54 protein-coding genes, 1 tRNA gene and 1 pseudogene (2 of these 56 running past the window's edge) are annotated in these 56,262 nt (G+C 67.9%); 29 read left to right on the top strand and 27 right to left on the bottom strand.

Annotated elements, in window-relative coordinates; translation table 11 throughout:
* The 3 genes from ACFXHA_RS31455 to ACFXHA_RS31445 form a co-directional block, all read right to left on the bottom strand.
* Positions 1-250 carry the 5' portion of a hypothetical protein gene (locus ACFXHA_RS31455; protein WP_379362589.1) on the bottom strand. The gene continues 215 nt to the left of window position 1, outside the view, so only the first 250 of its 465 coding nucleotides appear in the window; the start codon lies at positions 248-250; the stop codon falls past the left edge of the window.
* Between the two features lie 218 nt (positions 251-468).
* A complete protein-coding gene (locus ACFXHA_RS31450; protein WP_379362588.1) occupies positions 469-2,040 on the bottom strand; it encodes an adenylate/guanylate cyclase domain-containing protein in 1,572 nt (523 codons plus the stop codon).
* A gap of 73 nt (positions 2,041-2,113) precedes the next feature.
* Entirely contained in the window at positions 2,114-2,737 is a 624-nt protein-coding gene (locus ACFXHA_RS31445) for a hemolysin III family protein (protein ID WP_379362710.1), read from the bottom strand.
* Between the two features lie 226 nt (positions 2,738-2,963).
* On the opposite strand from ACFXHA_RS31445, the gene ACFXHA_RS31440 reads away from it, so the two are divergent.
* Positions 2,964-3,743 carry an isoprenyl transferase gene (locus ACFXHA_RS31440; protein WP_379362587.1) on the top strand — a complete coding sequence of 260 codons (780 nt, stop codon included), beginning with the start codon at positions 2,964-2,966 and terminating at the stop codon, positions 3,741-3,743.
* Positions 3,744-3,823: 80 nt separating this feature from the next.
* On the top strand, positions 3,824-4,429 hold the full coding sequence (locus tag ACFXHA_RS31435) for a hypothetical protein (RefSeq protein ID WP_379362586.1): 606 nt from the start codon (positions 3,824-3,826) through the stop codon (positions 4,427-4,429).
* On the opposite strand, the gene coaA is transcribed toward ACFXHA_RS31435, so the two are convergent.
* On the bottom strand, positions 4,426-5,358 hold the full coding sequence (gene coaA, locus ACFXHA_RS31430) for a type I pantothenate kinase (RefSeq protein ID WP_379362585.1): 933 nt from the start codon (positions 5,356-5,358) through the stop codon (positions 4,426-4,428). The genes ACFXHA_RS31435 and coaA overlap by 4 nt on opposite strands.
* Positions 5,359-5,616: 258 nt before the next feature.
* Between coaA and ACFXHA_RS31425 the strand changes: the two genes are divergently transcribed.
* From ACFXHA_RS31425 to ACFXHA_RS31415, 3 genes are all read left to right on the top strand, one after another.
* Positions 5,617-6,813, top strand: a complete 1,197-nt coding sequence (locus ACFXHA_RS31425; protein WP_379362584.1) for a DUF885 domain-containing protein — start codon at positions 5,617-5,619, stop codon at positions 6,811-6,813.
* A 212-nt stretch (positions 6,814-7,025) separates the two neighbouring features.
* Positions 7,026-8,321 (top strand): serine hydroxymethyltransferase, encoded by a 1,296-nt coding sequence (glyA, locus tag ACFXHA_RS31420; RefSeq protein ID WP_379362709.1) that lies wholly within the window; start codon positions 7,026-7,028, stop codon positions 8,319-8,321.
* 125 nt (positions 8,322-8,446) lie between these two features.
* A tRNA-Ala gene (locus ACFXHA_RS31415) sits at positions 8,447-8,520 on the top strand.
* Between the two features lie 45 nt (positions 8,521-8,565).
* Here ACFXHA_RS31415 and ACFXHA_RS31410 read toward each other — a convergent pair.
* The 3 genes from ACFXHA_RS31410 to ACFXHA_RS31400 all read right to left on the bottom strand — a co-directional run bounded on the left by ACFXHA_RS31410 (position 8,566) and on the right by ACFXHA_RS31400 (position 10,159).
* Positions 8,566-9,432: a pirin family protein gene (locus ACFXHA_RS31410; protein WP_379362583.1), complete on the bottom strand. Its 867-nt coding sequence runs from the start codon at positions 9,430-9,432 to the stop codon at positions 8,566-8,568.
* Positions 9,433-9,531: 99 nt separating this feature from the next.
* Positions 9,532-9,840 carry a glutaredoxin domain-containing protein gene (locus ACFXHA_RS31405; protein WP_379362582.1) on the bottom strand — a complete coding sequence of 103 codons (309 nt, stop codon included), beginning with the start codon at positions 9,838-9,840 and terminating at the stop codon, positions 9,532-9,534.
* Between the two features lie 46 nt (positions 9,841-9,886).
* On the bottom strand, positions 9,887-10,159 hold the full coding sequence (locus ACFXHA_RS31400) for a hypothetical protein (protein ID WP_379362581.1): 273 nt from the start codon (positions 10,157-10,159) through the stop codon (positions 9,887-9,889).
* 22 nt (positions 10,160-10,181) lie between these two features.
* Between ACFXHA_RS31400 and ACFXHA_RS31395 the strand changes: the two genes are divergently transcribed.
* From ACFXHA_RS31395 to ACFXHA_RS31380, 4 genes are all read left to right on the top strand, one after another.
* Positions 10,182-10,568, top strand: a complete 387-nt coding sequence (locus ACFXHA_RS31395) for a DUF488 domain-containing protein (protein WP_379362580.1) — start codon at positions 10,182-10,184, stop codon at positions 10,566-10,568.
* A gap of 285 nt (positions 10,569-10,853) precedes the next feature.
* Entirely contained in the window at positions 10,854-12,200 is a 1,347-nt protein-coding gene (locus ACFXHA_RS31390) for a PhoH family protein (protein WP_379362708.1), read from the top strand.
* Between the two features lie 143 nt (positions 12,201-12,343).
* Positions 12,344-12,856, top strand: coding sequence for an LGFP repeat-containing protein (locus tag ACFXHA_RS31385; protein WP_379362579.1), 513 nt, complete (start codon positions 12,344-12,346; stop codon positions 12,854-12,856).
* Between the two features lie 104 nt (positions 12,857-12,960).
* The gene (locus ACFXHA_RS31380) at positions 12,961-13,824 is read left to right on the top strand and encodes an acyl-ACP desaturase (protein WP_379362578.1); all 864 of its coding nucleotides are present in this window, start codon (positions 12,961-12,963) and stop codon (positions 13,822-13,824) included.
* A 243-nt stretch (positions 13,825-14,067) separates the two neighbouring features.
* Here ACFXHA_RS31380 and ACFXHA_RS31375 read toward each other — a convergent pair whose 3' ends face one another.
* The gene (locus tag ACFXHA_RS31375) at positions 14,068-14,493 is read right to left on the bottom strand and encodes a limonene-1,2-epoxide hydrolase family protein (RefSeq protein ID WP_379362577.1); all 426 of its coding nucleotides are present in this window, start codon (positions 14,491-14,493) and stop codon (positions 14,068-14,070) included.
* Positions 14,494-14,560: 67 nt separating this feature from the next.
* Entirely contained in the window at positions 14,561-15,295 is a 735-nt protein-coding gene (locus ACFXHA_RS31370; RefSeq protein WP_379362576.1) for a TetR/AcrR family transcriptional regulator, read from the bottom strand.
* Positions 15,296-15,401: 106 nt separating this feature from the next.
* On the opposite strand from ACFXHA_RS31370, the gene ACFXHA_RS31365 reads away from it, so the two are divergent.
* The gene (locus ACFXHA_RS31365; protein ID WP_379362575.1) at positions 15,402-16,601 is read left to right on the top strand and encodes an FAD-dependent monooxygenase; all 1,200 of its coding nucleotides are present in this window, start codon (positions 15,402-15,404) and stop codon (positions 16,599-16,601) included.
* Between the two features lie 290 nt (positions 16,602-16,891).
* On the opposite strand, the gene ACFXHA_RS31360 is transcribed toward ACFXHA_RS31365, so the two are convergent.
* Positions 16,892-18,292 (bottom strand): class II fumarate hydratase, encoded by a 1,401-nt coding sequence (locus ACFXHA_RS31360; protein WP_379362574.1) that lies wholly within the window; start codon positions 18,290-18,292, stop codon positions 16,892-16,894.
* A gap of 158 nt (positions 18,293-18,450) precedes the next feature.
* Positions 18,451-19,482, bottom strand: coding sequence for a class II fructose-bisphosphatase (gene glpX, locus ACFXHA_RS31355; RefSeq protein WP_379362573.1), 1,032 nt, complete (start codon positions 19,480-19,482; stop codon positions 18,451-18,453).
* Positions 19,483-19,611: 129 nt separating this feature from the next.
* Here glpX and ACFXHA_RS31350 point away from each other — a divergent pair, with 129 nt between their 5' ends.
* Positions 19,612-20,193 carry a DUF4245 domain-containing protein gene (locus ACFXHA_RS31350; protein ID WP_379362572.1) on the top strand — a complete coding sequence of 194 codons (582 nt, stop codon included), beginning with the start codon at positions 19,612-19,614 and terminating at the stop codon, positions 20,191-20,193.
* On the opposite strand, the gene ACFXHA_RS31345 is transcribed toward ACFXHA_RS31350, so the two are convergent.
* The 3 genes from ACFXHA_RS31345 to ACFXHA_RS31335 all read right to left on the bottom strand — a co-directional run bounded on the left by ACFXHA_RS31345 (position 20,194) and on the right by ACFXHA_RS31335 (position 22,570).
* Positions 20,194-20,415, bottom strand: coding sequence for an exodeoxyribonuclease VII small subunit (locus tag ACFXHA_RS31345; RefSeq protein WP_379362571.1), 222 nt, complete (start codon positions 20,413-20,415; stop codon positions 20,194-20,196).
* Entirely contained in the window at positions 20,415-21,632 is a 1,218-nt protein-coding gene (gene xseA / locus ACFXHA_RS31340) for an exodeoxyribonuclease VII large subunit (RefSeq protein ID WP_379362707.1), read from the bottom strand. The genes ACFXHA_RS31345 and xseA overlap by 1 nt, the downstream gene beginning before the upstream one ends.
* A 206-nt stretch (positions 21,633-21,838) precedes the next feature.
* Positions 21,839-22,570, bottom strand: a complete 732-nt coding sequence (locus ACFXHA_RS31335) for a lipid droplet-associated protein (RefSeq protein WP_379362570.1) — start codon at positions 22,568-22,570, stop codon at positions 21,839-21,841.
* A 114-nt stretch (positions 22,571-22,684) separates the two neighbouring features.
* Between ACFXHA_RS31335 and ACFXHA_RS31330 the strand changes: the two genes are divergently transcribed.
* Complete coding sequence (locus ACFXHA_RS31330) at positions 22,685-23,686, top strand: 4-hydroxy-3-methylbut-2-enyl diphosphate reductase (protein WP_379362569.1); 1,002 nt, start codon at positions 22,685-22,687, stop codon at positions 23,684-23,686.
* A gap of 142 nt (positions 23,687-23,828) precedes the next feature.
* Here ACFXHA_RS31330 and ACFXHA_RS31325 read toward each other — a convergent pair whose 3' ends face one another.
* Together ACFXHA_RS31325 and ACFXHA_RS31320 are read right to left on the bottom strand one after the other, a co-directional pair.
* Entirely contained in the window at positions 23,829-25,013 is a 1,185-nt protein-coding gene (locus ACFXHA_RS31325; protein ID WP_379362568.1) for a DUF6542 domain-containing protein, read from the bottom strand.
* 117 nt (positions 25,014-25,130) lie between these two features.
* A complete protein-coding gene (locus ACFXHA_RS31320) occupies positions 25,131-26,294 on the bottom strand; it encodes a DNA recombination protein RmuC (protein ID WP_379362567.1) in 1,164 nt (387 codons plus the stop codon).
* A gap of 155 nt (positions 26,295-26,449) precedes the next feature.
* Between ACFXHA_RS31320 and ACFXHA_RS31315 the strand changes: the two are divergent.
* Together ACFXHA_RS31315 and ACFXHA_RS31310 are read left to right on the top strand one after the other, a co-directional pair.
* Positions 26,450-27,583 (top strand): annotated as a pseudogene (locus tag ACFXHA_RS31315) (exonuclease SbcCD subunit D); the annotation flags it as partial.
* A 595-nt stretch (positions 27,584-28,178) separates the two neighbouring features.
* A complete protein-coding gene (locus ACFXHA_RS31310; RefSeq protein WP_379362566.1) occupies positions 28,179-31,439 on the top strand; it encodes an AAA family ATPase in 3,261 nt (1,086 codons plus the stop codon).
* Between the two features lie 20 nt (positions 31,440-31,459).
* Here ACFXHA_RS31310 and ACFXHA_RS31305 read toward each other — a convergent pair whose 3' ends face one another.
* The 6 genes from ACFXHA_RS31305 to ACFXHA_RS31280 all read right to left on the bottom strand — a co-directional run bounded on the left by ACFXHA_RS31305 (position 31,460) and on the right by ACFXHA_RS31280 (position 36,698).
* Positions 31,460-31,633: a hypothetical protein gene (locus ACFXHA_RS31305; RefSeq protein WP_379362565.1), complete on the bottom strand. Its 174-nt coding sequence runs from the start codon at positions 31,631-31,633 to the stop codon at positions 31,460-31,462.
* A gap of 32 nt (positions 31,634-31,665) precedes the next feature.
* The gene (locus tag ACFXHA_RS31300; RefSeq protein ID WP_379362564.1) at positions 31,666-31,938 is read right to left on the bottom strand and encodes a DUF2277 domain-containing protein; all 273 of its coding nucleotides are present in this window, start codon (positions 31,936-31,938) and stop codon (positions 31,666-31,668) included.
* 62 nt (positions 31,939-32,000) lie between these two features.
* Positions 32,001-32,519, bottom strand: a complete 519-nt coding sequence (locus ACFXHA_RS31295) for a methylated-DNA--[protein]-cysteine S-methyltransferase (protein WP_379362563.1) — start codon at positions 32,517-32,519, stop codon at positions 32,001-32,003.
* On the bottom strand, positions 32,516-34,033 hold the full coding sequence (locus ACFXHA_RS31290) for an Ada metal-binding domain-containing protein (RefSeq protein ID WP_379362562.1): 1,518 nt from the start codon (positions 34,031-34,033) through the stop codon (positions 32,516-32,518). The genes ACFXHA_RS31295 and ACFXHA_RS31290 overlap by 4 nt, the downstream gene beginning before the upstream one ends.
* A gap of 106 nt (positions 34,034-34,139) precedes the next feature.
* Positions 34,140-34,319, bottom strand: a complete 180-nt coding sequence (locus ACFXHA_RS31285; protein WP_379362706.1) for a YbdD/YjiX family protein — start codon at positions 34,317-34,319, stop codon at positions 34,140-34,142.
* Between the two features lie 87 nt (positions 34,320-34,406).
* The gene (locus tag ACFXHA_RS31280) at positions 34,407-36,698 is read right to left on the bottom strand and encodes a carbon starvation CstA family protein (RefSeq protein WP_379362561.1); all 2,292 of its coding nucleotides are present in this window, start codon (positions 36,696-36,698) and stop codon (positions 34,407-34,409) included.
* 293 nt (positions 36,699-36,991) lie between these two features.
* Here ACFXHA_RS31280 and ACFXHA_RS31275 point away from each other — a divergent pair, with 293 nt between their 5' ends.
* The 4 genes from ACFXHA_RS31275 (at position 36,992) to ACFXHA_RS31260 (ending at position 41,196) form a co-directional block, all read left to right on the top strand.
* A complete protein-coding gene (locus ACFXHA_RS31275) occupies positions 36,992-38,335 on the top strand; it encodes an ABC transporter substrate-binding protein (protein WP_379362560.1) in 1,344 nt (447 codons plus the stop codon).
* Positions 38,332-39,216: a carbohydrate ABC transporter permease gene (locus tag ACFXHA_RS31270; protein WP_379362559.1), complete on the top strand. Its 885-nt coding sequence runs from the start codon at positions 38,332-38,334 to the stop codon at positions 39,214-39,216. Before ACFXHA_RS31275 ends, ACFXHA_RS31270 begins: the two co-directional genes overlap by 4 nt.
* On the top strand, positions 39,183-40,037 hold the full coding sequence (locus tag ACFXHA_RS31265) for a carbohydrate ABC transporter permease (RefSeq protein ID WP_379362558.1): 855 nt from the start codon (positions 39,183-39,185) through the stop codon (positions 40,035-40,037). The genes ACFXHA_RS31270 and ACFXHA_RS31265 overlap by 34 nt, the downstream gene beginning before the upstream one ends.
* A 349-nt stretch (positions 40,038-40,386) precedes the next feature.
* Positions 40,387-41,196: a S1 family peptidase gene (locus tag ACFXHA_RS31260; protein WP_379362557.1), complete on the top strand. Its 810-nt coding sequence runs from the start codon at positions 40,387-40,389 to the stop codon at positions 41,194-41,196.
* 13 nt (positions 41,197-41,209) lie between these two features.
* Here the strand turns inward: ACFXHA_RS31260 and ACFXHA_RS31255 are convergent, their stop codons facing one another.
* Positions 41,210-41,842: a hypothetical protein gene (locus ACFXHA_RS31255; protein ID WP_379362556.1), complete on the bottom strand. Its 633-nt coding sequence runs from the start codon at positions 41,840-41,842 to the stop codon at positions 41,210-41,212.
* 99 nt (positions 41,843-41,941) lie between these two features.
* Between ACFXHA_RS31255 and ACFXHA_RS31250 the strand changes: the two genes are divergently transcribed.
* Both ACFXHA_RS31250 and ACFXHA_RS31245 read left to right on the top strand, forming a co-directional pair.
* On the top strand, positions 41,942-42,514 hold the full coding sequence (locus tag ACFXHA_RS31250; RefSeq protein WP_379362555.1) for a TetR/AcrR family transcriptional regulator: 573 nt from the start codon (positions 41,942-41,944) through the stop codon (positions 42,512-42,514).
* Between the two features lie 25 nt (positions 42,515-42,539).
* Positions 42,540-43,037, top strand: a complete 498-nt coding sequence (locus ACFXHA_RS31245; RefSeq protein ID WP_379362554.1) for a pyridoxamine 5'-phosphate oxidase family protein — start codon at positions 42,540-42,542, stop codon at positions 43,035-43,037.
* A gap of 15 nt (positions 43,038-43,052) precedes the next feature.
* Here the strand turns inward: ACFXHA_RS31245 and ACFXHA_RS31240 are convergent, their stop codons facing one another.
* On the bottom strand, positions 43,053-44,000 hold the full coding sequence (locus ACFXHA_RS31240) for a helix-turn-helix transcriptional regulator (RefSeq protein WP_379362553.1): 948 nt from the start codon (positions 43,998-44,000) through the stop codon (positions 43,053-43,055).
* A 100-nt stretch (positions 44,001-44,100) separates the two neighbouring features.
* Between ACFXHA_RS31240 and ACFXHA_RS31235 the strand changes: the two genes are divergently transcribed.
* The 5 genes from ACFXHA_RS31235 (at position 44,101) to ACFXHA_RS31215 (ending at position 48,098) form a co-directional block, all read left to right on the top strand.
* Positions 44,101-44,727, top strand: coding sequence for a TIGR03086 family metal-binding protein (locus ACFXHA_RS31235; RefSeq protein ID WP_379362552.1), 627 nt, complete (start codon positions 44,101-44,103; stop codon positions 44,725-44,727).
* A gap of 66 nt (positions 44,728-44,793) precedes the next feature.
* Positions 44,794-45,873, top strand: coding sequence for a redox-regulated ATPase YchF (gene ychF / locus ACFXHA_RS31230; protein ID WP_379362551.1), 1,080 nt, complete (start codon positions 44,794-44,796; stop codon positions 45,871-45,873).
* 17 nt (positions 45,874-45,890) lie between these two features.
* Complete coding sequence (locus ACFXHA_RS31225) at positions 45,891-46,394, top strand: nucleoside deaminase (protein ID WP_379362550.1); 504 nt, start codon at positions 45,891-45,893, stop codon at positions 46,392-46,394.
* A 304-nt stretch (positions 46,395-46,698) separates the two neighbouring features.
* Positions 46,699-47,385: a GNAT family N-acetyltransferase gene (locus ACFXHA_RS31220; RefSeq protein WP_379362549.1), complete on the top strand. Its 687-nt coding sequence runs from the start codon at positions 46,699-46,701 to the stop codon at positions 47,383-47,385.
* Between the two features lie 188 nt (positions 47,386-47,573).
* Positions 47,574-48,098: a hypothetical protein gene (locus ACFXHA_RS31215; RefSeq protein ID WP_379362548.1), complete on the top strand. Its 525-nt coding sequence runs from the start codon at positions 47,574-47,576 to the stop codon at positions 48,096-48,098.
* Position 48,099: 1 nt separating this feature from the next.
* Here the strand turns inward: ACFXHA_RS31215 and ACFXHA_RS31210 are convergent, their stop codons facing one another.
* Complete coding sequence (locus ACFXHA_RS31210; protein WP_379362547.1) at positions 48,100-48,576, bottom strand: hypothetical protein; 477 nt, start codon at positions 48,574-48,576, stop codon at positions 48,100-48,102.
* Between the two features lie 138 nt (positions 48,577-48,714).
* Here ACFXHA_RS31210 and ACFXHA_RS31205 point away from each other — a divergent pair, with 138 nt between their 5' ends.
* The 4 genes from ACFXHA_RS31205 (at position 48,715) to ACFXHA_RS31190 (ending at position 55,432) form a co-directional block, all read left to right on the top strand.
* Complete coding sequence (locus tag ACFXHA_RS31205; protein ID WP_379362546.1) at positions 48,715-52,335, top strand: BTAD domain-containing putative transcriptional regulator; 3,621 nt, start codon at positions 48,715-48,717, stop codon at positions 52,333-52,335.
* 51 nt (positions 52,336-52,386) lie between these two features.
* Entirely contained in the window at positions 52,387-53,043 is a 657-nt protein-coding gene (locus ACFXHA_RS31200) for a CHAP domain-containing protein (protein WP_379362545.1), read from the top strand.
* A gap of 157 nt (positions 53,044-53,200) precedes the next feature.
* Positions 53,201-54,430 (top strand): hypothetical protein, encoded by a 1,230-nt coding sequence (locus ACFXHA_RS31195; RefSeq protein WP_379362544.1) that lies wholly within the window; start codon positions 53,201-53,203, stop codon positions 54,428-54,430.
* A 273-nt stretch (positions 54,431-54,703) separates the two neighbouring features.
* The gene (locus ACFXHA_RS31190; protein ID WP_379362543.1) at positions 54,704-55,432 is read left to right on the top strand and encodes a DUF1906 domain-containing protein; all 729 of its coding nucleotides are present in this window, start codon (positions 54,704-54,706) and stop codon (positions 55,430-55,432) included.
* On the opposite strand, the gene ACFXHA_RS31185 is transcribed toward ACFXHA_RS31190, so the two are convergent.
* Positions 55,433-55,798: a hypothetical protein gene (locus ACFXHA_RS31185; protein ID WP_379362542.1), complete on the bottom strand. Its 366-nt coding sequence runs from the start codon at positions 55,796-55,798 to the stop codon at positions 55,433-55,435.
* Between the two features lie 101 nt (positions 55,799-55,899).
* Positions 55,900-56,262 carry the 3' portion of a hypothetical protein gene (locus tag ACFXHA_RS31180; RefSeq protein WP_379362541.1) on the bottom strand. 390 nt of this gene lie beyond the right edge of the window, so 363 of the gene's 753 nt are visible here — the last part of the coding sequence; its start codon lies beyond the right edge, outside the window — the gene reads right to left on this strand; its stop codon occupies positions 55,900-55,902.

The raw sequence follows: 56,262 nt of genomic DNA, 5'->3' as shown, positions 1-56,262 counted from the left end.
AAAGACTTCCGGTCAGCATGCGGGCAGCGAGCGCGAACACCGTCAGATAGATCGCCACCCGGACCAGCAGTCCGACCGCGATCCCCGATAGGTGACCGTCGGGTGCGTCGATCACGATCGCCGCCCGCCCCAACGTTTCCGCGATCCCCGCGACCAGCGCCGCCACCACGGCCCGATACGCGAGAATCGCCCGCTCCGGCCGCTCCCACACCGCCGCCGACGTCCGCTCGAACGCCCCGATTTCAGTCATCCCTCCACTGTCGGCCCCGACCCCCACCCCCCGAATCCCCCGCAAGTACCACGTCCGTCCAGTCCTCCGGTACGACAACGCGATTCGCGGCGGGGGTTAATGCGTTGCTGCGGGGGAGTCGGCGGTTCTACAGTCCGGGGGTGTTCAGATCATCGTTTTCTGTTGGAAATTGCCAGGTCCGGGCGGGTGCGCGGGTGAGCCTGAAGTGGCTTGGGTGATCAGCGATCGGCGGCCTGGTCGGCCGCGGGTTCCCGGGGTGGGGGTGCGGCCGGCGGCTGGGCGGCCTGCGGGGCACTGCCGTTGCGGCGGGGTGGGGACGGGACGTCGGTCCAGCTGGGCGTCGGCTCTTTGCGGCCGCGGAGCTGGAGAGTGTCGAGGTGGGTCCACTTCGTGCGCTCGGCGTCGCAGGCGGCGTCGATGACGGCCTGACTGGCCAGGATGCGGCGGGGGACTCGCTTCGCCTCGGTGGTCAGGCGGGCGGCCTCGTTCACCGCGTCGCCGATGACGGTGAACTCCAGGCGGGTGTCGGTGCCGACGTCACCGGCGAAGACCAGTCCCCGTGCGATGCCGATGCCGACGTCGAGTTCGGCCAGCGTCGCGACTTCGTCGCGGATGCGGCGGGCGGCGCGCAGGGCGGGGGTGGCATTGTCGTCCAGCGCGATGGGTGCGCCGAAAATGCACAGTGCCGCATCGCCTTCGAACTTGTTGACCAGGCCGTGGTTGTCCTCGGTGGCCGCGACCACGGTGGACAGCAGCCGGTTGAGCTTGGCGACGAAGTCGTGCGGCGCGAGCTCGGTGGCCATCGCGACCGAACCGGTCACATCCACGAAAAGCGCTGTCACAATGCGCATATCGCCGGTCAGGCTGGTGGTGCCGGACAGTGCCCGTTCGGCCACCTCCGCGCCCACGTGCCGCCCGAACACGGTCCGCATGCGTTCGCGCTCACTGAGATTGGCGGCCAGCTCGTTGACCGAATGCTCGAGCCGCCCGATCTCGCTGGTGCTGCCGATGGGTACCCGCACCTCGAGGTCGCCCTTCGCGATCCGGTCCAGTGCGTCCCGCAGGGTGTGCATGGGGCTGGCCACGGCGCGGGCCAGGGCGGCGGTCGCAACGGAACCGGCGGACAGTCCGACCAGCGCCAGATAGATGCCGGTGCGGATGCGGTCGTGGGCCTCCGAAGTCGGGTCCGCCAGCACGGTGATCAGCATGAACAGCGGTACCGCGCCCGTCACCGCGAAGGTGACCAGCACGCGCGCCAGCACCGTGTTGCTCCAGTGCGCGGCCCCTTCCAGCACCTCGGCGATCACCGGAATCGTCGGCCGGATCAGGCGATCCACGATCAGGAAGGTCAGGGCCGCCGATTCCAGGCCGCCGAGGGTGAACATGGACAGCACCACCGGAAAGCTGCGCTGCTCGGTGGCGTGCGCGAAGATCGCCGCGGCCACCACCACGCCGGGCAGCCAAATGGCCAGGGCCCGTAGCGTGATCGACAGCGGCAGGTGCAGCAGCCGCCGCGCCTCCGCCTCGCTGGGTGGGCGGCGCTGATCGAGCCAGCTGAAATAGTGCTGCCGATCCCGGATCGCCAGTCCGATGCCGACCAGTGCGCCGATGGTCGGATAGATCGAGACCTGCACGAATGTCGACATCCAGGCGCCGCCGAGCCGGCTCAGGAAGCCCGACAGCCACAGCTCGATGCTGATCACCGCGAGGCCGCCGAGATTGCACGCCATGACCACGGCCGACAGCCCGCCTCGCGCCCGCAGCGCCCACAGGATGAGTCTGCTGGTCACGTCGCAGACTTTAGAGACCTTTGGGCCTGGATTGCACGTTTGTGGGCAATTACTCGGGGATCAACTTCCGAGATCAGCTCAGCAGCACGAGCCAGATCGCGATGTAGTGGCACAGCGCCGCGACCACCGTTGCGGCATGGAAGAACTCGTGATGCCCGAACACTTCCGGCCACGGATCCGGCCAGCGCGACGCGTAGAGGATGCCGCCCACGCTGTAGGCGATGCCGCCCGCGAGCAACAGCAGCACCGGCGTCCAGCCGACATTGCCGATCAGCGTCCCGGCCACCGGCACGATCGCCCACCCCAACAGCAGATACAGCGGCACCCCGACCCAGCGAGGCGCGGTGGGCCACAGCATCTTCAACGCGACACCGCCCAACGCTCCGGCCCACACCACGGAAAGCAGGATCGTTCCGGCACTGCCGCGCACACCCAGTAGTGCGAAAGGCGTGTAGCTGCCCGCGATGAAAAGGAAGATCATCGAGTGATCAGCCCGCTTCATCCACATGCGCGCCCGCGCGGTCTTCCAGTTCACCCGGTGATAGGTGGCGCTGACCCCGAACACCCCGCACACGGTGATCCCGTAGACCAGCGTCGACCAGGTCGCCGTCGCCGACACCGTGGATGCCACCGACACCAGCACGATCACCGCGATAGCGGCCACACCCACGGCCCAGGCATGGATCCACCCGCGCATGCGGGGCTTGATCAGCACCGGTTCGGCGGGGACGGATTCGAGGACATCCGCCACCGGGGCGGAGGTCGGCACAGCGTCGGACATAAGTTCCTCCTCGGTAACCTACGGTACCGTAGGTTGTCGCGTCCGAGCCCGTCGAGTGGGTGTCGTCACGAAGTGCGCCCGGTGTTTCGCTCTTGTGTCCCGGTCGCTCCGCGCTTCGCTGCGGGAGCGTAGGGTTGCGGCCGTGAAGCTTGCGGTTCAGGTGCGTGGACTCCCATATCGCATATATGAGGCGCGGCTGGCCAAGCAGCTGGCGGATAAACAGCATCCCAGGCATGTCGCCGTGATGTGTGACGGCAATCGGCGGTGGGCGCGGGAGAACGGGTTCAGCGATATCAGCCACGGCCATCGGGTCGGTGCGCTGAAGATTGCCGAGCTGGTCGGCTGGTGCGGCGATTCGGGCATCGAGATGGTGACCCTGTATCTGCTGTCGACCGAGAACCTGCGCCGCGACTCCGATGAGCTGACGACCCTGTTCGAGGTCATCACCGATGTCGTCGACGAACTCTCTGCGCCGGAACAGGATTGGAGCGTCCGCATCGTGGGCGCGCTCGATCAGCTGCCTGCGGAGATGGCCCGGCGGTTGAGCGAGGCGGCCAAGAGCACCGAGGGCCGCACCGGCGTGCACGTCAATGTCGCCATCGGCTACGGCGGCCGCCAGGAGATCGCCGACGCGGTGCGCTCGCTGGTCCGCCAGGAGATGGATGCCGGGGAGACCGGCGAGGATCTGGTCCAGTCCATCACCGTGGACGCGATCGGCCAGCACCTCTACACCTCCGGTCAGCCCGACCCGGACCTCGTCATCCGTACTTCCGGCGAGCAGCGGCTCTCGGGATTCCTGTTGTGGCAGAGCGCGTATTCGGAGATCTGGTTCACCGAGGCGTACTGGCCGGAGTTCCGACGCGTGGATTTCCTGCGGGCGCTGCGTGATTACGCGGCCCGGCACAGACGTTTCGGGGTCTAGAACACGGCGAACCAACGGTTCCGTTGCAGTGCAACCGCTTCCGGGTTCGCCAAGTCCTTGCTCGCGTACCGTCGGAGCGTATGAGCGAGCTGTACGAGGGGCAGGGTGGCCCCGCGGAAACCCAGGTCGTGGCGGTGCCGTACCTCAGCTATGAGGAGTTCGGCCGTCGTTTTCTGGAGTATGCCGCCTCCGCCGATCGCATTGCCGGAGCGTTCGAGAAGCTCACCGGGGAGGCGTTCGAATTCGGGCCGATCGGGGCGGGGCCGGGCAAGCTCGCGAAACTCTCGGCCACCGTGCGATTGGGGCAGCCACGCTTGAATCGCGAAGTGGACGACACCATTTCGTTCGATCTGGTGATCCCGCTCAAGGTCGATCTGCTCATCGATCTGTCGGTGGACCGCTATCCGTTCCGCGTGGACGGCACCATTCACCTGCATCTGACGGTGCGGACCGCCGAACCGCTGCGCGTGCTCATCGAGATCGCCGAGCCGCAGCCGAGCAATGTCCGCATCAATGTCGCCAGTGCGACCCGGCGCGGCGAGCTACTACGCATCCTGGCCAGCGTCGATCATGAGATCCGGCGCTTCGTGGCCCGCTATATCGCCACCGAGATCCGCAAGCCGAATATCCAGGCCGCCACCGATATCGACGTCGGAGGGCGCCTCGATGCCGCCTGGAAACTCTAGAGCTTGCGCAGCCGCAACCGGTTGATGGTGTGGTCGGAGTCCTTGCGCAGCACCAGGGTCGCGCGCGGCCGGGTCGGCAGGATGTTCTCCACCAGGTTCGGCCGGTTGATGTTGTGCCAGATCTCCTTGGCCTGGTTGACGGCTTCCTGCTCGTTGAAGTTCGCGTAGTGGTGGAAGTGCGAGTCCGGGTTCTGGAAGGCGGTCTGCTGCAGCGACAGGAACCGCTGCACATACCAGTTCTCGATGTCCTCGATGCGGGCGTCGACGTAGACCGAGAAGTCGAACAGGTCCGACACCATCAGTCGCGGACCGGTCTGCAGCACATTGAGGCCCTCGACAATGAGGATGTCGGGCTGGCGCACGCAGTGGTATTCGCCGGGCATGATGTCGTACTGCAGGTGCGAGTACACGGGCGCACAGACCTCGTGCGCACCGGATTTCACCTCGGTGACGAAGCGCAGCAGCTTGCGGCGGTCGTAGGACTCCGGGAAGCCCTTGCGGTGCATGATGCCGCGGCGGGTGAGTTCGGCTGTCGGGTACAGGAATCCGTCGGTGGTGACCAGATCCACGCGCGGATGGTGGTCCCAGCGCGCCAGCAGGGCTTGCAGCACACGCGCGGTGGTGGACTTGCCGACCGCGACCGAGCCCGCCACGCCGATGACGAACGGCACCTGACGATCGGGGTGGGTCTCGCCGAGGAAGGTGGCGGTGGCGGCGAACAATCGCTGTCGCGCCGCGACCTGCAGGTGGATGAGACGGGCCAGGGGGAGGTAGACCTCGGCGACCTCCTCGAGGTCGATCTGCTCGCCGAGGCCGCGCAGGCCGATCAGTTCTTCCTCGGTGAGCACCAGGGGAGTCGACTTGCGCAGGGTGCGCCACTGCTTGCGGTCGAATTCCACGTAGGGGCTGGGCTCGCTCATCCGTGCCATTACTCGGGTCCCCACATTCGCGCGCCACGACAACAGCTCTCGGAAAGCCGCATCGTCGCCGTGCCCGGCGATCCGGCCAACACTCCACGCATAGCCGAATTGTGCTCGGCCTCAACATCGGGGTGAACACCAGGTGTTGCTACTCGCCGGTAACCGGAGTGGGATGGGCCACATCACAGTAGCCGGGCGTGTCCGGTGAGCCTGCGCGACAGGCTGATCCGGGCCGCTGACGGGGATCCGATCGCATAGGGTCGAGGGATGGCAGCGCATCCACTCGTGACCGATTATCTGCGGCTGGGACTGGCCTTCGACCGGCTCGAAGAAGGGTTCGTCGACGCCTTCACCGGTGATCCCGCGCTGCGGCGCGAGGTGGAGAACGCGCCCGCGCCGGACCCGCGCGACCTTGCGCATCGAGCCTCCGCGCTGCGCAAGGAACTTCCCGACGCGGGCCTGACCTCCGAGCGCACCGAATTCCTGGACGCGCACCTGCGCGCCCTCGAATGCTCGGCTCGGAAATTCGCGGGTGAGGACATCTCCTTCATCGATGAGGTGGCCGCCTACTTCGATGTGGATATCGCGCCCGGCGATACCGAGGACTACCGCGAGGCGCACCGGCAACTCGACGAGACACTGCCCGGCGAGGGCGCGCTGCTCGACCGCATCACCGCGCACCGCCGGCAGGACGAGATTCCGCCCGAGCGGCTGCAGGAATGCGTGGACGCGTTCTCCGGCGCGCTGCGCGAACTCGTGCGCGAGCGGTATCCGCTGCCGGACAACGAGCATGTGGAATACGAAGTGGTGGGCGACAAGCCGTGGTCGGGCTTCAACTACTACCTGGGCAACTATCAGTCCCGGGTCGCCATCAACTCCGACCTCAAGCAGCACATGTCGCAGTTGCCGCACCTGATCGCACACGAGTCGTACCCGGGGCACCACACCGAACACTGCCGCAAGGAAGCCGGACTGGTCGGTGCCGGCCAGGACGAGCAGACGCTGTTCGTGGTGAACACCCCGCAGTGCTTGATGGCGGAGGGCCTCGCGGACCTGGCGTTGAAGTCGATCGTCGGGCCGGGCTGGGGTCGCTGGGCGCAGGAGATCTACGCGGATCTGGGGCTGCGCTTCGATGGCGAACGCGCCGAAAGCATTTCGGCCGCGTCCGGGAATCTGCTGGGTGTGCGCCAGGACGCGGCGCTGCTGCTGCACGATCGCCACAAGGATGCCGACGAGGTAGCGGAATTCCTGCAGCGCTGGAGCCTGGTGACGCCCGAACGGGCCCGTCAATCCCTGCGGTTCCTGTCCTCGCCGCTGTGGCGGGCCTATATCTCTACGTACGTGGAGGGCTACCGCCTGCTCGGCGGCTGGCTGAATCACGCGGTGGATGCCGAGGACCGGTCCGAGCGGTTCCGTCGCCTGCTCGACGAACCCCTCACACCTGGTGCGATCCGCCGCATGTGAAGACGCGTCGCCCGCCACGATAGGATGGCCGGACCGCGACTGGCGCACTCGAGGTGGAATCAACCACCGGGAAGCACCGAAGTCCGGCACCGCGCGCCTGGGTGCCTGGCGATCCCCGACAACTTCGGGGTACCCGAAAGCGGAGGTGTGCCATGAGCGACACAACCAACCCCTCGATCGGCGCGGCGGCAGCGGCCAATACACTCGGCGGCGTGACCCAGACGAGCGCCTCTGTCAACAGCCAGTCCCTCGCCGAACTCGACCCCGAGGTCGCCGCCGCGATGGGAGGGGAGCTCGCTCGCCAGCGCGACACCCTCGAGATGATCGCCTCGGAGAACTTCGTGCCGCGCGCGGTGCTGCAGGCGCAGGGCAGCGTGCTCACCAACAAGTACGCCGAGGGCTACCCGGGCCGCCGCTACTACGGCGGCTGCGAGAACGTCGACATCGTCGAGGATCTGGCCCGCGCCCGCGTCACCGAACTGTTCGGCGCGGATTACGCCAACGTGCAGCCGCATTCGGGTGCGCAGGCGAACGCGGCCGTGCTGCACGCGCTGATGACCCCGGGCGAGAAGCTGCTCGGCCTCGACCTCGCGCACGGCGGCCACCTCACCCACGGCATGCGCCTGAACTTCTCCGGCAAGCTGTACGAGGTGCACGCCTACGGTGTCTCCAAGGAAGACCACCGTGTCGACATGGACGAGGTGCGCAAGCTCGCCAAGGAGACCCAGCCGAAGGTGATCGTCGCCGGCTGGTCCGCCTACCCGCGGCAGCTCGACTTCGCGGCCTTCCGTGAGATCGCCGACGAGGTCGGCGCGTACCTGTGGGTCGACATGGCGCACTTCGCGGGACTCGTTGCCGCGGGCCTGCATCCGTCTCCCGTGCCGCACGCGCACGTCGTCTCCTCCACCGTGCACAAGACTCTCGGCGGCCCCCGCTCCGGCCTGATCCTGGCCAAGGAGGAGTTCGCCAAGAAGCTCAACTCGGCCGTGTTCCCGGGCCAGCAGGGCGGCCCGCTCATGCACGCCATCGCCGCCAAGGCCGTGGCCTTCAAGATCGCCGGCACCCCCGAGTTCGCGGAACGCCAGGCGCGCACCATCTCCGGCGCGAAGATCCTCGCCGAGCGCCTGACCCAGGCCGACGCCAAGGCCAAGGGCATCACCGTCCTCACCGGCGGCACCGACGTGCACCTGGTCCTGGTCGACCTGCGCAACTCGCAGCTCGACGGCCAGCAGGGCGAGGACCTCCTGCACGAAATCGGAATCACCGTGAACCGCAACGCCGTTCCCTTCGACCCCCGCCCGCCGATGGTCACCTCCGGCCTGCGCATCGGCACCCCGGCCCTGGCCACCCGAGGCTTCGGCGACGCCGAATTCACCGAGGTCGCCGAGATCATCGCCGCCGCCCTCACCGGCTCCACCGACCTGGACGCCCTGCGCCAGCGCGTCGCCAAGCTGGCCCAGGACTTCCCCCTCTACGAGGGCCTGGAAGACTGGCGCCTGCTCGGCTGAGTTTCGGCCGAAAGACCAAGAGCCCGCCCCGATCTCAGGATCGGGGCGGGCTCTCGTCTGTGGCGAGCCGGGGCAACCGAAACTCGGATGCTGCCGGATTGCATGACTGATAGCTTGACCTCGGGGCATGGAGTAGCTCAGTTGGTAGAGGTCTCACTGGCAGTGTGAAGGTCGCGGGTTCGATCCCCGCCTCCATGCCCCGCCACATCCTCAACAGTGCGGCGGGTTCTGCGGATACCGCGGGCTACAAGCGGGCCAGGCGGGGGATGGGGCCGAACTTGCCGCGGCGGAAGTCGAGGTAGGCCTGTTCGATGTCGTCTCGGGTGCCCATGACGAAGGGGCCGCCGAAGACGATGGATTCGCGAATCGGCCTGCCGGAGAAGACCATCAAGGTGGTGGGGCGATCCGGGTCGGTGCCGACCAACTCCAGGCCGGTCGGGTCGGTGACGTTCATCGGATCCGACCAAGCCACCTGGCCGTCCGTGACGGGGGTGCCGCCGACGGTTGCGTCGCCTTGGATGGCGTAGACGAAGGCGCGGTCCTCGGGGGCGAGGAGCGGGGTGTAGCGGCTGCCGGGCTCCAGGGTCACGATGAGACCCGTGATGGGCCACTGGTTTTCGGCCGGGCCGGTGATCTCGGATTGGCTGCCGGAGACGACGCGGACCAGTACGCCGGGTGCCTCGATCCGGCCCTGATCGGCCAGTCGCAGGTCCTGGTAATGGGTTTCGGTCATGCGCTGACCGTTGGGGAGGTTGAGCCACAGCTGCAGGGTGTGCGCGAATTCGTTGTGGTAGGCCAGTTCTCGATGGATGATGCCGCGGCCCGCGGTCATCCACTGGACGTCACCGGGTTCGAGCGAACCCGCGTGGCCGAGGCTGTCGCCGTGTTCCAGCATGCCGTCGAGGACGACGGTCACCGTTTCGAGGCCGCGGTGCGGATGCCACTCGAAACCCGGTGTGGAGAACCAGTCTTCGGCCATGAGCAGGAACGGGTCGGTGCGGGTGACGTCGTCGGGGGCGATGATCAGCGCGTTCTTGTCGACCTGATCGGTCGGCCCGCCCATGGCCTTGGTGCGGACGCGATCGACCTTGCGTGCGACGGCTGTGGTCATGCTCACTCCTCTCAGCGGCCGGAGGGGCTCCGGATTTTGGTGACACATCAACCAACTGAGTAGGGGGTGGGGGTATTCCCAGAGTGTGGGAACGCCGGGTCAGAACGCGAAGAACCGCTTCCGGCCGCCGGTGAGCGACGGAGCGTCGGCGCGCACGGTCGCGATGAGCTGCTTCGGATCCGGGTTCACCCAGTTCCGCTCGGTGGAACCGTCGCGCAACACCACGGTCGGCACCGTCTCGTTCCCGTCGGCGACCGAGCGGACGAAGGCGGCCGCCTCGGGGTCCTCCCAGATGTTCACCTCCCGGTGCACGATGCCGTGACGGTTGAGCGTATTGCGCATCCGGGCGCAGTACGGACACCCGGGGCGGCGATAGACGACTAGTTCCGGGACGGCATCGACGGTCATATCGGGAGTCTACGTCCGGCGCGAAACCCGCTGCCGGATAACCGAATCAGGCGTGCTTGGCCAGGTAGTCCACGTACATCGGCCGCAGCACCTCGCCGATCTGGCCCTCGCCCGCGTGCACGTAGTCGTCGAGCATGGGCAGCACGTACTTGATGTCGGCCTCGCTCTCGCCGAGATCCCCGGCGGCGGCCTCGGCGGCCGGAATGGACTTCAGCAGCTCCCACAGGAACTTGATGTCGCCGCGGCGGGCCGCGAGCTTCACGGCGCGGTCATGCAATTCCTTGGTGGAGAGGCTGTCCAGATCCTGAGTTTCGGCCATGCCGTCGACTCTAATGGAGGGCATGACACCGCAACCGAACTACCGGGTCAAGCGCGTGTACGACGCCCCCGACGCGGACGACGGCCGTCGCGTACTGGTCGACCGGCTCTGGCCGCGCGGCATCAGCAAACAGGCGGCAGGTATAGACGAGTGGGCCAAGGATGTGACCCCCACTACGGAGCTCCGCAAATGGTTTCATGCCGATCCACTGACACGCCGTGCCGAGTTCGAACGGAGGTATCGAATCGAACTCGCCGACGACGAGCATCGGGAGGGTTTGGCGCGTTTGCGTCAGGAGGCCGCCGAGGGCCCGTTGACCCTGGTCACGGCAACAAAGGACCCCGAGCACAGCCACCTCCCGGTACTGCTCGATGAATTACGCGAAACACGCAGAGCGGACAGGCGTTAACGCGATCTTCACCAATGTGCCCGACAGTCGGGCAGCCGGATCGCGATTTCGCCGGTAGCGTCGGGAGTGCGGGCCGCGTAGGTGTGGCTCGTACGGGAGGTCCTGATCGTGACTGAGCAACTCAGTGCGAGGGGGCCGGCACCCGGCCCTCGGGTCGCAAGACCCCAAGGCTGACCGGCCCAGCGAGAACGCTCGCGCGGTGTCGCGCGAGTGGCAAAGGAGCCCACCGTGACTGATGCACGCTCCGTCATTGCTCCCGCCCGGGACGCAGGCACTCAGCAGAGCCTGCCCACCAAAACGCAGGGAGTTCGCGCCTCGCAATCGTCCGAATCCGGACCGGCGAAAACATTTGTTGTCGATACGTCGGTGTTGCTGTCCGACCCCTGGGCCCTGATCCGCTTCGGCGAGCACCATGTGGTGCTGCCGCTGGTGGTCATCAGCGAACTCGAGGCCAAACGTCACCACCACGAACTCGGCTGGTTCGCGCGCGAGGCGCTGCGCATGCTCGACGACATGCGTTTGGCGCACGGTCGGCTCGATCAGCGGGTGTCGGTCGGCACCCAGGGCGGAACACTCCAGGTGGAGTTGAACCACACCGACCCCACGGTATTGCCCGCCGGATTCCGCACGGACAGTAACGATTCCCGCATCCTGGCCTGCGCACTCAACCTGGCTGCCGAAGGGCAGCGGGTCGTGCTGGTGTCCAAGGACATTCCACTGCGCGTCAAGGCGAGCGCGGTGGGCCTGCGGGCCGAGGAGTATCACGCGCAGGACGTGGTCACCTCCGGATGGACCGGCATGGTGGAGCTCGAAGTCGACACCGCCATTGTCGACAAGCTCTACGCCGAGTCGATCATCGATCTCGATGAGGCACGGGACATGCTCTGCCACACCGGGATCCGGATGCTCAGCCCGCGCGGCAGCGCGCTGGCGCGAGTGACTCCGGACAAGCGGGTGCAACTGGTGCGCGGCGACCGCGAAGCCTTCGGGCTGCACGGCCGCTCGGCCGAACAGCGGATCGCACTGGATCTGCTGCTCGACGAGAGCATCGGCATCATCTCGCTCGGCGGCCGGGCCGGCACCGGTAAATCGGCGCTCGCGCTGACCGCCGGACTCGAAGCCGTGCTGGAACGGCGCACGCATCGAAAGGTGGTGGTGTTCCGTCCGCTCTATGCGGTGGGTGGACAGGAGCTCGGCTATCTGCCGGGCTCCGAAGCCGACAAGATGGGGCCGTGGGCGCAGGCCGTCTTCGACACCCTCGAGGGGCTGGCCAGCCCCGAGGTGATGGAGGAGGTGCAGGCGCGCGGCATGCTGGAAGTGCTGCCGCTCACCCACATTCGCGGCCGCTCACTGCACGACTCTTTCGTGATCGTGGACGAGGCGCAGTCGCTGGAACGCAATGTGCTGCTCACGGTGCTGAGCCGATTGGGCAGCGGGTCGCGGGTGGTGCTCACCCACGACGTCGCCCAGCGCGACAACCTGCGGGTCGGACGACACGACGGCGTGGCCGCCGTGATCGAAAAGCTCAAGGGCCACCCGTTGTTCGCACACGTCACCCTCACCCGCAGTGAGCGCTCGCCGATCGCGGCGCTGGTGACCGAGATGCTGGAGGAGTTCGGGCCCAACTCCTGAGGCCCCTGTAAGTAGGACCCGCCCGGCCGGAGAGCGACTCGCCCTCCGGCCGGGCGATCTTTCAGCGTGTGTTTCAGTTCCCCGGCGGCGGGGTAGTTTTCGGTGAAAATACCAGCTCGGCCGCACTTTTCGGGAGGATGGAAATGAACCACTTCGCTCGACGCACGGCTGGCATCATCGCGGCGCTCGCGGTCGTAACCGCGCTCGGCGCGGGTTGCGACAAAAACAAGGACAGCAACTCGGCGTCCGCCACGACCACCACCACGGCGGCCGCGGCCGCGGAAACCACTACCGCCGAAACCAAGGTCTCCACCCCGAACGGCGAAATCGCGCTCAGTGGAGCCATTCTCGACAAGTACAACCAGATGGGCGGTGCCACCAGCCCGCTCGGCCTGCCCACCGGCGCGGCCAAGGAAGCGCCCGACGGCGGCTGGGTGCAGGAATTCGACGGCGGCGCCGTCTACGCCAGTTCCGCGCACGGCACCCACGTGGTGTGGGGCGAGATCCGCAAGGCGTGGGAGGACAACGGCGGCGCCAGCGGCAAACTCGGCTACCCCACCAGCGACGAATACGACATCGCCGGCGGCAAGCAGAGCGACTTCAGCGGCGGCTCCATCACCTGGACCGACAACAAGACCACGGTCACCGAGAAGTAGCAGGACCGGTCCGGGGCAGCGCGCCCCGGACCTCTTTCGGTCATAGCGGATGTGAATACCTGCGAAGATCCCCACATTTGCCCGATTGCCGCTAGGTTGTTCCGGTGCAGAATGCTTTGTCGGATCGGGACCTGCTGGTATCGCTCGCGTCGGACGTGGAGGCGAACCTTGATCGCCACATCGCCGTGGCCGCGGAGTGGCAGCCCCACGATTACGTGCCGTGGGCCGATGGCCGCAACTTCGAGTTCCTCGGCGGAACCGACTGGGAGCCCTCGCAATCCGAGCTGAGCGAGGTCGCCAAGACCGCGCTCACCGTGAGTGTGCTGATCGCCGACAACCTGCCCGCGTACCACCGCGAACTCGGCAAGTACCTCAACCGCGGCCCCTGGTGGCGCTGGGTCGGCCGCTGGACCGCGGAGGAGAACCGGCACGAGATCCTCATCCGCAACTACCTCATGGTCACCCGCGCCGTCGATCCGATCGCGCTGGAGCGGATGCGCATGGCGCACATGACCACCGGCTTCCGCCGCCCCGGCATGCACCTGCTCGACGTGCTCGCCGCCGTCGCGTTCGAGGAGACCGCCGCCGCGGTCCGCCACCGCAATACCGCGCGCGCCGCCGACAACGTCATCGTCGCCACCATCGCCGACCGCCTGGCCGCCGACGACGAACTGCAGGCCGTCTTCTTCGCCAACCTGGTCACCGCGGCCCTCGACCTGGCCCCCGACCAGACCGTGCGCGCCATCGCCGACCGCATCGCCGACTTCCACGTCCCCACGGTCGAACTCGCCGACGGCCGCAACAGCGACGACGTGCTCGCCGAAGCCGGCATCTACGACCGCGCCGACGAGCCCGCCCTCGTCTTCACCCCGCTGCTCGACGAGTGGAAGATCTTCACCCGCACCGACTTCAGCGAGGAAGGCGAAAAGGCCCGCGCCGAGCTGGCCCACCTCCGCCCCACCGCATAACCCCAGACCAAAATCCCGCGCTACTGAGCCCCGATCGGGCCCCTCTTGCGTGGTTCGATGCCGACGCCCGCCGCGAATCTGCCGGCGGGCGTCGCGCTGTCCCGCCTTCCCGCGACTTCAGCGCCGGACTGGGAGCCGTCGGCGTTCTGCATGCGGGCCGGCGGTCGCGTGCCGAAACAATCTTGGACGTACCCGGGGAGTTACCCCGATCGGCGCGAAATCAGTTGTCCTGCCGACATTCGGCTATCGCTGTGGGAGGACCGAGCGGACGAGGCCGACGATGGTGCCGCGTAGGAAGTTCTCCCAGCTGAAGTGGTCGTGCCACAGCACGATTCGGCCGTCGCGGAAGGCGAAGGTGCCGCAGACCCAGAAGGAGATCTCGAGGGGGCCGACGCGCAGGTAGTCGGTGCGTTCGGTGAGGACGGTGCCGTCCTCGGTGGCCGCGATGTGGTGCATGTCGGCGCGGAAGCCGTAGCGGGGGCTGTTGAGGGCGTTGAGCACCCAGCGCACCCGATCCACGCCCTTGATGTCGGGAAGCGAGGTGTTCTTCCAGACGATGTTCGGGTCGACCAGCTCCAGGGCCTCGCCCACGATCTTCATCTCCATCGCCGCGAAGAACTCGCGCACCGTGGTGACCGGATCCTGCTTCAACTCGGGTAGCTCTGACATGAGCCGAGCGTAAGCCGAAAGCGGCCCCCGGCACAGGGGTCTCAGGTGAACTCGTGTCGCGTCTCGATCAGCCCTCGCGTCGCGTTTCTATCAGCGCGCCCAGACCGTCGAGGATGCGGTCGATGCCGAAGGTGAGGGCATTGCCCGCTTCGGGATCGGGCTTGGCGCCCACTGCCGCAGCGAGGGCCGCGATGGCATACGGGAAGCGTTCGGCCTGCGCCGACAGCACCGTGCCGAGTTCGCGAGCCAGCTGCTCCTCGGCCGGGTCGTCGCTCGCGGTGGCCGCGACCTGCTGGGCGACCTGGCGGGCGTGGCCCAGCAACAGCGCCACCGAGTCGAACTGCTCGTCGAAGTTCAGTCCGGTGTCGGCCAGCACGCTCAAAGCCGTGTCCAACCAGGCCAATTCATTGGGGCCCATGGGGCGGATGCCGGCGGTCAGCTCCCCTGACCACGGGTGCACGATCACCCGTTCGTAGAAGGTCTCCGCCCACGGCCGCAGGTAGGCGCGCCACGGCTGCGGCGAATTCGCCTGCGCGGCGGTGATTTCCGGTGGTCCGCCCAGGGCGGTGTCGATCATGAGCGCGGTGAGCTCGGTGCGGCCGGGGACGTAGCGGTAGAGCGCCATCTTGGCGCAGCCGACCCGTTCGGCCAGGCGCGCCATCGACAGGTTGGCCAGTCCTTCCGAGTCGGCGATCTCGATGGCGTCGGCGACGATGCGCTCCAGCGTCAGGGATGGTTTCGGGCCACGTCGGGGGCGGTCGGGGGTGCCCCAGAGCAGTTCGAGGGTGGTCGGTGCCGGCATGGTCGCCATCTTTCCGGATTTCGGGGTTGACAAGAAACTGCGTCCACCATACGCTCTTAAACATCAACAGCGTCCGCCGGACGCAGTTACCGAAGGAGTCACCGATATGCGCACCACCACCGTCCTCATCTCCGGAGCCAGCGTCGCCGGTCCCGCCCTCGCCTACTGGCTCAACCGCTACGGCTTCCAGGTGACCGTGGTCGAGAAGGCCCCCGCCCTGCGCAGCGGCGGCCAGGCCGTCGACTTCACCGGTGAGACCCACATGACCGTGCTCGAGCGGATGGGCGTGCTCGACGACATCAAGCGCCGCCAGACCGGCAAGACCGACTGGGTGCTGGTCGACGAGGACGGCACCGAACAGGCCGTCATGGCCGGCGAATTCCTCGGCGGTGACATCGAGATCCTGCGCGGCGACCTGGCCGAGATCCTCTACAGCCGGACCGCCCCGGAGTGCGAATACCTCTTCGGCGACACCATCACCGGACTGCGCGAGACCGGCGACGGCGTGGTCGTCGAATTCCAGAACGCACCCGCGCGTGTCTTCGATCTGGTCTTCGGCTGCGACGGCATCCACTCCCGGGTGCGCAAGCTCGCCTTCGGGCCCGAAGCCGACTTCGTCACCCACGACGGCTACTACTACGCCATCGCCGGCGCGTCGGTCTGGAAGGACATGCCGGAGGGCGACCGCGGCCGGGCCCGGTCCCTCGGCTGCAACACCCCGGGCCGCTTCGCCATGAACGGCGGCAACAAGGCCCAGCAGATGTACCTGTTCGCCTCGCCCGAACTCGACTACTCGCGCGACGATTTCGATCAGCAGCGCGGCATCGTCGCCGACCGCTTCGCCGGAATGGGCTGGGAGGTGCCGCAAATGCTCGCCGAGCTGCCGCACCTGGACGACTTCTACCTCGACGCCATCGCCAAGGTGAAGATGAAGAACTTCAGCAACGGCCGGGTGGCCCTGGTCGGCGATGCCGCGCACGGGCACACCCTGAACGGCTTCGGCACCGGCTCGGCGATCGTCGGGGCCTACGTGCTGGCCGGGGAATTGGCGGCGGCCGACGGGGACTACACCGTAGCGTTCGCGCGCTACGAGGAGATCATGAAGCGCCTGCTGCGCAAGGCCGAGGAGGCGGCCCCGGGCCGGTTCATCGCGCCGCGGACCGCGCGTGGACTGCGCTTCCGCAACTGGTTCGTGCGCTCCCGCGGCTTCAAGATGATGGTGAAGTTCGGTGAGAACGCCAAGAACGACATCGAGCTCATCGATTACCCGGGGCAGGTGGGCGCGTCTTCGCGTGAGGCGCGGTGAATTCGTGCGGCCGGGTGGATCACACATCCCACATGGATATGGCGGCCAGGGCCGCCATATCCATGTGTATGGAGCTCAGAGAATTCCGAGGATCGTAAAGATTGTCCCGGCTGCGCCGGCGAGACCCAGGGCGGCGAGGAAGCCCGCGAGTGCTAGCAACATGGTTCTTTCCTTTCATGGAACATCCGCGTTTGCGGACACTCAGCTAATCGCAGGCTATGAGTGATCCGTTTCACAGTTTGTTTCAGAAAAAGAAAATAGGTTGCTGACCGGGCTCGGTTCTCGAATTACTACTCCGGGTCGTCGACTTTCGCCATCGACAGGACGTCGAGACGGCGGTCGAGTTCCTCGACAGGGAGCTTGTCGCTGATCAGGCCCCGATCGATGACCGTCTGGCGGATTGTTTTCTTCTCCTTCAGCGCCTGCTTGGCCACCGCGGCGGCCTCCTCGTAACCGATTACCGAATTCAGCGGAGTCACGATCGAAGGCGAGGATTCGGCCAGCTGACGCAGGTGCTCGACATTAGCGATCAGCCCCGATACGCACTTATCAGCGAACAATCGGGAAACATTGGCCAGCAGTCGAATCGACTCCAGGACATTCCGGGCCATCACGGGGATATAGACATTCAATTCGAAAGCGCCGTTACCGCCGCCCCAGGCAATGGCAGCGTCATTTCCGATGACCTGCGCGGCCACCTGGGTAACCGCCTCCGGGAGAACGGGATTCACCTTGCCCGGCATAATGGAGGAACCCGGCTGCAGATCCGGCAACTGCAATTCGCCCAGACCGGTCAGCGGACCCGACCCCATCCACCGAATATCGTTGGCGATCTTGGTAAGACTGATGGCCACCGTCCGCAACGCACCCGACAGCTCCACCAGTCCGTCGCGGGCAGCCTGCGCCTCGAAATGATCGCGGGCCTCGGACAGATGATCCACGCCGGTCGACTTCACCAGCTCCGCAACGACTTTCGCGCCGAAACCGGCGGGCGCGTTCAGGCCCGTGCCGACCGCGGTCCCGCCGATCGCCAGCTCGCCCACCCGCGGCAGCGTCGCCAGCAGCCGTTCGATGCCCGCGCTCACCTGCCGGGTGTAGCCGCCGAACTCCTGGCCCAGCGTCACCGGGACCGCGTCCATCAGATGGGTGCGACCGGACTTGACCGTGTACTTCCACTCCTGCGACTTGTCCAGCAGCGCCAGCCGCAGATGATCCAGCGCCGGGATCAACTCCCGGATCACCGCCTCCGCGGCCGCGAGATGCGTTGCGGTGGGGAAGGTGTCGTTGGACGACTGCGACATGTTCACATCGTCGTTGGGGTGCACGGTGACGCCGTCGCGGGCCGCGATGCTCGCGATCACCTCGTTGGCGTTCATGTTCGAGCTGGTGCCGGAACCGGTCTGGAAGACATCGATGGGGAACTGGTCGTCATGCTTACCGTCGGCGATCTCGGTCGCGGCGGCGATGATGGCATCCGCCTTCGCCTTGTCCAGCAGCCCCAGATCCCGGTTCACCGCGGCCGCCGCCGCCTTCAGCAGGCCGAGCGCGCGAATCTGCGCGCGCTCCAAGCCACGTCCGCTGATCGGGAAGTTCTCCACCGCGCGTTGCGTCTGCGCTCGCCAGAGGGCATCGACGGGGACGCGCACCTCGCCCATCGTGTCGTGTTCGATCCGGTACTGGGTCTCGGTCATGAGTCCGACCATAGGCCCGCGCACGACGCCGTGGGGGTGCCACGCCTGAGGGAATCAGCACACCACGCGCCGGGAATAGCGCGGCCCGCCGCAACGCGAAAGCAACCGCCCCGGTGGATGGATCCACCGGGGCGGCAAGCTGTTTCGATGCGCTGGGATCAGGGCAGCGGCGGGGTGGCGTGCTCGTCGCCGACGAAGTCCACCGACGCGTACTCGCGCAGCTTGGTCAGGCGGTGGTAGGCGTCGACCAGTCGGACCGTGCCGGACTTGGCGCGCATCACGATGGACTGGGTGTACGCGCCGCCACCGTAGTAGCGCACGCCCTTGAGCAGATCGCCGTCGGTGACACCGGTCGCGCTGAAGAAGACGTCGTCACCGGAGACCAGATCGTTGGTGCCGAGGATGCGGTCGAGATCGTGGCCGGCGTCGATGGCCTTCTGCTTCTCGGCGTCGTCCTTCGGGGCCAGCTTGCCCTGCAGCGCGCCACCCAGGCAGCGCATGGCGGCCGCGGCGATAATGCCCTCGGGGGTGCCGCCGATGCCGATCAGCATGTCGACGCCGGATTCGGGACGGGCACAGGCGATCGCGCCGGCCACGTCACCGTCGGAGATGAGACGGATGCGGGCGCCCGCGTCGCGGACCTGCTTCATGTAGTCGGCGTGGCGGGGGCGGTCCAGGATGCAGACGGTGAGGTCGGAGACCGAGGAGTTCTTGGCCTTCGCGACCCGGCGTAGGTTCTCCGCGATCGGGGCCGATAGGTCGATCACATCGGCGGCGTCGGGGCCGACGGCGATCTTCTCCATGTAGAACACGGCCGAGGGATCGAACATCGCGCCGCGCTCGGCGACCGCGAGGACCGAGATCGCGCCGGGGGAGCCCTTGGCCATCAGGGTGGTGCCGTCGATCGGGTCGACCGCGAAATCCAGTTCCGCGCCGGTGCCGTCGCCGACCAGCTCGCCGTTGTACAGCATGGGCGCTTCGTCCTTCTCGCCCTCACCGATCACCACGATGCCGCGCATGGAGACGGTCGCCACCAACTGCCGCATCGCATCGACGGCCGCGCCGTCGCCGCCCTCCTTGTCACCCCGGCCGACCCAACGGCCCGCGGCCATGGCCCCGGCCTCGGTGACACGGACCAATTCCATCGCTAGGTTGCGGTCCGGTGCCTCACGGCGGCTGGATGCGGTCATGACGAGAGCCTCCTTGTTTCGTCTAAATCTGGGTAAATTGTCGCATTGCGGTTTCCGGTGCTCGGCACGTACTTACGTTTCCCGCCACCGTGAGCTCGGTCGCAGCTGTGCCCCATGGATACTGGGTGCGTGTCGTACCAAAAGCCGCGCAGTCAGAACGACTACAAGGACCTCATCTGGTCGCTCGCTCCGCTGGTGCTGATCTGCTTGGTCATCGCGGGCATCGCCAGCCAGTGCTCGTTCTCCACGGGCGGCCCCAAACAGGGCCAGATCCCGAACTTCGACGCGAAGGCGGCACTCACCGACGACGCGCGGCTCATGCCCTTCCCGATCCGGCTGCCGGCACTGCCCAATGACGGGGACGACAAGTGGACCCCCAACTCCGGCAGCCACTTCACCATCACCGGAACCGGTGGCGGCGACGTCAGCACGGTGGGCTACATCACGCCGCAGGGCACCTACATGCAGTTGAGCCAGTCCAACGCGACCGCCGATGCCATGGCCAAGAAGTACGCACCCACCCCGAAGGCCACCGGCACCCAGCAGCACGGCGACCACATGTGGAGCGTCTACGCCGAACAGGGCTCCGAGTCCGCCTGGATCGCCGACTTCGGTGACGTCCGAGTCCTGATCAAGGGCGCGGGCAACGGCGACGCCTTCGACACCCTCGCCACCGCGGTGGTCCGGGCGCAGCCGCTGCCGCGCGGCTGATCACTCGGCCGAAGTACGGTGCGCCAGCGCGTCCTCGACGCGTTTGCGCGCACCGGCCAGATGCTGTTCGCAGCGGGTGGCCAGGGCCTCGCCGCGCTCCCAGAGCGCGAGCGAATCATCCAGATCCATGCCGCCCTGCTCCAGCATCTTCACCACATTGACGAGTTCGTCACGGGCACGTTCATAGCCGAAGGTGGCGATCTCGGCGCGGTCGTCGGTCATCAGGAATCCTTTCGGGGGGTCAGGGATTGGGCGCCGAGGGCGGCGGCGGAGATCGCACCGTCGGCGACCCGGATACGGAGCTGGGTGCCGGGCGGGGAATCCTCGATGGCGCGAACCACCTCGCGGTCCTTGCCGTTGACGCGCTGCACCACCGCGTAACCGCGGGCCAGGGTGGCGGCCGGGCCCACCGCGGAAAGCTTTTCGCGCAGGTGCCGGGTGGTGGTGGATTCACCGGTGAGCCGATGATCGACGGCACGCTGCGCGCTGGTGCGCAGGCGTTCGACCTCGTCGTGACGCTGATCCAGCAGGCGCAGCGGATCGGCCAGCACGGGGCGCGAACGCAATTGGGTCAGGGCCCGGGATTCACGATCCACCCAGCCGCGCAGCGCGGCCGCGGCCCGGGATCGAAACTCCTGCAGCAGCGCGGTTTCGGCGGCCGCGTCCGGGACGATGCGCTTGGCGGCATCGGTGGGGGTGGCGGCGCGCAGGTCGGCGACGTAGTCCGAGATCGGATTGTCGGGTTCGTGGCCGATGGCGCTGACGATCGGGGTGGTGGCGGAAACGATCGCGCGGCACAGGGTTTCATCGGAGAACGGCAGCAGGTCCTCGACGCTGCCGCCGCCGCGCGCCAGCACGATCACATCCACCTCCGGATTCGCGTCCAGGGCGGCGATGGCCTCCAGGATCTGCGGCACCGCGGTCGCGCCCTGCACGGCGGTATTGCGGATCTCGAAACGCACCGCGGGCCAGCGCTGGGTGGCGACCGTCACCACGTCGTGCTCGGCGGCACTGGCGCGACCGGTGATCAGGCCGATCCGATTGGGCAGGAACGGGATCGGACGCTTGAGCCGCGGATCGAACAGGCCCTCCGCGGACAGCAGCGCCTTCAACCGCTCGATGCGGGCCAGCAGCTCACCGATGCCGACCGGCCGAATCTCGGTCACCCGCAACGACACCGTGCCGCGGCCGGTGAAGAACGACAGCTTCCCGTAGACGACGACCCGGCTGCCCTCCTGCAACGGCACCGCCGCACTGCGCAGCAACTCCGGATCGCACGTCACCGACAGCGACATGTCCGCGGCCGTATCCCGCAGCACCAGAAACGCGGTACGCGTACCCGGGCGCACATTCATCTGGGTGATCTGACCCTCCACCCACACCGCACCGAGCCGATCGATCCACTGCGCCACCTTCACCGCGATGGTCCGCACCGGCATCGGGTTCTCGGCGGAGGAGCTCGGCGGCTTCGCGGGCGTATCGGTGGTCACCGAACTGATTCTGTCAGTGCCCACCGACTGCGCTCACACAACGCCCCGACACGGACTTTCGTGTGGTGCCCACGCACACGAAAGTCCATGAAAGAGATACGCCGACCGATCGGGTGCGTGCACCCGATCGACCGGCGTTGGTCGAAAAGACTTTCTTACTTGGCCTGAACGGTTGCGATCCGGTTCGTCAGCATGGTGACGAAGGGGGCGCGGTCGGTGGTCTCCTGCTCGTAGGCGAGGAGGGTGGCCAGGTCGTCGACCGACAGCTGGCGCAGACGCGCGCGCAACTGGGCGATGGACAGGTTGGCGTAGCCGAAGCGGGCCGCAACTTCCGGCTCGGTCACCACGTGGCCGTTGTGGCCGTTGGTGGAAGCCTTTGCGGGGGCCGGGGTTTCGGTGGCCTCCGGTTCGGCAGCCTCCTGCGCGGCCGACTCGGTGACAACCGGTTCCGGTTCGGCGGCTACCGGCTCGGGTTCGGCGGCAACGGGTTCGGCCACAGCCGCAATCGGCTCGGCGACGGCCGGTTCCGGCTCGGCGACGGGCGCGGCGGCCGCTTCGGTGGCCGGTTCCGGCTCCGTAAAGAGGTCGAAACGGCTCTGTCGTACCGATTCGGGAGCGAAGCTCGGCGTTTGCTCGTCGGCCTCGTCCTCATCGAAGGTGGCCCACGCCGGCTGTTCTTCCGGCTGGTTGATCAAACGGTCGAAGACGGCGTCGCCCTTGAGAGCGAGGCTGGTCACGAACTGCTGGAGGTGCATGGTCGTCTGCAGCATCTGGCTGATCGCGGTGATCGGGAAATTGATTGCGTTGGTCGGTAGCCGACGAGTTTCCTCGAGGGCATAGACGGCAGCCCCGGCGGCGACCCGGGCCAGGAACGGAGGTCGGAACATGCCCCTAGCCTGCCCGAAACGCCGTGTGATGCAAAGGTGAGAAAGCACAAAAGGTGATTGTGACCCTAGCCTCCGCGCGAATGGGCCTCGGGCCGCACACGTATTCTGTGGGGCATGTCCTCGGCAATCCCTTTGAACGTCGGAATCGTCCGGTCGGCGGCGGGTGATGTCGACGCGCCCAAGCGAGTACTGCTCGCGGAACCGCGCGGCTACTGCGCCGGTGTGGACCGGGCGGTCGAAACAGTGGAGAAGGCGCTCGAAAAGCACGGCGCCCCCATCTATGTCCGCAAGGAGATCGTGCACAACCGCCACGTCGTGGAGACGTTGCGCGAGCGCGGCGTGATCTTCGTCGACGAGACCGACGAGGTGCCCAACGGCGCGCTCGTGGTGTTCTCGGCGCACGGCGTCTCCCCGGCCGTGCACGAATCCGCGGCGGAGCGGAACCTGCACACCATCGACGCCACCTGCCCACTGGTGACCAAGGTGCACCAGGAGGCGAAGCGGTTCGCGCGCGACGACTTCGACATCCTGCTCATCGGCCACGAGGGCCACGAGGAGGTGGAGGGCACCGCGGGCGAGGCACCCGACCACGTGCAGCTGGTGGACGGTCCCGATGCCGTGGATCAGGTCACCGTGCGCGACGAGAACAAGGTGATCTGGCTCTCGCAGACCACGCTGTCGGTGGACGAGACCATGGAGACGGTCAACCGGCTGCGGCTGCGTTTCCCCAAGCTGCAGGATCCGCCGAGCGACGATATCTGCTACGCGACCTCCAACCGGCAGACCGCGGTGAAAGCCATGGCGCCCGAATGCGATCTGGTGATCGTGGTCGGCTCCCGGAATTCGTCGAACTCGGTGCGGCTGGTCGAGGTCGCGCTGACCGCCGGGGCGCGGGCGGCGTATCTGGTCGATTACGCGCGTGAGGTCGACGCCGCCTGGCTCGAGGGTGTGCGCACCGTCGGCGTCACTTCCGGCGCGTCGGTGCCGGAGATTCTGGTGGAAGGCGTGCTGGAACTGTTGGCGGAGCACGGTTTCGGTTCGGTGGTGCCGGTCACCACCGCCAATGAGACCCTGGTCTTCTCCCTGCCGCGGGAACTGCGCACCGCTCGCGCATAAGTGCCGAAACGTATTCGCGCCCTCCACATTCGTTGTGGGGGGCGCGAATTGCTATTCGGATGAGGTTATTTCGTACCGGATATCCCGATTGCCGGAAATCTACGGTGTGTGTCGCTCGTATGTCGCCGAGCCCGAAAAGGGCTCAGCGTTCGATGCGGCCGGAATCGCGTTCGCGATAGCGCACATTCGGGCGCGGGTGCGGCGGCAGCTCACCCGGCTGGGCGCGACGGCGGCGACCACCCTCACCCGGAGCCGGATTGCGTTCGGGGGCCGCGGCGTGGCGTTCGGTACCGCGTCCGGCCGCCTGTTCGGGGGTCTGCGCGCGGCGGCGGCGACCGCCCTCGGCCGGAGCCTGATCCGGTGCGGGTGCGGGGGCCGGTTGGGCGGCACGGCGACCGCCCTCGGCCGGGGCGGCCCGACGCTCGCCGGTGCGGGTGCGGTCGGTGGGGACGGCGCGACGCTCGCCGGTGGGCGGTGCCTCGGGCGGCACGGCACGGCGTTCGCCCGTGCGCGGTGCGTCGGTCGGGACCGCGCGGCGTTCGCCCGTGCGGGGCGTCTCGCCGTACTGGGCGCGGCGACGGCCCTCGGTGGCGGCCGGGGCGGCCTGCTCGGGGCTCTGCGCGCGGCGGCGGCGACCACTCTCGGCGGGCTGCCGGTTCGCGCCTACGCGGGGCGGCCCGGCGGCGACCCGGCCGGTCGCACCGCGGCGCGACGAGCGAGTGGCGTCGGTCTCCGGGGCATCGGCTTCGGGGTCGGTGTCCGCGGCGGCACGGGAACGGCGTCTGGCCGGATCCTTGGGATCGGCGGAGCGGGTCCGCTGGGCGCGGGCCCCACCCGCGCGGCCGGCCCGGGCACGGGCCTTGCGCGGCTCGGCGCTCGAATCGGCCTTGCTCTCGCGGCGGTGCAGGGCGATGCGGATCGCACCGATGATCAGCACCAGCACGGTGGCCAGGGCCATGGTGGGGAAGCGGTTCACCAGCGGGATGGCCAGATTCAGCAGGATCTCCCGCACCTTGAGACTGGCGGACCCCATTAGGAGTTGGTAGAACACCGGCACCGCGAGGAAGAGCAACAGCGGCGGTAAGACGAGGGTGGTGAACAGTCCCCGGTAGCGGACCACGAGGGTCGCCAGCACGCAGCCGATCACATAGAAGGCCGCGAAGGTGTGCGTGAGGTCGTCACCGCCGTTGGCGTCGATCAGAAACCCGATGAACGTGCACGTCACGGCGATGAGGACGGCAACTCCCGCCGGGACGCCGGGAACCGACGGCAGGATCGAACGGTGCGACGGGGGCACCTCGGTTCGCTCGCGTTGGGTAACTGCCACGTCAAGCACACTAAGGCATATCCGTGTTTCGCGAGGCAGGCGACATCACGCGGGTATGCGGAATCGCATGAACCCGGCGATAGCTATGGCGTCGGAACGCTAAGACCAAGCGGTTGCTCAGGCATCACCGCCTTCCATCCCACGGAAGTGATGTTCGACTCCGTCGAAGCCGACCGCACGCGGCCAGGATTCGACGCGGCGGACCTCCGGGACCGGGGCATCGGCGATCTCCAGCTCGTGCAGCTTGCGGGCGGTCACCATCACCCGGGACTCCACCGAGGCCACCGTGTGGTTGAACGCGTCGACCGCCTTCCCGAGCTGCGAACCCAGCCGGTCCAGGTGGCGGCCCGTGGTGCCGAGCCGGGTGTAGAGCTCCCGGCCCAACTGCTGGACCACCGCCATGTCCTCGGAGATCGCCTCCTGCCGCCAGCCCAGCGCGACCGTGCGCAGCAGGGCGATGAGTGTGGTGGGAGTCGCAAGGACCACATTGCGACCGAAGGCGTATTCGAGCAGTCCCGAATCGGAGGTCAGCGCCGCATCCAGGAACGGATCACCGGGTACGAACAGCACCACGAACTCCGGGGACGGATCGAAGGCGGCCCAGTACTCCTTGGCGGCCAGCTGATCCACGTGATTGCGCAGATGCCGGGCGTGGCGGGCCAAATGGCCGTCGCGTTCGCGCGGCTCCTCGGTGGCGGCGGCGTCCAGGTAGGCGGCGCAGGGCACCTTGGCGTCCACCACGATCTGCCGACCGGCCGAGAGCCGCACCACCAGGTCCGGGCGCACCACGGTGTCGCCGCGTCGGGTCACCTGGGTGTCGAAATCACAGTGCTTGGCCATGCCCGCCAACTCGACCACCCGCTCCAGCTGGATCTCGCCCCAGCGGCCACGCACCTGCGGCGCGCGCAGGGCGGCCACCAATTGACCGGTTTGCGTGGACAACTGGTGTGAGGTCCGCTGCATGCCCGCGACCTGTTCGCGCAGGCCGGAATACGCGTTGATGCGGTTGTGCTCGACCTCCTGGATGTGGCGGTTCAGATTGCCGACCGCCTCCCGCAGCGGCTCGACCAGCGTGCCGATGGCATGCGACTGCCGTCGGGCCGCGTCCTCACTGGCCGCGCCGAGTGACTGCCGCAACAATCGTTCGTTGTCCCGCATGGCGGCCAGCCGCGCCTCGGCCACCGCCGCCCGCTGTCCCGCGCGCGCGGCATGCCCGAGCCAGCCCAGGGCCAGCCCCGAAACGAACACCAAAAGCAGCGCGAACAGCATCGGTGCGGTCATGGCACGAGATAGTGCCCTAACCCACCGACAAGGTGGTGAATCTGGCACCGGTGCGGCGCTTTTGGTGGTGTGGTCGCGGTCCGGGGGTGCGAAGTTGTCCGGGATCCATCGAGGCCATGTGTAATTGTCGGCGCAATCGCCTAGCGTTCTTCGGCATGCGGATCCTGCACACCTCCGACTGGCATATCGGGCGCACCTTTCATGGCGTCGATCTGCTGATCGATCAGGAGTGTTCGCTGCGGGCCATTGCGGAATTGGTGACGGCGCAGCAAGTGGATGTGGTCGTGCTGCCCGGGGATGTGTACGACCGTTCCATTCCGAGTGCGGATGCGATTGCGGTGTGCAATCGGGGATTCGAGGCAATTCGGGCGGCGGGCGCGACCATTGTCGCCACCTCCGGCAATCACGACTCGCCGACTCGACTCGGCGCGCTCGGGAGTTTCGCGGCGGCCGGCGGATTGCATTTGCGCTGCCGGATCGCGGATGTGGCGCGACCGGTGCTGCTGGCCGACGAGTTCGGCGAGATCGCCTTCTACGGCATTCCCTATCTGGAGCCGGAGATCACCCGGGTGGAATTGGGGGTGCCGCAGGCCCGTTCGCACGCGGAGATCCTGGACGCGGCGATGGCCCGGGTGCGCGCCGATCTGGCACAGCGGTCGGAGACGCGGTCGGTGGTGCTCGCGCACGCCTTCGTGGTGGGCGGTGAGGCCACCGGGTCGGAGCGGTCCATTTCGGTGGGCGGGGTGGAGACCGTGCCGCAGTCGGCGTTCGACGGCATCGACTATGTGGCGCTCGGTCACCTGCACTCCCCGCAGACGCTGTCGGAGTCGGTGCGCTACTCCGGTTCGCCGCTGCCGTATTCGTTCGGGGAGCGCTCGCATCGCAAGGCGGTGTGGATCGTCGATCTGGACGCCGCGGGGCTGTCCGCCGTCACGCGCCACGATCTGCCGATCGTGCGCAGGCTGTCGCAACTCAGCGGACCCCTGGAAACCCTGCTGGAATCGCCGGAGCACGCCGAAGCCGAGTCCCACTACGTGTCGGCCACCCTCACCGATGAAGCTCGCCCCGTGGACGCGCTGCGCCGCCTGCGTGATCGCTTCCCGCACGCCGTCCACGTGGAATGGCAGCGTCCGGAAGGAAATCCGGAACTGCACTACCGCGAACGCGTCCACGGCCGCCGCGACACCGAGATCGCCGAAAGCTTCCTCGCCGACGTCCGCGGCACCCCCACCCCCGGCGAAATGACCTGGCTCGAACGCGCCCTCTCCGCCGCCACCCACGAAAAGGAAGGCCCCCTACGCATTTCCGCGCAGCAACGGTCGGCCCAGCCCGCCGAGGTCGGCACAGCGGCCGCACTCGCACAGGTCGGCGCACTTGGTGGATCGGCCGAGGTCGTTGTTTCCGACAGGGTCGCCGAACCGGCGGTCGTGATGTCCGCGGAACGCGAGGGTTCATTGTTCGCGGTTTCCGAGGCCGCGATGCCCAAGGGAGCGGCGGTGTCCAAGGTCGGCGGAAGCTCGATTGCCGGCGAGGTCTCTGTCGCCGCTGAGGTCTCCACTGCCGCGGAGGCGGCGCGGGTGGTCAGTGCGGCCGGGTTCGATGGGTCGGTGCGTGGGGTGGACGCGGCGGAGGCGGATGCGGCGCTCGGGTTGTTCGATGTGGCCGAATTCGGGCTGGAGCCGGGCGAATCGGATGAGTCGGCCTCGGGGATGACCGCGTGAGTGATGCGGTGCGGGGCGGTGGCATGGCGGCACACAGCGTTAGAGGCATCGCGGACACCGGTGTTTCTGGCGTTGCGGCACAGAGTGTTTCGGCGTGTCGTGCCGGTGTTGGGGTGGGCCGGGTTGTTGGATGGGTTGTGGCGTTGAGGAGAGGGGGCGTCGGGTGCGGCTGCATCGCTTGGAGCTGACGGCGTTCGGGCCGTTCGCCGAGACGGCCGTGGTGGATTTCGACGAGCTCGGGGCAGATGGGCTGTTCCTGCTGCACGGGCAGACCGGGGCCGGAAAGACCACGGTGCTCGACGCCATCGCGTTCGCGCTCTACGGCAAGGTGCCGGGGGCGCGGGCGGAGAGCAAGCGGCTGCACTCCGATCATGCGGACCAGCAGACGCCGCCACGAGTGCTGCTGGAGGCCACCCTCGGCGGCCGTCGGCTGCGTCTCATCCGCTCGCCCGAATTCCAGCGGCCCAGCAAGCGCGCCAAATCCGGCTTCGTGAACGAGAACGCGGCCGCCACCCTGGAGTGGCTCGACGGGCGCGGGCAAAACCTGTCACGCATCCCCGATATCGGCGACGAGGTACTGCGCCTGCTCGGCATGAGCGCCGACCAATTCTTCCAGGTCGTGCTGCTGCCCCAGGGCGACTTCGCCCGATTCCTGCGGGCCGACAACGAAGATCGCGAAAAGCTGCTCGAAAAGCTCTTCGACACCGAACGTTTCGGCACCGCCGAACAATGGCTGGTCGACAAGCGCAAGGCGAGCACCGCCGACCTCGAGTCCCGCAAGCACGGTATCGACCGCTTGGTCGCCCAGGTTGGTGTCGCCGCCGGGCTCGCCACCACCGGCTCCACCGGATCACTCTCCTCCACCGGATCGCTCGGTCCCGCTGGATCGCTCGGTCCCGGCGGGGCGGTCGGTTCCGCTGGATCGCTCGGGTCTGCCGACTCCGTCGGCTGGTCGCAGTCGCTGCTGGCCGCCGCGCGCACCAACCGCACCGACACCGCCGCCGAACTGACACGGCACCAACAGGATTCGACCCGGGTGCGCGCCGCCGCGGAGGCCGAGCGCCGCCGTCACGAGCTGCTCCGCCGCCGTACCGCCGCCCGAGCCCAGCTCGCCGACTTCACCGCCACCGCAGAGGCCCGCGCCGCCCGCCAGACCGAACTCGACCGCGCCCGCCGCGCCGAACCCGTCGCCACTGCCCTCTCCGAGGCCCGCACCGCCGCGGTCACCCTGCGCCGCCGCACCGACGAAGCGACCCGCGCCGCCGAACAACTCGCCGACCGCCTCCTCGAACCCGCCACCGCCGAACTCCCCGGAACCACCTGGGCCGCAGCCGATCTGGCCGAGTCCGAACTCGCAGGCACCAACCTGGCCACGGATCTCGCCGATATCGAAACCCTCGATACGGGTCTCGATCAGGTCGAATCCGCCTCGGACGGTGACCACCGCGCGCGGTCCGAGCGCGGAGCGGGTCTGGAGTCGGCTGTCCAACGCTGGAGTGCGCAGGTCGGGGCGCTGGATGAGGTTCGGGCCGATGCGGATTCGGCTACTCGATTGACGCGGGAGCTGGCGGGGCTGCGCACCGAACAGGCGGAGCTGGAGGCGCGGGCGGGCAAGCTGTCCACGCGGCTCGCGGAGCTGCCGGAAACTGTTGCCAAGGTGGAGGTTCGGTTGCGTGGGGCTGGCGATGCGGCGGCCGCGCTGCCCGGGCTCGAGGCGGAATGTCAGCGGTTGCGGACGTCGGCCACCGCGGCGGTCGAATTGGACCGTAAGCGTGACGAGCTGACGCGCGCCGGGGCGGCGTTCGAGAAGGCGCGGGCCGCGCACGAGCAGGCATGGCGACGTACGCAAGCACTGCGTGAGCAGCGCATGGCCGGAATGGCGGGGGAGCTGGCGGGGAGCCTGGTCGAAGGGGAGCCCTGCACCGTGTGTGGGTCGCTCGCGCATCCGGATCCGGCGCGACCGGCCGAGCATGCCGTGTCCAAGGCCGATGAGGATGCCGCGTTGACCGCCGAGCGGAAGACCGAGGCGGCGCGAGAACACGCCGGGCAGTCGGTGGCCGAGCTGGAGCGGGCCGTCGAGGTGCTGGTCGAGCGCGGCGGCGCGGTGGATCGGGCGGAACTGGCTGCCGCGCTGGATGATTCGACGCGGCGGTACACCGAAGCGCAGCGGGTGGCAGCGCTGGTGGACGGTCTCACCGCCGAGCTGAACACGCTGCGGGCGGATCAGGTCCGGTTGCAGGACGAGGCTCGGGAGTGTGAAAGCCGCAGTAGCGCAACGCTGGAGCGGATTGTCGCCACTGATCGGCGGCTGGCCGAACTCACCGAGCGGCTGCTGGCGGCGGCCGGAGCCGACGGCACCGTGGAGAAGCGTCGAGCGCGGCTCGCCGCGTTGGTCGAGGAGGCGGGCGCGGTGCGCGCGGCCCGGGTCGAGGCCGTCACCGCCCGCGAGCAGGTCGCGGGGGCCGCCGTGCGTGTCGAAAAGCTTTCGTACGAAGCGGGTCTGGTGGATTCCGCGCCGCCGGTGATGGGGGAGTCCGGGCCGGATTACACGGTGCTCGGCGAATACGCTCGCGCGGTCGACGCGGCGTCGCGGACCTCCGCGCAGCAAGCGGCTCTCGAAGAGGAATTGGTGGCCGCCGATCGAGCGCGCGCCCATGCCGAAGCCGTCCTGGCCGAGCCGGACATCCGCGCGATCGGCGAGGCCGAACCCGGCGACCTCGGTGCGCTGGAAGAGTCGGTGGCGCAGGCGGAGTCGGCACTCAACCGCGCTGTCGCCGCACACGCCGAGGCCACCCGCCGGGCGGACGACCTGGAGGGCCTGTGCGCGCAGTTGGGCACGGCCGTCGACCGTGTCGCGCCGCTGCAGCGCGCCCACGAAGAACTCGCCCGCCTGGCCGAGGTCGTCGCCGGGCGAGGGGAGAACAACCGCCGCATGTCGCTGCGCTCGTACGTCCTGGCCGCCCGCCTCGAAGAGGTGGCGCTGGCCGGTTCAGTGCGCCTGCGCCGAATGTCCGGTGGCCGTTACGAATTCGTCCACACCGACGTCGCGGGTCCGCGCGGCCGCCGAGGCGGTCTGGGCCTGGACATCCGCGACGACTACACCGGCGCCATCCGCCCCGCCAAAACCCTCTCCGGCGGCGAAACCTTCATGGCCTCCCTGGCTTTGGCGCTGGGCCTGGCCGACGTGGTGTCCGCCGAATCCGGCGGCCTCGTCATGGACACCCTCTTCATCGACGAGGGCTTCGGCAGCCTCGACGCCGACACCCTCGACGCCGTCATGGGCGTCCTCGACGAACTCCGCTGCGGCGGCCGCGTAGTCGGCGTAGTCAGCCACGTCGACGAAATGCGCCAACGCATCCCCAGCCGCCTCCACGTAATCCGCGGCCGCACCGGCTCCCGCCTCGAAACCTCGGTCGGCGCCTAGAGTGACGGTCCGCGGTTGAGCTAACTCCCTTGATCCGCCGGCCGGTCATGATCGGCACGCAGGCTCGCGTCGGCAGCGTGGATCTGCTGGATTGTCCAGGCTTCGATCATCCGTTCCGGGGCGGCGTGAAAGACCTCCCCGAGGCTCTCCAGCAGTTCGGCGTGTTCGCGCGACAGCTGGATCGTGTACTCCACCTGCGATTGTCGCCGGGTGCCAGGCACGGGCGTCAGCGCGGGGTGAAGCGGATTTGGGCGCGGGCCTTGGCCTTGGCGGCTTCGACCTCGCGGTCCTTGGGTGGGGCGGTGGTGGTCAGGCCGTTCAGAAGGCGCGCGGTGGCGGCGGTGATTTCTTCGACGGCTAGGTCGAAGGCGGCCTGGTTGGCTTGGGAGGGTTTGGTGGTTCCGCTGATCTTGCGGACGTATTGCAGGGCGGCCGCGTGCACCTCGTCCGGGGTGGCCGGCGGCTCGAAGTTGTGCAGGGTGTGGATGTTGCGGCACATGGGTGCCACGGTACGCCCGGGCACCGACGGGCCCGGGTGGACGCCGGTCGGGGGGAGGTCGTTCAGGCGGTCTCGTGGTCGATCAGCCAGCGTTTGATCGGCAGGCCGTAGCGGAAGCCGCCGAGGGTGCCGTCGGCGCGCAGGACGCGATGGCAGGGGACGAACAGGGCGGCGGCGTTGCGGGCGCAGGCATTGGCGGCGGCGCGGGTGGCGGCGGGGCGGCCGGAGACGACCGCGAATTCGGTGTAGGTGATCGGGTTTCCGGCCGGGACCTTGCGCAGGATCTCCCAGGCGTGGGTGAGGAACGGGCCCGAGACCTGCCGGACGGTGACGGCGTCGATGGCGGTCAGGTCGCCCTCGTGATAGGCGGTAACCGCCCGCGTGATCGCGCCGAGGGAGTCGCGTTCCCGCAGCGTGGCGGGGCGGATGGTGGGGTGGATGAGCGCGCGCAGCGCTTCGGGGTCGGCGATCCAGCCGGAGGCCAGTACCGCGCCGTCGCCGTCCACCAGCGCGGTGAACGGTCCGGCGGGTGTGTCTATGGTCGCGAAATCTGCTGTGGTGGCGTGGTTTCCGGTGTTCACTGCGGTGTCCTCCGGGTCGGTGTGGATGGCGTGGCGGTGCGTGGCTCGGCCGGGTGGGCGAGCGCGTACTTCCACAGGTGCATGGTGAGGTAGGAGCGCCAGGGCGCGAAGCGGGCGGTGTCGGTGAGATCCACGCCCAGCAGGCCTGCGCCGCGGCGCACGATCAGGTCGGAGTGCAGCAGTACGTCCGGGTCGGCGAGCAGCCGCATGGTGACGTAGTCGGCGGTCCAGGGGCCGACGCCGTCCAGGGCGAGCAGGTCGCGGCGCAGGTCACCGGCGGTGCGGCCGGAGTGCAGCACCAGGTCGCCGGTGGCCAGGGCCTTGGCCGCGCCGACAATGGCGTCGACTCGCCGTCCCGGCCCGGTCAGCACTTCGGACCCGTGCTCGGCGATGGTCTCCGCGGTGGGGAACAGGTGCGGGATCGGCCCGTCGATGGCCTCGCCGAGCCCTTGGACCAGTCGTGCAGTGTGGGTGTTGGCGGCCGCGACGGAGATCTGCTGCCCGATCATGGTGCGCAGCAACAACTCCGGTCCGTCCACGCAGCCCGGCACCCGGATGCCGCCGGGGAGTACCGGAATGCCCTGCTGCGGTGGGGTTTCCGCCATGCCCGCGGCCAGCGCCTCGTCGATGCCGATCGGGTCGGCGTCCAGGTCGAGGAAGTGCCGGATGCGCGCCACCGTGGGCGCGAGATCGCGCATGTCCTGCAGCGCCAGCGAGGCGCGCACGTGCCCAGGCTGCACGGACAGTCGAACGGTGGTGTGGCCGTGCGGGGTTCGCAGGCTGCGGGTGTAGATGCCGTTCTCCCACAGTTCCAGCCCCGCGACGGCGTGCGCGGACAGGAACCATTCCAGCCAGGACTTGTCGAGCGGCTCGCGGTAGGGCAAACGCAGCGTCAGCAGGCCGTTGCTGGCGGGCATGGTGTCGCCGTTGCGGCGGCGCGATTCCTCGCGCAGCGTGGTCGGGCTGACCGCGAACACTTCGCGCACCGTGTCGTTGAACTGCCGGATGCTGGCGAATCCGGCCGCGAACGCGATGTCCGACATGGACAGTCGCGTGGTCTGGATGAGCAACCGCGCGGTGTGCGCGCGGTGCGCCCGCGCCAAAGCCAGTGGGCCCGCGCCGAGTTCGCTGGTCAGCACCCGGGTCAGCTGCCGCTGCGAGTAGCCGAGGGCCCCGGCCAGTGCGGGCACGCCGCCGCGTTCGATGACGCCGTCACCGATCAACCGCATGGCCCGCGAGGCCAGGTCGGCGCGGGTGTTCCAGAGCGGTGACCCGGGTGCGGCGTCGGGCAGGCAGCGGCGGCAGGCCCGGAAGCCGCTCTGCTGCGCGGCGGCGGCGGTGGGCAGGAAGGAGACGTTGGTTCGTTTGGGGGTGATGGCAGGACAGGAAGGGCGGCAATAAATTCCGGTGGTGCGCACCGCGGTCACGAAATGCCCGTCGAACCGAGCATCCCGGGTCGCCACGGCGCGGTAGCAACGCTCGAAATCCAATTCGTTCGCACTCACGGATTCCACCTTGTCAGCCGCCGCGCCCCGCCGCTAGCGGGAATCCGCCATGAGCGTCGGCGGAAAATCGCCAGCCGGCCCCGGGCCTGGTCAGAGGTTTCCGGTGCCGGTCGGATCAGCAGCAGCGGTTGCCGGGATTCTTGGCCGCCGCGTCGTGGCGATCGCGCCAATAGTCGCGCTCGGACGGGATCTCGCAGCCGGGGTGCTGTAGCCGCAGGTGCTGGACGTAGCGCTGATAGTCGTTGCCGCCGAGGATCGAGTTGAACCACCAGGCAATGGCTTTCAGGGCCCGCAACAGGGCGAGCCCCGCCGACCGCAGGAGACCTGCGGTCGACGGGGCGTCGGGGGTACTCATCACGTCAGTGACTCTGTGCTCATGGAGTCAGTGACTCAGCGCGCCGGCTGTGCCCGGGGCACGGATTTTGCCTTCGGCGACCAGGGCGTCCCATTCCTGCTGGACTTCCTTCTCCGCCTTGGTCGCGACGAACCCGCTCGGACCGAAGATCTTCGACGGCTCCTCCGGGCTCTCGCTGGTATCGCCGCCGCCGGCCCGCAGCGCCCGGGCGCAGGCCCACGCCCCGACCACGGCCACGATCAGCACCAGCACGGCGAAGATGATCGACAGCGTGCCCTGGATCCAGGTGTTGCGGACGATCTTGTCCATGTCCGAGGCGGTCTTGGCGTTGGAGCACAGCTTGCCCGCGCTCTGCGCCGTCACGCACAGGTGGTGCAGCTTCCAGTAGCCGATCTTCGGGTCGGCGGAGAAGATCTTCTGCCAGGAGGCGGTCATGGTGACCAGCAGGTCCCAGACCAGCGGGAGTGCCGGAATCCAAGCCCATTTCACCAGGCCCTTCTTCACCACGATCACCAGCACGACCGTCAGCGCGATGGCCGCCAGCAACTGGTTCGAGATGCCGAAGAGCGGGTACAGCGTGTTGATGCCGCCGTTCGGATCGGTGACGCCCATGAGCAGCACCGAACCCCACAGCGCCACCACGACGGCGGAGCAGATGATCACGCCCGGCCACCACGACGGATCCTTGAACTTCTTGGCGCCCGGCAGGTTGCCGATGGCGTCCGAGAGCATGAATCGCGCGACGCGGGTGCCCGCGTCGATGGTGGTGAGGATGAACAGCGCCTCGAACATGATGGCGAAGTGGTACCAGAACGCCTTGAGGCCGCTGCCGCCGATGAGCTTGTGCATGACCTCCGACATGCCGACCGCCAGAGTCGGCGCGCCACCGGTACGGGAGATGACGCTCTTCTCGCCGACACCCGACGCGACATCGGTGAGCTGCTGCGCGGTGATCGGATCACCCTTGAGGCCAAGGCCGTTCACGTAGGTCGCGGCCTTGTCCGCGGTGCCGCCGGTGAGGCCACCGGCCGCGTTCATGGCGAAGTACAGGTGCTGGTCCAGGATGCTGGCCGTGATGATGGCCATGACCGCCACGAACGACTCCATCAGCATGCCGCCGTAGCCGATCATGCGCGCCTGCCGCTGCTTCTCGAGCAGCTTGGGTGTGGTGCCCGAGGACACCAGCGCGTGGAAACCCGACAGCGCGCCACACGCGATAGTGATGAACAGGAACGGGAACAGGCTGCCCGCGAACGACGGACCGTTGGAGTTGCTCGCGAACTGGGAGACCGCCGGGGCCTTCAGCACCGGCATGGTGACCACGACGCCCACGGCCAGCAGCGTGATGGTGCCGATCTTCATGAAGGTCGACAGGTAGTCGCGCGGGGCGAGCAGCATCCACACCGGCAGCACCGAGGCGATGAAGCCGTAGATGATCAGCATCCACGAGATGGTGGTGCCCGACAGGGTGAACCAGTCCTGGCCCCAAGCGGATTGGGAGACCGGGTTGCCGAGCAGGATGGCCAGCAGCAGCAGCGCGAAGCCGATGATCGACACCTCGCCGACCTTGCCCGGCCGGAGGAAGCGCAGGTACATGCCCATGAACAGGGCGATCGGGATGGTCATCGAGATGGAGAAGACACCCCACGGGCTGCCGCCGGTGAGCACGCCGGTCTTCGGATCCGGGGTTGCCGCAAGGGCGTTCACCACCACGATGCCGAGCACGGCGAGCAGGATCATCATGATCACCAGCACGGCGACGATGGCCGCGATGCCGCCGACCAGGCCGAGTTCTTCGCGCGCCATCTGGCCGAGGGTGCGGCCGCGGCGCTTCACCGACGCCCACAGCACCAGGTAGTCCTGGACCGCACCGGCGAACACCACGCCGATGATGATCCAGATGGTGCCGGGCAGGTAGCCCATCTGCGCGGCGAGCACGGGGCCGACCAGCGGGCCCGCGCCGGCGATGGCGGCGAAGTGGTGGCCGAACAGGACGCGGCGGTCCATCGGCATGTAGTCGCGGCCGTTCTCCATGGCCTCGGCCGGAGTGGCGACGTCATCGCGCGGTTTGGTGATCTTGTATTCGATGAGCCGGGCGTAGAACTGGTACGCGAGCACATAGGTGCAGAGGGCGGCGACCACGATCCACACCGCGTTGACGTTCTCCCCGCGCATGAATGCGAGGACCGCCCAGGCGATCGCGCCGATCACGGCAATGGCAAGGAAGATGCCCTTCTTCGCCGAGGACAAGGGCGTCCGGTCCACGACGCCTACCGGGGGTAGGTCGGGGTCCGTGCGGAGTAATTCGATGGTCGCCATTCGACAACTCTCCCGTGCGGTACTGCGGTTCTCACTGAAATCGGTCTCAACGTAGCCCAACCGACGCGCGCCTGAATCGGCTTTGACCAGCCGTTCACCTCGTGTCGTACCGTCGGGTACGGGTGGCCCGGGGGACGCTGCGGACGGTTCGCGGGGGTACTGCGGGCCGACCGAAAACCTGCGATTTCGCGTGTTGACCGCGTGTCGCAGGTAGCTCCCCGTATGCTGCCATGCTGGTTCGAGATCTGCGTCACTGTGGTCCTTTAGTTCGTTTAGTTCACGGAGATATATCTTTGGCGAGCGACTCGGCGGCCCCTCCTTTCCGCATCGATCGGCGTACCCTGTTGCGCTCCGCATTGGGCTGCGGTGCGTTGGCCACGCTGCCGGCGGCCGGGGGTTGCGCGAGCGGGGACGATGACGCGGTCACCTTCTTCTTCCAGGCCCGGCCCGAAGAGGCGCGGGCGCGACTGCGGATCATCGACGAATTCCAGCGGCGGCGACCGGATATCCGCATTCGCACCATCATGTCCGGGCCGGATCCGTTGCAGCAGATGCTCACCTACTGCGCGGGCGGCAAATGCCCGGACGTGCTGATGGCGTGGGAGCTGCTCTACGCCGGGCTGGCGGATCGGGGCGTGCTGGTCGACCTGCGCGAATTCCTGGACCGGGACCCGGAATATGCTGCGACGCTGCGGGATGACGGGTACACGACGCTGCGCGACACCTTCGTGTGGGACGGCGGGCAGTACGCGCTGCCGGAGCAGTGGTCGGGGGTGTTCCTCTACTACAACCGGAAACTGTTCGACGAGGCCGGGATTCGGCCGCCCACCAGCTGGTCGACCGCGTGGACCTTCGACGAATTCCTCTCGGCGGCGCAGGCTCTGACTCATCGCGACGCCGATGGGCGGACCCGGCAGTGGGGGTTTGTGGACGCGTGGGTGCCGTACTTCTCGGCCGCCTGCTTCGGCATGAACAACGGCACCGAATGGTTCAGCCCGCCGGTGCGGCCGGTGCGCACCAATCTCGGGGATCCGCAGTTCGCGTCCGGACTGCAGTTCTACGCGGACCTGGCCGTGCGACATCGCGTCGCGCCCAGTGTCGGTGACCGGCAATCGGTTTCGGCGCAGGACCTGTTCCGCAGCGGGAAGGCCGCCATGCTCATGGGCGGGCACTGGCTGTACTCGGAGTTCACCGGGCGCGACGGGCTCGACTTCGATGTGACCGTGTTGCCGGTCGGGCCGCACGGCGGGCCGGGCGCGATCACCGATATCGGCAGCACTGGACTGGCCATCGCGGCGGCGAGCCCACGGCGCGAACAGGCCTGGGAATTCGTGAAATTCGCGACCGGGCCGGAAGGACAGGCCATCATCGCCGAGTCGGGGCTGTTCGTGCCGGTGCTGCGGTCGGCGATGCGGTCGCCGGGATTCGCGGCGGCGCATCCCACCCTGCGCAACCTGGAGGTCTTCACCGAAGGGCCCGAGCATTCCCGGCAACTGGCGGTGACACCGTTGTGGGGCAAGGTGGAAGCGCTGCTCGAGCGTGGGTGCAACAAGGTGTTGCGCGGTGCGGCGACGGCCGAGTCGCTGGGCGGGCAGACCAGCGCCGATATCGATCAGCTGTTGCGGGCGGCGGTATGAGGCTGGAGCGGCGGCGGGCGCGTGCCGGAAGACTGTTCGTGGCACCGAATCTGGCTGCCATTCTGGTGTTTCTGCTGTTCCCGCTGGGGTTTTCGCTGTACCTGAGCTTCCATTCGTGGGATCTGTTCAGTCCGCCGCGATTCGTCGGGGTCGCGAACTATCGACGGCTGTTCACCGATGACCCGCTGTTCTATATCGCCCTGCGCAATACGGCCGTGTTCACGGTGTTGACGCTGCTGCCGACGGTGGTGATCAGTCTCGCCGTGGCCGGGCTGCTGAACCGAAAACTGCGGGGGATAGGGGTGTTCCGGACCTTGGCGTTCCTGCCGCTGGTGGCATCGACCGTGGCCATGGCGGTGGTGTTCCGGTTCATCCTCGCCAGCGATGACGGGCTGGCCAATACGATGCTGGGCTGGGTCGGGCTCGGCCCCGTGCCGTGGCTGACCGATCCGGCCTGGGCGATGGTGTCGCTGAGCCTGGTCACCGTGTGGAAGTCGGTGCCCTTCGCCACCGTCATCCTGCTGGCCGCCATGCAGGGGGTGCCCGAAAACCTGTACGAGGCAGCGAAAATCGACGGTGCGGGTGTGTTACGGCGTTTCGCCTCGATCACCGTGCCGCTGATCAGTGGTGCCCTGTCGTTCGTCCTCGTGATCACCGTCATCAACTCGGTGCAGGCCTTCGATCAGGCGTACGCCCTCACCGGCAGCGGCGGGGGACCGGAGACCGGCACCTACGTGCTGGGAATCATGCTGTTCCAGAACGCTTTCCGATTCTATGAAGTGGGCTACGCGTCCGCCCTCGCCTGGGTGATCTTCGCAATCCTGCTGGCCTTCACCCTGATTCAGCAATGGCTGGCACGCCGAGCGGAGACCGAACTGTGAGGCGTCGCCTGACCGCCGCCGTACTCGGCTACCTCGCCCTCGCCCTGGTGGCCTGGTGCGCCCTGACCCCGATCCTGTGGTCGATCTCCGCCTCCCTGAAGGGCGAAGGCGAAATGAGCGGCACCGCCCCCCTCCCCGCCCATCCCCAATGGTCCAACTACCGCGAAGCTTTCGACGCCATCCCCCTGGGCCGCATGCTCCTCAACACCGTCGTCTACGCCGCCTGCGTCACCGCAGGCCAGGTCTTCTTCTGCTCGCTGGCCGGCTACGCCTTCGCCCGCCTCCGCTTCCCCGGCCGCGAATTCCTCTTCATCGGCTACCTGGCCACCCTGATGGTCCCCCTGACCATCACAGTCATCCCCCAATTCCTCCTGATGCGAGCCTTCGGCTGGATGGACACCCCATGGTCCATGATCGTCCCCGGCCTCTTCGGCAGCGCCTTCGGCACCTACCTCATGCGCCAGTTCTTCCGCACCCTCCCAATCGAACTGGAAGAAGCCGCCACCCTCGACGGCTGCACCCCCTGGCAAATCTATTGGCGAATCCTCCTCCCCCACACCCGCCCCGCCCTCATGGTCCTGGCAGTCCTCACCTGGATCACAGTCTGGAACGACTTCCTCTGGCCCCTGATCATGATCCAACGCAACGAATACGCCACCGCCACCCTCGGTTTGGTGCGTCTACAAGGTCAGTACAGCACCAACTGGCCCCTACTAATGGCCGCCGCCACCGTCCTCCTCCTACCCCTCCTCGTCATCTACGCCATAGCCCAACGCGCCTTCGTCCGTGGGATTGCGCTGTCGGGCGTAGGCGGTCGCTGACCGACAGTGCCCCTGATCTTGAACGGGTAGCGGGGGCGGCGATGCGCGAGTGTGCAACGCGCCTTCGTTCGCGGGATCGCCCTTTTCGGGGTCGGGGGTCGCTAAATTGGTAGGGGTGGCCAACTACTTGGGTCGGCAGGCTGGGCGGTGGGGGCTTGCCGTCGTGGCGCTCATTGCGGTGATGTCGGTTGCGCCGGGGGTGGGGCGGGCTGAGGATCGATCGGCGGAATCAGAGGGTGGGCTGCCGCCTGCGCTGGTTGCCGCGATTCGCCGCGATCTGAATATGGATGCCGCTGAGTATCTTCGGCGGGTGGATTCTGTTCAGCGGCAGGCTGTTTCCGCCGTTGACATGAGGACACGCTTGCCCGGCGGGGATTCCGGGGTTCCGCAGGTCACCGGAGGAGACCGCTTCCTCACCGAAGCCGGGTACGCGTGTTCCTGGGCATTCAATGCTGTTGACTCCGACGGCAGTCCCGCCGCGATCACGGCAGGTCATTGTGACGCCGCCACCGAGAAGGAGGATCAGCCTGCCACCCAAGGGCAGACGTTCGACCTCACTCCGGCACTGAAGCAGGGCGATCAGACCGGGTCCTTCGAGAAATCGGTGATGGACGGTGTCCGCGATTACGCCGTCGTCCGGATCGCCGGACCTTTCCAGGATTCGTTCCGTAACAACCTGATTCGCGCCGCCGACGGTACCCTCCCTATCACCGGCATCGGCTACCCGGTCGTCGGCGAGCCGGTCTGTAAGGCGGGTGCCACCACCGGATTCACCTGCGGTGTCATTCTCAGTGTCGACCAGCCCGACCCGTCGCGCCCACCGATCCGCTTCACTCACACCGCGCTGTCCCTCCCCGGTGACAGTGGCGGCGCAATCTTCTCCGGCACCCTCGCCATGGGCATCGTCAGCCGCGGCGGCTACACCGATGACCCCGCCCAATACCCCACGGACAAACCGGATCCCGTGAATGCCGCACTCCCCGCCCCGCTCGACCAGCTCGCCAAACGCCTACTGGCCGGTGACGGTCGGCAGGCCTTCGAGCAACTCTCCCCCCTGATCGACGCGGTCCTCCGCGCCTACCCGCAACTCACCATGATCGCCCAATCCATCGCCGATGTCGTCATCGAAAACCCGGGCCTCCATCTGCGTACCGAATGAACCCGATTTCAGGTCAGCAGAAGGTGATCAGGGTGTTATTGGCGAGGGATACGCGGGCGTTTTCGAAGAGGGTCAGCCAGACGAGGCGTTCGCGCCAAAGCGGGTTGTCTTCGTCTTCGGCCTCGAACAGCGCGGTGGCGTCAGTATCAGGCAATTGGTCGTCGACCAGAGTAATGCCGAGATACGGTGCCACATAGACGAGTTCGCGCATCAAACGGGAACTGGACCCAAGCATGCCGCCGGGCAGGCCGTCCTCTTCGTCCGCGAACAGGACGTCCTCGAAATCGATGGGGACGTAATAGCCTTCGCAGTCGGAGTGGCAGATCAGATGGCAGTCGAAGAGACAGCTGACCTCATCGACCAGCGGATCTCCGGCGGCGCGTTCCGACTCGGGCACCGGTGTCACGGGCTGTCCCGGATTGGTCAGGGCATGCGCGTAAGCGCGCCGCAGATAGTGCACCATGCTGTACGGAAAGCTCGACACATGAGCACGTGCGGTCGCCGCCCCATAGCCCTGCGGCTCCTCGTGTGCCGGCAGCCCATTGTCGATCAGCAGCTTGTTGATCACGTCGAGATCGGACTCGAAGTCCTCCTCCCCGTTGGCAATCGCGTAAGCAAGCGCGTGTGTCGTCACTCCCAGTCCCATGGCGGCGAGCGTACGTGCGGCCACAGACAAGTGTGGTCGGCTTGCCGCGATCCTATTGCTTCTAGGTTTAGGCTCAGGAGTGCAGCGGAGAGGAGCGGTATGTCGCCACGGGTTGGGTTGACCAGGGAGCGGGTTGTCAGTGAGGCGGCGGAACTCGTTGATGAGATCGGGTTCGAGAAGCTCACGCTTTCGGCGCTCGCGCGACGGGTCGGTGTGAAGGATCCGAGTCTCTATGTTCATGTCCGTAATCTGCATGATCTGCGGGTTCGGGTGGCGTTGCTGGCGAGTGCGGAGTTGAACGAGCGGATCGGGGCGGCGGTGGCTGGGCGGTCCGGTAAAGATGCGCTGGTGGCGTTTGCGGATGCGTATCGCGGGTACGTGCTCGACTATCCGGAACGGTATGCCGCAACTCAGATTCGGATGGATCCGGCCGAGGTCGCCGGTGAGCCTGCACTGTTGCGCAGCATCGAGCTGACCGCGGCCATCTTGCGCGGGTACGGGCTGGGGGAGTCCGAGGGGTTGGATGCGGCACGCCTGCTGCGCAGCACTTTTCACGGCTTCGCGACGCTCGAGGCCGCAGGCGGTTTCGCTCACTCCCGTCCGGCCGCCGACACTTGGCCCCGCATTGTGGACGCCCTTCACCAAACCCTCTCGAATTGGCCCTCCTACTAGATCGGGCGGCTGTTAAGGTCCGGTCATGTGGTGGGGACAAGTACGGGAAATCGCCGAGCGTGGACGCCGGTCGACGGGGCACTTCGCGATCGCATCCGTTGACCCGGAAGGTATTCCGAACATCACCCCGGTAGGCACGGTGTTCTTCCGCGACGACAGCACCGCCTTCTACTTCGACCAGTACACCTCCGCGCTGGCCCGCAACCTCGACGCCAATCCGCAGATCTGCCTGCTGGCAGTCGACCGCGGCTCCCTGTTCTGGTTCCGCTCCCTCCTGCGCGGCCGCTTCTCCGCCCTGCCCGGAGTGCGCCTGTACGGCACCGCCGGACCCCGTCGCCCCGCCACCGAAGCCGAACTGAACCAGGTCCGAACCCGAGTCCGCCCCATGCTCCTCCTCAAAGGCGGCCGCCTCCTCTGGTCCGACTTCACCCACGTCCGCGACCTGACCTTCACCACCGCCCGCCCCGTCCGCTACCCGATCATGATGTCCCACCTCCCCCAGCAAGATTCGCTCCAACTCTGACCTCGTGACAGCGCCTCACTGCGAAGTCGCGGCCGCGTAGCGGTGGGCGAGGGTTTGGATGTGGGTGACAAGTTCGGGGGGTGAGTCGACTCGGAAGTCCATCATGAGCATGCTCAGGTAGATGGCGATGGTTTCGAGGCGGTCGGCTCCGGTGAGGAGGAGGCAGGAGGTGTCGTCTAGGGGTTCTACGACGCCGACTGTGGGGTTGATTCGGGCGATTACGGTTTCTGCGGGGGCTAGGACTGTTACTCGGGCGTGGACTTGCCAACCGGTGGAGGCGATTTCGCGGAGGACGAAGGCGACCAGGTCGGCGTCGGGGAGCGTGCGGGGCGCGAAATGGCGGTCGCCGGGGGTGATTTCGGTGAGGGCGGCTACGGGGAGCGCTTGCCAGGTGTGGGATTCGAGGCTGTAGGCGACCAGGTACCAGCGGCGTTGCCAGCTGATCAGGCGGTAGGGCTCCAGGTCGCCGCCGGCGTGGATGGTGGTGGCGGCCCGGATGGCGGTGGCGAGGGTGGCGAGGGTTTCGGCGGGGACGGGGGCGTCGGGTTCGCGGGAGCCGGTGACGGCGGGGCCGATATCGGTGACGGCGCGCAGGGCGGTCACCTTGCGCTGCAGGCGTTTCGGGAGGATCCGATCCATTTTCGATTGGGCGCGTTCGAGATTGGTGTGGATATCGGCGATGCCGGTGCTGCCGTCGGCGGCGATGTTCATGGCCACCGCGACGGCGACCGCCTCGTCGTCGTCGAGCAGCAGTGGCGGCATCGTCGCACCCTGGCCGAGGCGGTAGCCGCCGACCGGGCCGCGGGCGGCGTGCACCGGATAGCCGAGTTCGCGCAGGCGGGCGATGTCCTGACGCAGGGTCCGGTCGGTGACGGCCAGGCGTTCGGCCAGGTCACGGCCGGTATGGGTGCCGTCCTGCAGCAGCGACAGCAGGCGCAGCAGACGGGTTGTGGTGGAGGTCACAACTAGCTCCTTCGATCGCCTCGCTTATTAGGAAGAAAACCAGCCTAATCGGGTCATACCTTTATCTCAACGGATCGAAACGACCTGAGAGGCAAGAACAATGAGCATCAACCCGCAGACCGCCACCCCCGCCGCCACCCTCGCCCCGGTCTGGCGCGACGTCCTCGCCGCCTCCCACCGCGCCCTCGCCGACGTCGTCGCCGGTGTCGGCGACGACCAGTGGAACAACCCCACCCCGTGCTCGGAATGGACTGTGGCGCAGGTGGTTCAGCACGCGGCAGGCGATCAGCTGGCCTTCGCCAAGTTCCTCGGCATCGGCGACGGCCCCGCCTACAACCCCTTCGAGCCGTCCGGCAGCATCGACGGCAAGGCCACCGAATTGGTTTCCGCCGCAATCGAACCCACCGCCACCGCCTGGGCCACGGTCACCGACGGCACCGAGACCGTTCCCACCCCGCTGCCGCACGGTGAGCTGCCGACCCCGGTCGCCGCCGTCATGTGCGCCCTCGACGCCGCCGCGCACGCCTGGGACATCGCGATCGGCACGGGCCAGCCCTCGCCTCTCACCGAGGAACTGGCGGGGCATCTGCTCACCGCCGCCAGTGGACTGATCGAGCCGCTGCGCGACTACGGCGTCTACGCCGCGGTCGTCACCGATCTTCCCGCGTCCGCCACCCCGGTCGCGGACGAGCTGCTGGCCTACCTCGGCCGCACCCCGCGCGGCTGACCCCCGGCAACCCGGTAGACCAGGGGTGACGGCGTAGGCCGGCGGTCCGGGTAGACTCCACTTCTCGTGAGTCTCACCCTCGGAATCGTCGGCCTGCCCAACGTCGGAAAGTCGACGCTGTTCAACGCTCTGACACGCAATGACGTGCTTGCCGCGAACTACCCGTTCGCCACCATCGAGCCGAATACGGGCGTGGTGCCGCTGCCCGATCCGAGGCTGGCCGTGCTCGCCGAGATCTTCGGTTCCGAGCGTCAGCTCCCGGCGGTCGTGTCGTTCGTCGACATCGCGGGCATCGTGAAGGGCGCCTCCGAGGGCGCGGGCCTGGGCAACAAGTTCCTGGCCAATATCCGTGAGGCCGACGCCATCTGTCAGGTGGTGCGCGTCTTCGCCGACGACGACGTGATCCACGTCGACGGCAAGGTGGACCCGCTCGCCGATATCGAGGTCATCGAGACCGAGCTCATCCTCGCCGACATGCAGACGCTGGAGAAGGCGGTCGTGCGGCTGGAGAAGGAAGCCCGGGTCAAGAAGGACCGCAAGCCGGTCGCCGACGCCGCCAAGCAGGCGCAGGAGATCCTCGACGCCGGCCGCACCCTCTTCGCCGCCCGCAAGGAACTCGATGTCGAACTGCTGAAGGAGCTTTCGCTCCTGACCATCAAGCCGTTCCTCTATGTCTTCAACGCCGACGAGTCGGTGCTCACCGACGAGGCCAAGAAGGCCGAGCTGAAGGCCGCCGTCGCCCCCGCCGACGCCGTCTTCCTCGACGCCAAGGTGGAATCCGAGCTCATCGAACTCGACGACGAATCCGCCGCCGAACTGCTGGAGTCCATCGGCCAGACCGAGCCCGGCCTGCACGCCCTGGCCCGCGCCGGCTTCCACACCCTCGGCCTGCAGACCTACCTGACCGCCGGTCCGAAGGAATCCCGCGCCTGGACCATCCACCAGGGCGACACCGCCCCCAAGGCGGCCGGCGTCATCCACACCGACTTCGAGCGCGGCTTCATCAAGGCCGAGATCGTCGCCTTCAAGGACCTCGTCGAGGCCGGTTCCATGGCCGCCGCCAAGTCCGCGGGCAAGGTCCGGATGGAAGGCAAGGAATACGTCATGGTCGACGGCGACGTCGTGGAGTTCCGCTTCAACGTCTGAGTCGGTGAGGAATCGGCATGCCCGGCGGGACCATTCCGGACGATCTCGATATCGCTAATCTGCGCGCGGCCGTCGCCATTGCGCGGCGGGCGCGCGAGCGAGGTAATCACCCTTTCGGGGCGCTGCTCGCGGCGCCCGATGGAAGGGTGTTGCTGGAGGCCGAGAACACGGTGGTCACCGGTCGGGATGCGACCGGTCACGCGGAAACGAATCTGGTGCGGGCGGCGACGGCCGTTCATGATCCCGAGTTTCTGCGTGGCTGCACGCTTTACACGAGTACCGAACCGTGTGCCATGTGTGCCGGGGCCATCTATTGGGGGAATATCGGGCGGGTCGTCTACGCCCTGGGCGAGGACCAGCTTTTGGCGCTGACCGGTGCCGATCCGGAGAACCCGACGATGGCGCTGCCGTGCCGCGCGGTATTCGCGGCGGGGCAGCGCGCGTTGCCGGTGATCGGTCCGGTCGAGCTCGACGAGGCGCGTGCGGTGCACGCGGGCTTCTGGAACCGCAAGCCGGTGTAGAAATACCTTCCGGCGCATAGGTATTCGGATAAAGGCAGCTCCCGGGGGAGATCGCCACGTAGTTGCGGATACCCTCGCCGGGCACAGCTGAATGACACCTGTGAATCAACCGTGCGACGCGCGGTAGAACGCATGAAATTTACACGCCGCCTGCGGCGCGGTGCGCTGGTGTTCCGCTATCGTTCATCCCACTATCCGATGCTGCTACTGGCGTGCCAGGGTTGGTTCGTCGATTCCGGAGTGTGTGGCCGGGGCGGCCAATGCCTGACGCGACCCCCGACCGACTCTGAAAGATCGAGGGAACGTGCCCGTACCCGTAACTCTGACTGGCCGTCTGGTACGGCTGGAACCCCTTGCGCCGCAGCATGCCTCGGGTATTGCGGAGGCCGCAGCGGGGAATCGCGACGATTATTCGTTCACGCCTGTCCCACACGGAGTGGACGAGGCGCTGGAATATGTGGCCCAGGCGCTGTCGGGGCATGCCGCGGGAACGTCGCTGGCGTTCGCCATCATCGCCGTCGCCAGTGGACGGGTGCTGGGCTCGACCCGGTTCACCCGTTTCGACTACTGGCAGGGCCCGGTGGTGTGGCCGCTGGTGCACGGCATGCCGAGCGGGGATCCGCTGTTGACGGTGCCGGATGCCGCCGAGATCGGGAACACCTGGCTGTCCCTGGAGGCGCGCGGCGCGGGCATCAATCTGGAGTCCAAGCTGCTGCTGTTGCAGCACGCCTTCGAGGTGTGGCGGGTGCGTCGTATCGCGATGCGGGCCGATGTCCGAAACCTGCGCTCCCGCATGGCCATCGAGCGGCTCGGGGCCACCAGCGACGGGGTGCGCCGGGCGCATTCGCGCGGGCTGGACGGCGAGGTGCGCAGTACCGCCTTCTACTCGATCCTGGATGAAGAGTGGCCGACTGTCCGGGCCACCATCGAGGGGCAGTTGGCGGCGCAGCCGACCCGGCAGCGCGGCCGCAGCCGACTGGTCGGGGCGTAAGGCTCCGGAGGGTTGTCCTGATCGGACCGATTGAAAGACCGGTCGGTCCGATCAGCCTTTCGCGACTATAATTCCGGGTGTTGCACCGGTCGGGCGTCGAGGAGAGATCTGTCCGAGTCTGGTAACTCGGCGAACCGGCATGATTCGGATAGCGAAGCCAGCAACCCCTCCCCGGTAAGGAGCGGCGCATGCCCGACCCCATGCGCACCAAGGTCTGTCTCTCGGACAGCATGTCCGGATCGCCCGTGCTCAGCCTGTTCCTCGTCCCCGAACCCCGCGTCCCCGGCGCCAGCGTGCTGCACCTGTTGGAGCAGACACCGTTGTCCGCCAGGTCGATTCCGCGCCCCAACCCGCACCTCATCGACTGGCTGCAGGCGCACGGCTCACCCGCCATCCGCACCCGCTTCTACGCGCTACACGGCGGGCACCCCGAGCCGCGCGATGTGCACGCGGTGCTGCACGACCACTTCATCGTCGACCCGGGACCGATCGGACTCGACGCCGACGACCCCGACGAGCTGACCCGGCTGTCACTGCTCCCGGAACACTGGCTCGGCCGCCGCCGCATCGACGACTTCCACGATCACGCCGTGCGCACGGCCATGCTCGCCGTCTACCGGCATTTCGGCGTGGATCGGCGCATTCCGCTCATGTACCACGGCTTCGCCGAACCCGAGGACGGCTGGTTCGAAGAACCCGCGGCGCAAGCCTGATTCAGTCGAACGGCACCACCGTCAACAGCCACCACGGCCGCCGCGGTGACTGGAACTCGAAGGTCTGCACATACATCCGGCGCTCCTGGCGGGTCACCGGATCGTTCATCAGCACCGTCCGCTCCCGGGGGTCGAGCAGTGGCACCTCACCCGCCCACAGCCGATCCCAGTCCGGGGAGCGCCGGGCCAGATTGACGATCTCCTCGACCCGCTCCGGATTCAGCTCCGGCGTGGCCATCCGGAACGCCGAGACCATCACCTGCGCTTCGGCCTCCCAGTCGCCCAGCCGGTAGCGGGCCATGGGTTCCAGCAGGATCGCGGTCATCAGATTGGCGCCGGGACCGGTGCCGGGGAACAGCTTTCGGAAGGCATCGTTCGCGGCGACCACATCGTAGCCGCCGTCGTGCAAGCAGGCCGGATGCGGAAGGCTGTGCAGCACCGCGAGATCGGGCTCCGGGGGCGGGGTGGTGTCGGACACCCTGGGCAGTGTGCGGGACAACTCTTGCCGCCGACTTCGTATCGAGTTAAGCCAGATCACAAGACAGGGCACTCTCGCAGTTTTTCTGCCATATTGAGAGGATCCTGTTTGGTTTTATTCGAAGTGGGTAACGGGGGCATGGCGCTCATAAGGATCGGGGTGCTGGGCCCACTGCACATCAGCATCGACGGACAACGCGTGCCTCCGGGCGCGCCGATGCAGTGTGCGGTGCTGGGCCGGCTGGTCGCGGCCGGTGGCCGGGTGGTGCCCACCGAACGGCTCATCGACGACCTCTGGCACGGTGACCCGCCCGCCAAAGCCGTTGCCGCGCTGCAGGTGTACATCCACAACCTGCGCCGGGTCTTCGAGCCGGACCGGCCGCGGCGCGCGCACTCGCGGGTCATCGTCTCCGAATCGCACGGCTACGCGCTCAATCTCGAGCCGTCCCAAGTGGATTCCTGGCACTTCGAGCAGCTGCTGCACGGGCACGAGGCCGCCATGCGCGACCCGGCCGGGCGGCCCGAACCGCTCGAACAGGTGCGGGTGCTGGACGCCGCGCTGGCCTGCTGGCACGGCAGCGCCTTCGAATCCTTCCCCGGAATGCCCTGGGCGGCACAGGAGGCCGCCCGGCTGCAGGCGCTGCGGCTGACCGCGGCCGAACTGCGGGCGCAGGCGGCGCTGGAGATGAACCGTCCGGCCGAGGTGGTGCTCGCGCTGCGGCCCATCCTGGAGGAGCATCCGGGGCGCGAGGAGTGCGCGCGGCTGCTGGCCGTCGCACAGTACCGTCTGGGACAATCACTGGACGCGCTCGCCACCGTGCGCCGCAGCCGCGAATTCCTGACCCTGGAATTCGGGGTGGACCCCGGTCCTGGACTGCGGGAGCTGGAGACCGCCATCCTCACCCACTCGGTCGACTCCGCGCCCCCGCCCGCACCGGCCCGTCCCCCCACCCCCGTCCCCCGGGCCGAACCGGAACCCTTGCCGGACACCGGATATGCCCCCCAGCGCGCCGCCGTCCTGGCCGCCGCCGAGGCCGCCATCGACGGGCACGTGCGACTGATCTGGCTCTCCGGCGAGGCCGGGGCCGGGAAGACCACCCTCGCCACCGCCATCACCCGGCACCTGGGCGAGCGCGGCTGGACCACCGTCTTCGGCCGCTGTCCGGAGGTCGAGTCCGCGCCACCCGCCTGGGCCTGGGCCGAGGTGCTCACCGGGCTGGACGCGGCCGACCCCGAAACCTTCACCGCCGCCGACGCTTTCACCCTGGCCCGGCGCGTGGTCCGATCCTGCCGCGAGCATTCGGCGGGGTCGCCCGTCGCCGTCGTTCTGGAGGATGTGCACGGCGCGGACACCGCCACCCTGCAGGTGCTGCGCCAGGTGGTGAACTGGCTGCGCGACTGCCCGATCCTCATCGTCGCCACCCTGCGCGGCACCGAGGCCGGGCCCGGCGTCCGCGATACCGCCGCGGCCCTGGCGCTTTTCACCGCCGACCGCATCGAGCTGGACGGGCTCGACATGGCCGGCACCCGTCGCGCCGCGGCCGCGGCCGGGCTCACCGACCTCGACGATCGCACCGTCGAACTGCTGCGCCGCCGCACCGGGGGCAACCCGCTGTTCGTGCGCGAACTCGCCAAACTGGTCGCCGCCCAGGGGCTCGCCGATGTGCTCCCCGACAGTGTCCGAGACCTGTTGGGCCGCCGCATCTCCCAGCTCCCCGCCGAGGTCGTCGACCTACTGCGGCACCTCTCGGTCTGGGGCGAGGACAGCGACGTCATCACCCTCGCCGCCTCCCTCGACCGCCCCGCCGACACCGTCATCGACCTCATCGCCACCGCCGAATCCGCCCGCCTGCTGCGCACCGACCGCGCCGGCCGCGTCACCTTCGACCACGCCCTCGTCCGCGAGACCGTCTACTACGACCTCCCCACCCTCCGCCGCACCCGAATGCACTGGGCCGCCTTCGAATACCTACGCCACGACCCCGAAACCGCCCCTGCCGGGAAGTCGCCGGGGGTGCTCGACGCGCTGTGGGGGGCCGACTATCTGGTCGCCGCCCTCCTCGGCTCACCACGGCCTGCCCCCGCGCCCCGCGACAACCGCGCGCTCACTGCCTTGCGTGGGGCCGATGAGGTTGCGATGGCGGACAGCCTCGCAGCTCCGCGAGCCCCCGGGCCTGGCACTGCCGCACCGGGTTCCGTGCGCGAGGAGGTCCGGGTCCCGCGTGGGCGGGATATCGATGCGCTGGCGCATCACGCGGCGCTCGGAGCGGATACCGAAACCGCCACCATCGCACTGCCTTACGTGCGGGCGGCGGCGCGGCGGTGCGTGGAGCGGCGGATGCGGGCGGACGCGGTGCGGCGGTGGCGGTCGGTGCTGACGCTGCATGATCTGGCCGGGCATGCGGAGGCCGGGGCGGCGGTCGCGGATCGGCTGGCCGTGCTGGAGGCGCGGTGTGAGCTGGTGGTGGCGCTGGCCTACGACGGGCAGCACATCGCGGCGCGGGCGGCGCGGGAACAGGCCTTGGATCTGGCCGAATCCATCGGGGGGACAGGGCTGTTGGCGCAGTCCGCGACCTGCTGGCCGACCCCGCTGATCTGGTCGGTGCACGACTGGCACACCCCGGATCCACGGCTGCGGGAGCCGTTGCGGCTCGCGTCGGCCGATCCGTCGCTGCCGCTGCGCTGCCGAATTCACCTGCAGGTCACCGCCGTTTTCGATCGGGCCATCGAGGACCCGTCGGCGGCGCGCATCATCGCCGCCACCGCTATGACCATGGCCGAACCGCTGGACGACCCGGATCTGCTGTGCACGGTCCTCAACGCGCAGGCGTTCGCGGCCTTCGCCGCGAGCGGCTTCCTGCGCGCCCACGACCTGAAAAGGCATGCGACCCAACTACTCGAGGTGTCGACCGAGGCGGAGCTCACCGAATTCCGGGCACTGGCCCACTATCTGCTGTTCCGCGCCACCCTCGCCGACGCCGATCTGGTGGCCGCGGCCGGTCACGCCCGCGCCGCCAGTGCGTACGCCACCGACGGGCAGCTGCGGCACCTGCTCGACGCCATCGCGCCGTTCGGGATGGTGCTGGAGTTGTTGCGCGGCAACACCGACGAGGTGCTGCGCCTGCTCGCCGAGGGGTCCGGGGAACTGGATGAACTGGTGGCGCACTCCGGGGAGGGCGCGGCCGAACCGACCCGCGACACCAACGCCCTGCACGTCGGCATCGCCGTCTCTATCGGGTGGCTCCGCAACGACATGTCCGAATACCTGAGCGACCTGCGCGAACGCACCGCCCTCAAACCGGAGCTGTTCATCCACGGTTACGCGCTGGCCCTGGTGCACTCCGGCCGCGCGGAGGAGGCCCGCCGGGTACTGGCCGCCGCGCCCCCGTTGGCACCGCAGTTCTGGTCCACCTTCACCGCCGTGAAGGCCCGCCTCGTCATCGCCTTCGACGATCCGGCGGGCGCGCTCGTCGTCTACCGGCAACTGCTGCCGTACGCCGGCACGGTGTGCGGGTTGGAGACCGGCGCCTCGGTGATGGGTCCGATGGACTACGTGCTCGCCGAGCTGGCTACCTACCTGGGTGATCACGAGCAAGCGGCCCGCCACCGCTCGGCCGCCGAAATGCTGCAGGCCCGGCTGCAGGCCGAACTGGTCGAACTCGCGCCCCCGGGCGTCGGTCTCATGCAGGCCAGCCGGTTGGGTCCGATGGGCCGCAGCCGCCTGGTGCGCCGCACCCCGGGGAACTCCGTGGTCGGATGAGACGTCCTACTTGGTAGGGCCGAAGGACGGCCGGGACCGGGGAGGGACCGAATGACAATCGAACTCGAGCGCGCACCACGTCGGCGACGACGCGGACTGATATCGGTTGCCGTTGCGCTGGTGGTGGTTTCGGCACTGGCCGCCGGGGGAGTGCTCGGGGTGCGGTGGTGGCAGCACGGCCGGCACGAGGAATCCTTCGGCCCGCGCGTCCTCGACGGGCGCCTGCTGCACGATTTCCCGGACGTCGATACCGCGGCCCTGAGTCCGGAGCAGACGCGTGTCGCGGATGTCCTGCGTGCGCAATTCGAGGAACAGAGCGGTCGGGACAAATACTCCGAGGGCATTGCCGAACCGTGGTGTGCCGACTTCGTCAGCTGGGTGATGCGTACGGCGGGGCAGCCTTTGAGCAATCCGAATTCCGGCTCCTGGCGGATTCCCGGCGTCTACACCTTGGAGGAGTACTACCGGGGTCAGCATCGTTTCGAAGAGGCGAACAACGGCTATCTACCGCGGGTGGGCGATGTGGTGATGTATGCGGATTCCAGTGTCTTCCATCAACACACGAATATTGTGATTGCCGTAGATTCGGATACCATCACCACGGTAGGTGGCAATGAGGCCGGAGAATCCGGTGGTGTCGCCATCCACAAATTCCGCCCATCCGGCACATCGGGGCTGGTCGGATTCGGGCGATTGGGAACACGCTGATTCCACATTCTGGAAACACGCGGGGCGGGGTGTACTTCTGGGCGCATCTTCCGCTTACGATGGGTTTCGGTAGCGCCCGGCAGCGCTGCCGATTGATCCCTGTCCTGCTGCCCCCTCATCGGCAGGACAGGGATCCCCGCCCGAGGAAAGCAGCTGGATGACGTTGTCCGACGAACCGACCTGGATCGATTACGCCGAATTCGGCGAACGTTTCGTGGCGGCGGCGGTGACGGAAGCCCGGATCGAATCCGCGGTCTCCAGTGTGGCCGGGCGTGGCATCACCATCGGCCCCTTCGGTATCGGCCCGGCCGGACTCGCCAGGTTCGTGGCCAAGGGCAGCATCGGCAAACCCACCGTCATCCGGCGCGGGCCGCACGTGCACTTCGACGTCATGCTCCCGGTGAAACTGCGGGTCGACGTCACCCTGGGCGGACAGCGCCTGCGGCTGGAGGCGGTCGTGGAAATCGACCTCACCATGCACGCGCGCACCGCCGACCCCCTGCTCATCGTCATCGACATCCCCCCGGTCACCGGCCGCGACGTCAGCTTCGTCATGCGCGCGCAGGCCATCGGCACCGCCTGGGAGGTCCTGCTCAACCCGATCGCGCAGCTGGTGCAGCGCGAGGTCGCGGGCCGCATCAACGGCATTCTGGCCGACCCGGATTCGCAGCGTGGCCGCACCTTCGACGTCGAGGCCATCCTCAACGGCACCAACTCGCCCTATCGCGGGCGGCCCACCCACGAGTGGATCGGCTACGACGAGTTCGGTCGCCGCTTCTTCACCCGCATCGTCACCGCGGAACGGGTGCAGGAGGTGGTCGAGTCGATGGCGGGCAAGGCCATCGAGGTCGGCCCCCTGCGCACCGGACCCGGCAACAAGGCCGAGGTGTGGGTGCAGGGCAGCGTGCGGCTGCCCAGGGTGGCCGAGGCGGGACCGGTCACGGTCGCCGCACCGCCGGAGCCCCGGATCGCCGAATTGCCCACCACCGCGGCCGAATCGGCGCGGGCGGCGGCGGCAGCGGCCGGCGCGAACCACCATGATCCCGCCCTGGTCCGCTTCGACCTGATGATTCCGGTGAGCCTGGACATCTCGGTGGATGTGCTGAAGACCAATCGGTACCGCGCCGAGGTGCAGGTGCCGGTCGCGCTCACCGCGCGCGCCGCCGATCCGTTGCTGATCGTTATCGACGCCGTGCCGCCGCGCGCCGGGGACATCGATCTGGAGATGACCGCGCAGGGCTGGCGCGCCGCCGCGCTGGGCAAGCTCGCGGGCATGCGCAAGCAGATCGCGGCGCAGGTGGCCGGTGTGGTGCGCGCCGAGGTGGCCGACGTGTCGCGCCGGACCATCGATGTGGGCGCGCGTCTGGACTCCACCCGGGTCGGATAGCTGCAGGTTTACTGTCTTGCCGGGGTCACCCGGTTTCGCCCGCATGTGACATATGGTGCCGATGTGCCCGGTGAGTCTGGCGATTCCAATGTGAATATGGTGAAATGAGGGCGCGTTAGGGCTCCCGGCGCACGGATGATCTTGTTTGTCATCGGGGAAGGTGCGCCGGGCACGCCGCATGTAGTTGTTCCAACCGGTCAGATGTGAGGCAGGGCCTCCGTCGTTCTCACACCGGCAAGTTCGACCAGCGAGTGTGTGCGAAGGAGCCCCGTGATGCGTCCTGCCCATGTCAATCGACGGAACTTCCTATCCGGCGCAACGGCTCTGGCCGCCGGAATCACCGCCGGACTGGCCCTCCCGCCCGCTACCGCGCAGGCGAAGAAGCAACAGCTCGGCACCCTCCTCGATTACGCCGGCGGCGTCCCCTCGCCCCAATCCATCAGCGACGACGGTCATCTCGGCGTCATCCGCTACGTCTCCGACCGGCGGCCCGGCGCGGAATGGATGGCCGGCAAGCCCCTGCTGGCCCGCGAGGTCGACGCGCTGCGCGCCGCGGGCCTGTCGGTGGTCTCCTGCTACCAGTTCGGCAAGGGCCCGACCGCCGACTGGCGTGGCGGACTCGAGGCCGGATTGAAGCACGCCGCACGGGGATTGATGCTGCACAAGGCGGCCGGTGGCCCCGACAGCGCGCCCATCTACGCCTCCATCGACGACAACCCCAGCGATCAGGACTTCGAGTCGATGATCGGCCCGTACCTGCACGGCTGGGAGACGGTCCTCGGACGCGAGCGGGTCGGCGTCTACGCCAATTCGCCCACCATCGACAACATTCGCGATGCGGGCTTGGGTTCGTTCTACTGGCAGCACAATTGGGGCACCCCGAAGGGCTACGTCCACCCGTCCGCCCACCTGCACCAGTTCGAGATCGACAAGCGCGAGGTGGGTGGCATCTCGGTGGACGTCAACTCCGTACTGGCACCGCAGTACGGGCAGTGGTGGTAATTACGTCTGGCAGTGGCAAGTCGGGTCGAAGGCCAGATCGGGTTCTTCCGGGACCACGCGCAGCGTGAAGTGGTGGTCGGTTGGCTCGTCGTCGCGGCCGTCGCTGAACGCTTGACGATCACCCGCCCAAGAGAACATCGACCAGCGCGACAGCCCGGAGAAGGCCGAGCCGAGGCTGCCGAACGAAGCCGACGAGATAATGGAGCCGAAGGAGCCCACCGACCCGATCGACAGCACCGAACCCACGCTGCCGATGGACAGGATCGAGTAGGCCGAGCCGATCGACAGGATCGATCCCTCCGAACGAATCGAGAGGATCGATCGGCGCGAATGCAGTCCCCGCACAGGGTGAGTCACAGCGGCCATGGTGTCGGGTCTACCACACAAATCCGGCCTTGCCTACGAAGCCGCCCGCGTCTTCCCGAGGGAAGACGCGGGCGGAAATCTTCGCTACCGGCGAGTGATCGCTAGGTGACGGTGAAGAAGCCGATGGTCGGCAGGAAGTTGCAGCTGATCGGCTGCGACTCCGGGTCGGCCTGCGTGGTCAGCGAACCCGAGACGATCGCGACCACACGGCCCGAGCCGGTGTTGGCGATGGCCGAGAGCGTGGCCGGGCCGTCCGGGTTGATGTGCTGCTCGTTGGTCAGGTTCATGGTGCCGGTGGCGCGGGTGTCCAGGTTCAGCCACTGCACCGTCATCGGGGTGGGCTGCGCGTCGGTGGGCTGCTTGGTGCCCAGCGCGGTGAACACGAAACCGGCCTGGCCCTGCGCGGGTCCGGGCGGGGGCAGCTGCGCCGGGCCGGGGACGGCCAGCGCGGTGCCCACCGAGTC

It is taken from the genome of Nocardia sp. NPDC059240 (assembly GCF_042753865.1).
Lineage (GTDB): Bacteria > Actinomycetota > Actinomycetes > Mycobacteriales > Mycobacteriaceae > Nocardia.
The sequence above is the reverse complement of the archived record's forward strand: the minus strand, read 5'-3'. Positions and strand labels throughout refer to the sequence as shown.

Bases quoted from the DNA above. Each gene is read 5' to 3' on its own strand.
- ACFXHA_RS31280 (WP_379362561.1), bottom strand. From the start codon at position 36,698: ATGGCGACCATCGAATTACTCCGCACGGACCCCGACCTACCCCCGGTA.
- ACFXHA_RS31185 (WP_379362542.1), bottom strand. From the start codon at position 55,798: ATGGCCGCTGTGACTCACCCTGTGCGGGGACTGCATTCGCGCCGATCG.
- ACFXHA_RS31370 (WP_379362576.1), bottom strand. From the start codon at position 15,295: ATGCCGGCACCGACCACCCTCGAACTGCTCTGGGGCACCCCCGACCGC.
- ACFXHA_RS31225 (WP_379362550.1), top strand. From the start codon at position 45,891: ATGCCCGGCGGGACCATTCCGGACGATCTCGATATCGCTAATCTGCGC.
- ACFXHA_RS31245 (WP_379362554.1), top strand. From the start codon at position 42,540: ATGTGGTGGGGACAAGTACGGGAAATCGCCGAGCGTGGACGCCGGTCG.
- ACFXHA_RS31365 (WP_379362575.1), top strand. From the start codon at position 15,402: ATGCGCACCACCACCGTCCTCATCTCCGGAGCCAGCGTCGCCGGTCCC.
- ACFXHA_RS31320 (WP_379362567.1), bottom strand. From the start codon at position 26,294: ATGACCGCACCGATGCTGTTCGCGCTGCTTTTGGTGTTCGTTTCGGGG.
- ACFXHA_RS31200 (WP_379362545.1), top strand. From the start codon at position 52,387: ATGACAATCGAACTCGAGCGCGCACCACGTCGGCGACGACGCGGACTG.
- coaA (WP_379362585.1), bottom strand. From the start codon at position 5,358: ATGGCACGGATGAGCGAGCCCAGCCCCTACGTGGAATTCGACCGCAAG.
- ACFXHA_RS31235 (WP_379362552.1), top strand. From the start codon at position 44,101: ATGAGCATCAACCCGCAGACCGCCACCCCCGCCGCCACCCTCGCCCCG.
- ACFXHA_RS31335 (WP_379362570.1), bottom strand. From the start codon at position 22,570: ATGTTCCGACCTCCGTTCCTGGCCCGGGTCGCCGCCGGGGCTGCCGTC.
- ACFXHA_RS31190 (WP_379362543.1), top strand. From the start codon at position 54,704: ATGCGTCCTGCCCATGTCAATCGACGGAACTTCCTATCCGGCGCAACG.
- ACFXHA_RS31385 (WP_379362579.1), top strand. From the start codon at position 12,344: ATGAACCACTTCGCTCGACGCACGGCTGGCATCATCGCGGCGCTCGCG.
- ACFXHA_RS31205 (WP_379362546.1), top strand. From the start codon at position 48,715: ATGGCGCTCATAAGGATCGGGGTGCTGGGCCCACTGCACATCAGCATC.
- xseA (WP_379362707.1), bottom strand. From the start codon at position 21,632: ATGCCGGTGCGGACCATCGCGGTGAAGGTGGCGCAGTGGATCGATCGG.
- ACFXHA_RS31255 (WP_379362556.1), bottom strand. From the start codon at position 41,842: ATGGGACTGGGAGTGACGACACACGCGCTTGCTTACGCGATTGCCAAC.
- ACFXHA_RS31395 (WP_379362580.1), top strand. From the start codon at position 10,182: ATGACACCGCAACCGAACTACCGGGTCAAGCGCGTGTACGACGCCCCC.
- ACFXHA_RS31215 (WP_379362548.1), top strand. From the start codon at position 47,574: ATGCCCGACCCCATGCGCACCAAGGTCTGTCTCTCGGACAGCATGTCC.
- ACFXHA_RS31300 (WP_379362564.1), bottom strand. From the start codon at position 31,938: ATGTGCCGCAACATCCACACCCTGCACAACTTCGAGCCGCCGGCCACC.
- ACFXHA_RS31250 (WP_379362555.1), top strand. From the start codon at position 41,942: ATGTCGCCACGGGTTGGGTTGACCAGGGAGCGGGTTGTCAGTGAGGCG.
- ACFXHA_RS31375 (WP_379362577.1), bottom strand. From the start codon at position 14,493: ATGTCAGAGCTACCCGAGTTGAAGCAGGATCCGGTCACCACGGTGCGC.
- glpX (WP_379362573.1), bottom strand. From the start codon at position 19,482: ATGACCGCATCCAGCCGCCGTGAGGCACCGGACCGCAACCTAGCGATG.
- ACFXHA_RS31345 (WP_379362571.1), bottom strand. From the start codon at position 20,415: ATGACCGACGACCGCGCCGAGATCGCCACCTTCGGCTATGAACGTGCC.
- ACFXHA_RS31445 (WP_379362710.1), bottom strand. From the start codon at position 2,737: ATGCGCGGGTGGATCCATGCCTGGGCCGTGGGTGTGGCCGCTATCGCG.
- ACFXHA_RS31270 (WP_379362559.1), top strand. From the start codon at position 38,332: ATGAGGCTGGAGCGGCGGCGGGCGCGTGCCGGAAGACTGTTCGTGGCA.
- ACFXHA_RS31260 (WP_379362557.1), top strand. From the start codon at position 40,387: ATGAGGACACGCTTGCCCGGCGGGGATTCCGGGGTTCCGCAGGTCACC.
- ACFXHA_RS31265 (WP_379362558.1), top strand. From the start codon at position 39,183: ATGGCTGGCACGCCGAGCGGAGACCGAACTGTGAGGCGTCGCCTGACC.
- ACFXHA_RS31425 (WP_379362584.1), top strand. From the start codon at position 5,617: ATGGCAGCGCATCCACTCGTGACCGATTATCTGCGGCTGGGACTGGCC.
- ACFXHA_RS31195 (WP_379362544.1), top strand. From the start codon at position 53,201: ATGACGTTGTCCGACGAACCGACCTGGATCGATTACGCCGAATTCGGC.
- ACFXHA_RS31330 (WP_379362569.1), top strand. From the start codon at position 22,685: ATGTCCTCGGCAATCCCTTTGAACGTCGGAATCGTCCGGTCGGCGGCG.
- ACFXHA_RS31360 (WP_379362574.1), bottom strand. From the start codon at position 18,292: ATGACCGAGACCCAGTACCGGATCGAACACGACACGATGGGCGAGGTG.
- ACFXHA_RS31435 (WP_379362586.1), top strand. From the start codon at position 3,824: ATGAGCGAGCTGTACGAGGGGCAGGGTGGCCCCGCGGAAACCCAGGTC.
- ACFXHA_RS31405 (WP_379362582.1), bottom strand. From the start codon at position 9,840: ATGACCGTCGATGCCGTCCCGGAACTAGTCGTCTATCGCCGCCCCGGG.
- ACFXHA_RS31400 (WP_379362581.1), bottom strand. From the start codon at position 10,159: ATGGCCGAAACTCAGGATCTGGACAGCCTCTCCACCAAGGAATTGCAT.
- ACFXHA_RS31410 (WP_379362583.1), bottom strand. From the start codon at position 9,432: ATGACCACAGCCGTCGCACGCAAGGTCGATCGCGTCCGCACCAAGGCC.